Below are 57671 nucleotides of genomic sequence, written 5' to 3'. Positions count from 1 at the left end.
CGCAGCAGCTTTTGCAACATGGGATCGACAGAATTAGCTGGTTGTGTGCCTTTTTGTACAGCTCTCATGATGCAGTCCCAAAGATTTGCTCCGACTACTCTTTCTTCTTGTCCAATAATTTCTGCTTGCTTCAGTACCTTGGTGAGGTCTTTCCACAAGTTGTAGCCGACATACCGCCCCAGGTAGCCCACTGTGTACCCGCGGGCGATCGGATCGTTTTGCTGAATTTCTTGGTACGTCAAACCCCCTACAACACCTCGAATTATCGACTGTTGCAACCGACTCAGGTGTTTTTCCGTTTGTTCGTATACCAGATTGTCCAAAAAAATTATTGCTTCTTCTACCGTCATAGTTTCATGGCTTAAGTTAGTTGTGCAGCAGCAACACATTTGGTTTTTATATTTCTGTTATAGACGGTCGGGTTAAAATTTACTAGGTTTTTTGATTGGTGAAATATATCTTGATAAATATGACTTTTATGAATCAAGATTGTGAATTATATGAAATTCATTTACTTGACAAATGGTTGATGTGTTAAGTTGAATAAACTGATTTTTCTCAGAGAGGAGCTTAGAGATATAACAATCCTCGCATCATTTGTGAATTTCTTACGGACTCCCAGCGGGTTCGGGGAGGGTTGGGGTGGAGTAAAAAATTTACGACTCCTGCAAGGATTGCTATATAAGGGTTATTTAAGCCGACATGATAATCTGTGGTGCATTGAGATGGGAATTATCGGGCGGGCGCTCCTGGCCACCCGACAATAGTTTAAAGAAACAAGATAGTAAAAATTAGATTCGCGCCTGCTTATTAACAGTTAACTGTTAATTCTTAATCTTGTTCACATAGCCCCACAAACTGTAATCGCGACTCAGCCAACCCCGGAAAAAAGCCATCTGAGTCGGATCTTCTTGCACCCTTTTGTAGCGGTAAATAATTCGTTCATTAATCATTTGCAGCGCGGTATTTCTGTTATTTGCCCCTTTCAGCGCTTCCTTGGTGCGCGGGTCAAAAACTCCCGTTTGTGGCAATCCTAATGCTTGCTGAAGAAAGGTAATTGAGTTATTAATACCGAAATTAACGGCGGTGTCAAACATGACGATCGCCAAAGCCGGCTGCATCGTGCCCGAGAGGCTCGAATCCCAGTAATATTTATAAATTTCTAGGAGCTCTGCTTCCGACATCTGCGTCACGTCAAGGGGCGGAAGCCCACGACTGTAGCGGTAGGCGTTGTATTCCGTTTGCAAGACGCCCCGATAAGTTCTGCCGCCCTTATCGGCAGGGTGATTGCTGAATCCACCCTCAAAATATAGGGTGAAATAAAGAGCAGTTTGAAATAATTTCTGCCGAAAGCTGGCTGTCTGCTGCTGCTGTGCGAAAGTCTTTTGGGCAAAGGGTAAGGGGATTGCTAAGGTTAACAAGAGTATCCCCAGCAGGAGGTTTGGTTTCCACTTGATCTTATGTTGGCGCTGTGTCGCTTGCTTGTCGCTCATAAATTCTCTGTGACGATCGCCCGTAATTCCGCTAAAACTGCTACTCTGCAAAATAATATAGATTCAACCTTTAACTTGATAGCACAGATAGGCCGCAAAATGAATTCCGATTTTCGCAACCAATCCGAAACACCTCAGTTTGAAGATGCTGCATCGCTGACAGTCGCTGCAGAAACCTATTACTCTCAAGGCAATTTAGCAGCAGCCGTCGCTGCTTGTCGCCGAGCTCTGGAATTGCAACCGGATTGGGCGGCGGCTTACGTGACAATGGGCAATGTGCAGCAAGCAAGCGGCCAAATTGAGGAAGCGATGCGGTTTTATTCCGAGGCGATCGCTCTGAATCCGGATTTTGCTGAGGCTTATGCTAATTTGGGCAGTATGCTTTACAAACAAGGGCATTTGGTGGAGGCGGTTGTCAATTACGAAAAGGCGATCGAACTTAAACCGAATTTGGCTGCTGCTTACTGGAATTTGGCAGGGGCACTGAAGCAGCAGGGGCAGCAGGATGCAGCGGTAGCATACGAGCAAAAAGCTCTCGAACTCAATCCCCACCTTGCTCAGGTAGATTTTCACTTAAATTTAGGAGATACATTAGCACGGCAAGGGAAGTTAGATGAGGCGGTGGCTGCATGGCAGCAGGCGATCGCATTCAAACCCGATTTAGCCGAAGCATACTGTCAAATTGGCCGAGTTTTGCGCCACCAGGGTCAATTTAAAGACGCAATACCCAACCTTCAAAAAGCTCTAGAAATTAAACCCGATTTTATTTCTGCCCACCAACATTTGTGCGACATCCTCAGAGATAGTAGCGATTTAGCTGCCGCGCGGCAAGCCGTGCACCACTACAGCCAAATGTGTGCAGAAACCGATCCAATTATGACCGCGATTTACTTCATCAGCACCTATCAAGTGTCGGGATTAAATCAAATTGCGGGCGATCGATTTTTAGAGCTAGAGTCGTACTTAGAGCAAAACTTAGAAACCGCTAGCCCGGTGGAAATTAAATCGCTTTATGCAAACTTGTTATTCAGCACGCCCTATTTGCGAGATGACTTGGCGGCCAACTCAAAACTTTACAGATTAATTGCCCAAAAGTATATCGACCAATGTATTAAACCTAATTTTTCTCAACCCGCAAATTACAGCTTCAAACCAACGGTTCCATCCAGCAAGTTAAAAATCGGCTTTTTGTCCAATCACTTTAGCCGCCATTCTGTAGGCTGGTGCAGCGCGGACATCATTCGCGAATTGTCCGACATCACACCCAATGTGTACTTGTACGCTTCGGAAAAAATTATTCCTGACGCTCTCACTAAGCAATTTGAAACTTGGGGAAAACTCACTTTTCCGACCACCTACCCGAACGGACTTGCCAATTCCGCAGAAATTATCGACCAAATTCAGCAAGATGAATTGGACGTTTTAGTTGATTTAGATTCTCTCAGCGTACCAGTTCACGCTGATATTCTCTACCAAAAACCCGCACCAGTTTGTGTTTCTTGGCTGGGATTTGACGCCCCTTACATATCGCCGGAAAATTACTTTCTTACAGACTGGCACTCGCACCCTGCAGACAGGGAAAAATATTATGACGAGCAGCTAATTAGGATGCCTGATTCCTTTGTCGCGGTGTCGGGTTTTCAGAGATATGGAGTCGATCCCGTTGCATTGAGAAGATCGCATCGAATCGGTTTGGATCAGATAGTTTACCTGTGCGTCGCTCCCGGCAGAAAATTCAATAGCGAGTTGGTAAAAGCACAAATTGCGATTCTCAAAGAAGTGCCGAACAGTATCTTAATTCACAAAGCTTTAGGCGATGCTGCCGTGTTTGAGGCTGCATATCACCAAGCTTGCGAAGCTGAGAAAGTGAGCAAGCACCGAATTAAGTTTTTGCCGAGGTTTGCTACTGAGGAAGAACACAGAATTATCTATTTGCTGGCAGATGTTTTGTTAGATTCTTATCCTTACAACGGAGGAACTCAAACTTTAGAGGCTTTGTGGTCTAATTTGCCAGTGGTGACTCGCACAGGAGAGCAATTTTTGTCGAGAATGGGTTATTCGTTTTTGCAGACTTTGGGAATTGAAACAGGCGTGGCTTTGTCTTGGTCGGAATATGTGGAAGTGGGTGTAAAATTGGGCAAAGATCGTGAATTGAGAAATGCAATTAAAGCACAGTTGGTGAAATCTAAAGATCCAGCCAATTTGTCGCCACTGTGGAATCCGAAAAAGTTTGCTGGTGATATGTATGCGGTCTTGGAAAAATTATGTAAGATCGGATAAATGCTGGCTAGTGACTGCTGACTAATGACTACTGACTACTGACTAATGACTAATGACTAATGACTAATGACTAATGACTAATGACTTCAACACTGCCAACTATTAAGTTTTTGAAACAGCCGACTTCGGAAGCTTGGGTGCAACAGGCGATCGCCCATTTGGATACAATCTTATTAGACCATTCTCACTGCGAGCGGAAAGCGGCAGGAGTAGCGTTAAATTTAATGTTTCGCTACCCAGCAAGGGAAAAATTGGTGAGGATGCTAACGGCGATAGCCCGCGAAGAATTAGAGCATTTCGAGCAAGTCAACCAGCGGTTAGAAAAGCGCAGCATCGCTTTGGGCCCTTTGGCCGCACCTCCCTACGGTGCAGGTTTGTCCGCCCAAATTCGCAAGCAGGAACCGGAGAGACTTTTGGATTCTTTGTTAGTTTCTGGTTTGATAGAAGCGCGCAGTCATGAACGGTTGGGGCTGCTGGGCGATCGCTGTCCCGACGCAGAATTAGCTAAGTTTTACCGCAGTTTGATGGCTTCGGAAGCGCGCCATTACGGGGTATATTGGATTTTGGCAACAACTTATTTCGATCGGGATATTGTGATGCAGAGGTTGGAGGAATTATCATTAGTAGAGAGCGAGTTGCTGGCAAGTCTTCATCCTGAACCGAGAATTCACAGTTAAAAGCTAGGTGCATTTAAAAACTGTAAAAAAAATTAGTAAGTTTACAGTTGCTAAAGTCAACAAATAAATATTAAGTTGCAACCACCCATGAAAACCCAACATCTGGATTTTTTAATTCGTTCCTGGGAAACGCGCGATCGCGCTGAGGCGTTCTATTTAATTAGGGATGTTTTAGCAGAGTACGGTTTAAAATGCGAACCTCACGGGGCAGATCGAGATGTCTATGATGTAGAACTACATTATCATAATCAAGGCGGCGAATTTTGGGTAGTTGAACGGCAGGATAAAATAGTGGGTACGGCGGCTTACTATCCGATTGAGCGCGGAAATCATGCTGTGGAAATTCGCAAAATGTATATTTTGCCAGCAGCAAGGGGACAGGGTTTGGGGAAATTTTTACTGAAAGAATTGGAAAGTAAAATTATCGCTCGTGGCTTTGAGGAAATCTGGATAGAAACTGCTAGCATTCTCAAAGAAGCTGTGAAAATGTACGAAAATAGCGGATATCTACCGACAACTGGTGTGGAGACGCCAAGGTGCGATCGGGTTTACGTAAAATATCTAGGTATACAAAATATATAATAAGGTTGGGTTTCTGTAAACAATGATTAATTTACTCAGTTTCAATGCACAACAGCAAAGAGTTGTTTGGCGAGGCATTTCTGCCTTAATCTTCTGCCTTACTTTCGTACTGATTAGTTATTTTGTGATAGCGCTGCCCCTACCGCCCTTCCATAGCGCAGAGTCGCGCCTAATCTTCGCCCTTCGCTGCCCAATTTTTCCGGTACTGATGTTATTTGCCGGCATAGTTGCAGTTGGTAATGGTAGATTTAGCAGCCCAGCCATCAACCCTTTAGCAAATGCCGAATCAGAAGCAATGCGGATTAATTTACGTTGTCTGAGCAACACTCTAGAGCAATTTGTGCTGTTTTTTGTAGGCAGTTTAATCCTTTCTACCTTTTTAGATACTTACAGCATCAAGCTGATGCCAATTTTGGCAATTGTGTTTGTTTTGGGAAGAATGGCGTTTTGGATAGGCTATCTCAAAGAGCCGATAGAACGAGCTTTTGGCCTGGGAGTTACTCTGTATCCTACTATTGCCGTACTATTTTTCAATAGCTGAGGGATTTGAGATTTTTTTGAAATAAGACTTATGCTTTGATTCGTCCTGTGAAACCATAAAATTAGGAGAAAAACAAATGACTATCCTCACCAACAACTCTCCATCTCAAAATCATGAGACCAACAAAGTTTTAGACGGCCCTAAAGATAATAGATTTGTTCAGACAGTGCGGGGGATTTTAAATCCTCTGTATTATTTAGAACGAAACTATAAAAGCTACGGTGACATTTTTACCAGCAAATTCAGCAATTTTCCGCCCCAGGTAATTATTAGCAATCCTCAAGCTATTCAAGAAATTTTTACAGCGGATTCCAAACTTTTTGAATCCGGTACGGGAAACCAGATAGCGCTACCTTTAGTAGGCCCCAATTCGTTATTGTTGTTAGATGGCGATCGACATTTGCAGCAGCGCAAACTTTTAATGCCACCTTTTCACGGTGAACGCATGAAAGCTTACGGACAAATCATCCGCAATACCACCGAAAAAGTAATTAATAATTGGACTCCAGGTAACTCGGTTATCGCGCAATCAACTATGCAGGAGATTTCCTTGGAAGTGATTTTGCACGCGGTGTTTGGGCTGAGCGAAGGAGAACGCTACCAGCAAATCCAGCAACTTTTTGTTAAGATGTTAAATTTTTTTAGCAATCCTTTGAGCGCGACATTTTTGTTTGTGAAGTCGTTACAACAAGATTTAGGTGCTTGGAGTCCTTGGGGAGGATTTCTGCGACAAAGACAGCGTTTAGATGAACTGATTTATCAAGAAATACGCGATCGCAAAACTCTATCTCAACCACTGGGAGAAGACATCCTGAGCTTGTTAATTTCAGCTCGTGACGAAGCAGGACAGCCGATGAGCGACGTTGAATTGCGGGATGAATTAATGACGATGTTATTCGCAGGACACGAAACTACAGCCACAGCTTTAGCCTGGGCTTTGTATTGGATTCACTACCTCCCAGAAGTCCGCGAGAAACTGCTGCAAGAACTCAATTCTATTGATTTGAAAAATTCCGATCCGGCGGAAATAACTAAACTCCCGTATTTGAATGCTGTCTGTTGCGAAACGCTGCGGATTTATCCGATCGTATTTTTTGCATTTCCGCGCATTCTGCAAGCTCCGATGCAGTTAATGGGTTATAATCTTCCCAAAGGAATGATAGTTTCTTCCTGTATTTATTTGGTTCACCACCGTCATGATATTTACCCGGAACCAAATTGTTTTAAACCAGAACGTTTTCTCGAACGTCAATTTTCGCCTTACGAATATTTGCCGTTTGGGGGAGGAAACCGCCGCTGTATTGGGGCGGCATTTGCCATGTTTGAAATGAAGTTAGTATTGGCAAAAGTGCTGTCACGATACTCTTTAGAACTTACAGAAAATAGTCCCGTGGTGCCAGTACGTCGCGGTTTGACAATGGCACCCGCTGGTGGTGTGCATCTGACGGTAAAGAATCGGATTTGAATCATATCAAATCCCATCGCTCGATGGGATATGATATGATATGATATGATATGATATGATACCGATACAACGGGTTTTAATTTAATTTTTGCTGCAGAGGAATCTCGATCGCAAATTCGGAACCTTCTCCCACTACAGAATTGCAAGAAAGCTTGCCGCCGTGTTTTTCTACTATAATAGAGTGCGAAATGGCCAACCCTAAGCCAGTTCCTTTGCCAATGGGTTTAGTAGTAAAAAACGGGTCAAACAAGCGCTTCTGGACATCTTCGCTCATCCCAGGCCCGCTGTCAGCTATCCATATGGCAACGCTGTTATTGTCGGTTACTTGGGTGCGAATCGTAATTGCGAGATTTTTGGCGGTGCGATTGGATTCCTTCATCTCCATTTCCAATGCGTCTAACGCATTGCTCAACAAATTCATAAATACTTGATTTAACTGACCGGGATAACATTCAACTAAAGGCAAATTACCGTATTCTTTAATCACATTAATTGTCGGGTGATCAGCTTTATGTTTCAGGCGGTTTTGCAAAATTAGCAGCGTGCTTTCAATACCTTCGTGAATGTCAACTTGTTTTTTTTCGGCTTCGTCAAGTCTTGAAAAAGTTCGTAGGCTCAAAACTATGTCGCGGATGCGATCGGCTCCGACTTTCATAGATGCTAAAATTTTTGGTAAATCTTCAATGAGATAATCAATTTCAAAGTCATCCCTTGCATCTACAATTCTTGCGCTAGGCTGTGGGTATTCTTTCTGGTAAAGTCGCAGCATTTTTAGCAAGTTTTGAGTGTACTCGCTGGTGTAGCTGAGATTGCCGTAGATAAAATTAACTGGGTTGTTAATTTCGTGGGCGACACCTGCTACTAACTGTCCCAAACTTGACATTTTTTCACTTTGAATTAATTGAGTTTGGGTACGTTTTAGTTCGCGCAAAGTTTCTTCTAGCTGTTGAGTTTGAGCTTGAGCTAGTCGGGCCGCTTTGCGGGTTTGGGTGTACAGTTCAGCGTGGTCGATCGCGATCGCAATTTGAGCGACCACCGCTTGCATCAGTTCGACTTCCGAGTCGCTCCAATTTCGCATGGACACAGCCTCATAGCAGGTAATTGCCCCAATATCGCCTGAAGCAGTTTGAACTGGCAGCGACAGCACTGAGTTAATTTTTAAGGTCTGGAAATTTTCGCGCACTTCTAAATCTTCAAAAGTGCTGACATCATCAATTCGCAGGATGTGTTGCTGCAAAATCTGTGGCAGGGCAACACTAGATTGCTCCTCTACAGAATAAGTACCGAGCAAACTCGGCAAAGCTGCATTCTTCGCTTCGCAAACTATTTCCCAAACCGGAGGATTGCGGTTTGGGCGATACCAAGTGAACAGGCACCAATCTATGTGCATCAAATTGCGAATTTTTTGAACTGCGGTTTCTAAAATTGTGTCTAAATCTAAAGATGTGCGAATCTGGTTGGCAATTTGATTGAGCAGTTGTTGTCGTCTTGCTTGCTGTCTAAGGGCTTGTTCCGATCGCACTAATGTTTCTTCTGCAAGTTTGCGATCGGTTAAATCTTGGACGACTGCTTGGATCATTCTTTCATTTCCAACCTCGATGATTGTCAGCACGACTTCTGCGGGAAAATCACTACCGTCTAAGCGCTGGTGAACCCAATCAAAACGGTGGTTTCCCCGCTCAAAAGCGATCGCTATCATTTCGTTAACCAAGCTCAAAGAATCTCTGCCGTTGGGTTGGAAAACAGGCGAGAGTTTGCCGGGATTTTGGCCGTACAACTGTTGCGGGGTAGTACAGCCGAATAGTTTTAGGGTGGCTGTGTTGGCATCGGTGATGGCATTGTCACATAGCATAAAAACAGGCAAACTGGTTAATTCGTAGAGCGATCGAAATTTGGCTTCCGACTGCTGCAATGCGGCTTCTGTTTGCTTGCGCTCGGTAATATCAGCAACCATTGCCAAAGCGCCCACATAGCGTCCCTGTTTGTCGGCCAAGGAATTAGTAGAAACCATCGCCCACAAGTCCCTGCCGTCTCGGCGACGGAACTTAAAATCGAGCTGTTCGCGAATTCCTTGACGGCGGCGTTCGAGACTGATTTGTGCGATCCCCATGCCTTCTGCATCCATGAAAGCAAATAGCGACTGCCCGATCATTTCCTCTGGGGTACAGCAGAGCAGAGTGGCCATTTTTTTGTTGACAAAAGTAGTTTTACCCTCCGCATCTATGATCCAAATTCCTTCGTCCGCTGTCTCGACAATGCACCTATATTTTTCCTCGCTTTCTCTGAGTGCTTCTTCTGCTAATTGGCGAGCGGTAATGTTTTGAGTCATTAGCAATCCGCCGATAATTTCTTGCCGTTCGTTTCTGACTGGCAAAGCATAACCGAGGTAAACGCGATCGCTGTAAAAAAATTCTGTAACAACTGTTTCTCCTGCCAGTGCCGCCCGATAAGTTGGCTCGATATCAGTACAAACATCTGGCTCGAATACTTCCCAGATTGTCTTGCCTTCCATCAATTCTTTGACAAGCCCCACTGCTGCTAATTCTGTACCTTCTACTAGCGTGTAGCGCAGTTCTGGATCGAACAACATCACCGCACCGTTAGGAAAGTTGCTTGCCATAGTGCGGTAAAGCTGTTCGCTTTTTTGCAGCGCAGCTTCTGCTTGTTTGCGATCGCTAATGTCAACTACAACTGCACCGATGCCGATCGCCTCGCCATCTTTGTCTAGCAAGGGAAAATAAGAGCCTGTCAGGTGTCGGACAAACCCCGGCTTTCTTGGATTATCACCACTGATCTCGATATTAATTAGGGGTTGTTTCGTCCTCAAAATTTCTGCGTACAAATGCTCTATTATTGGAGCCATATTCGGCAATATTTCGCGTACAGTCTTGCCAATGTGTTCTGCTGGACTCAGGCAATTTATTTCTGCGAGAAATTGATTAATTTGCACATACTGCAGTTGGGAGTCCAAAATGCAAAGTCCCGCCGGCGCCTCCTTCAAAAAGGCATCAAATAGTGCTTGTCTCTGTGCTAATTCTTGTTCTAAAGCTTTGCAAACGCTCAGATCTGTCAAAGATCCCATCATCCCCACAACTGCTCCCGTTTTGTCTTTCAATAGCGACAGCATCAGGTTCGAGGAAAATTTTTCTCCTGATTTACGGTGTGTTATAACTTCAATTTCATGCTCGCCTTTTTCTTGTAGCGGCTTGATGACTTGCTCTAACAAAAATTCTTGCTGTTCTGGCGGGTAAATTAGAGAAATGTGCTGTCCGATAGCCTCAGTTGCTTGATAGCCGTATAACTTTTGGCAGGCTTGATTCCAAATGGTGATCGAGCCGTCCATATCTGTAGAAATTACCGCCTCATGAATTTGGTCAATAATTTGACTTTGGAGACGTAATTTTTCTTGAGTTTGCTCCAGTTCGGAGATTTTTTCTGCGAGTAGCTTCTGAGTTTTTTCTAGTTCGGCAGTCTGCTTTGTCAGCAATTTTTCTAGATGTGAATTGCTGTGTGGCGACGCTGATTCCAGCGGAGCGCTATTTTGATCCCGATTATTAAAGATTTCTTCAACACTTAGCCAAATCGCGGACAGTCCCTCTGCTTCAATGGCCCGCTCGGAAACTCGCACGGGTACGAGATGCTGGTTTTTATGTTTGTATGCTGCTTCGCACAGGTGCGTGTGGCTATTTTTTGCTTGACATTCTAGATATTTTTCTGGGCCCGCGCACTGTGTTTGCTGAATTTCCCAGTAGTTGAGGTGGAGAGTTTCTGCAACTGTGCGGCCGATAATACTTGCAAAAGCTGGATTTACGTCGAGAAAAGTCCCGTCCGTCCGGCACAATGCCAGCCCTATCGGGCACAGTTCTAACAATTGGCAACAGGAGCGATTGCGCTTGGCTTTTCCTAACTGGCTTTGCATCTGACCTAGCTGGACTTGGTTTATTTAATTATATCTTTATTATCTTGTTTATTGCTGTGAGTTTTATCCTTGATTAAGGAAGAGAGAAGAAGGAAGAAGGAAGACTTCCTTCTTCCTTCTATTAATCGCGGGCAATACCTTCGGATCGGGCAGCCAACTGCACTGCACCGGCGACTGCAATGGCAACTCTTTCGTCAAAAACAGACGGTATAATGTGTTCTTTGTCAAGCTGAGAAGGACTGACTAAAGAGGCGATCGCATAAGCTGCTTCCAAATACATACTGGGCGTAATCGTGGTTGCTTTGCAGTCCAAAGCACCTCGAAATATCCCTGGAAATGCCAAAACATTGTTAATTTGATTCGGGTAATCGCTGCGTCCGGTTGCTATAATCGCTGCATCTTCCATAATTAATTCTGGCTGAATTTCGGGAATGGGATTAGCCATTGCAAAAACAATGGGATTTTCGGCCATCGAACGCACCATCGATCGGGTGAGTACGCCGGGGGCGCTGACGCCTAAAAATACATCGGCACCGGCGATCGCATCTTCCAAAGTACCGCTCGAAGGCACAGCAAATTCTAGTTTTTCTGGGTTCATATCCGTGCGGTCTTGGGAGAGGACGCCTTTGGAGTCACACATGATGATGTTTTGGGCACCTGCTTTACGCAGCAAGCGGGCGATCGCGACTCCGGCCGCACCGGCTCCGTTAATCACGATACACACTTCTGCGATGGTTTTTTTGACGATTTTCAAGGCATTAATTAATGCTGCCAAACTAACAATCGCAGTGCCGTGCTGGTCGTCGTGAAAAATCGGAATATCTAAGGTTTCCCGCAATCTTGCTTCGATTTCAAAGCAGCGGGGAGAAGAAATATCTTCGAGGTTAACGCCGCCAAAAACCGGGGCGATATTCTGCACTGTGCGAATAATTTCCTCGGTATCTTGGGTATTCAAACAGATAGGAAAGGCGTCAATACCTGCAAATTCTTTAAATAGCATGGCTTTGCCTTCCATGACTGGCAGTGCGGCGGCTGGGCCGAGGTTTCCCAGTCCCAAAACTGCGCTACCGTCGGTAACAATGGCAACAGTATTTTGTTTGATTGTGAGGTTATAAACTTGTTGCGGGTCATTGGCGATCGCAGTGCAGATGCGGCCGACTCCAGGGGTGTATGCCATTGCCAAATCTGACTGGCGTTTGAGGGAAATTTTGCTAACTACGCTGATTTTTCCGCCGCGGTGCAAGTTGAAAGTGCGATCGTACACGTCGATCACTCTGATATCTGGCAGTCCTTTCACTGCTTGCACTATTTCTTCGTTGTGCTCGAGGCTGGAGGCATCGACGTTGATATCGCGAACGGTAGTGGCGCGGGTTTGCTCGATCAAGTCGATTTGGCCGAAGTTGCCGCCGACAGATGCGATCGCGCTGGTGACTCTTGCCAGCATTCCCGGCTGGTTCGGCAGAGCAACCCGAATTGTTAAACTAAAGCTGGGGTTCGGTGTCAGTTTTACCATGATGTCTTGATTTCAGATTTGAGAATTTCAATCTTAGATTTTATCCCCAATGTTAGGCATAAAATTTAATAATTCAAATTTTCAACTGAAATTTTTAACAAATTCTATGAGCTTGTGGTACGATCGCTCTGCACTGCCAGGGGTGGCGCTGGAAAACAGCTCTTTTTTTCAGTAAAGCTTTGCTTTTTTTCTAGCTGGTTACCAGGAATTTCTTGATGGTACCCGCCACGTGATTTATCCGTGGAATCAATCCAAAATCAAAAATCAAAAATCCTCAAGCCCCCGCATTTATCCGTGGGGTCAATCTAAAATCTAAAATCTAAAATCTAAAATTGATTGACTCTCCTACAAACAGTCTATTTTCTGTCAATTTCCCAGCGAACCGCGAATATGAAGCGCGGGGGTAGAAACCTGGTTTCTGAGGTAAACCTGCGGAACTATTATCTATTTTTGAGAATATTTCTGCTTATTCTGAACCTCAGCAGATATTTCGCAAAAATCTATTTTCCAGCGATACCGCCAAATTCCTGCTGCTGTCTTTTGAAGCGAGACACCGAGGAGAGTTGATGCGGCTTTTTGGTGGCCTTTATTGGGAATGTAAAAAGTAGATGCACGGCTGTTTGAGCCGGCCGGTAAAAATCTGAGCTACTGACAAGCGGTCATTTGATATATATATTTTGCCTGGTTTAACACTTGGCAAGGATTGCGAGTGCAACCTTGCTGCGCGCTCTAAATTACCTGCACGCTTTGCCCGATAATTCCAAAGACTGTAACTAACAGACAATCTACCCCGCGCCGACACAGGCACAGCTTGGGCCGAACCGTGTTGAGTTGCTGGTTGCTAACTGTCAATTTTACCGATCGGCCGCAGCATCGGCCCATATAATTGTAAAGAATTTGCAAGCCAGACAATCCGGGGGAACTTTTTCTAAGTCTTCCAGATCTATCGGTTGCTGTGGTTCGCTGCCGGGGGGAACTATGCACAGGGCAAGTTGTCCGACTCCAGCCATGAGTTCGGCAACTCGCTCCAAAATACTGTCCATTTTGTCAATTAGTTGCTCTGCTGCATCGAGACTTGGCGCGATGATGAAAAAGGTTTTGACTCCATCGGGACAAGGGGCGAAGCCAAGCGTACACTCTCGTAATAGTGCTTGGGTGGAGAGACTGAAACCGTCGTAGAAGCGAGCGATTACTGCTTGATAAAAGACGTGGGTCAGAGAGCGATCACCAAAAATAGGTTGAGATAACATAACTACTTCCTTTCGTAGGATTTTTGGGTGCATTGAAAAAATTTTAACATACCTTAATGTAAGCGATTTAACAAAATGATCTAGCGATCGAGATCATGGACTTGATGTGACATTTTTTAATTTGTGTAGCGATCGCAACTGTGATAAAATGTACTCTGTGCTATCACGGCCAATGATTTTGATCGCATCAGCAGCTCAAAGGTAAGTACAAAATTTCCTACTAGGTGAGGAGAGGGGGATAGGCCCAGAGGGAGAGAACCAGAGGGAAATTACCTAAGTAGTGAGAGTATTATTGCCACAAAGTGCTGAATCTAGAGTTTAAAATAAACATCCAATCAAAATATTAAACATGAACTCGATCGCCCAACAGTTAAAAGCAAAATTTGAAAAAGCATTCACCGCTGCATTCGGCGAAAGTTATGCAGGTGCAGATCCGATGCTAGCCGCCGCCACCAATCCCAACTTTGGGGACTTTCAGTGCAACGCGGCGATGAGTTTGGGGAAAAAGTTAGGAAAGCCCCCACGGGCGATCGCCTCGACAATCATCGAAAACCTAGATATTACCGACATCTGCGAAACCCCAGAAATCGCCGGGCCAGGTTTTATCAATTTGAAGCTGAAACCGGCTTATTTGGAAGCGCAAATTAGTGCGATCGCCGGCGACTCGCGTTTGGGGATTGAACCGGCGAAAACGCCTCAGACAATCGCGATCGACTTTTCCAGTCCGAATATAGCCAAAGAAATGCACGTCGGACACTTGCGATCGACAATCATCGGAGATGCGATCGCCCGCATCCTCGAATTTCAAGGCCACGACGTACTCAGAATCAACCACATCGGCGACTGGGGCACGCAATTCGGTATGCTGATCGCATACTTGCGCGAAGTTCACCCCGAAGCCCTCACAACCGCTGACGCCCTAGATTTAGGCGATTTAGTCGCATTTTACCGCCAAGCAAAACAGCGCTTTGACACAGACGAAACCTTCAAAGAAACCGCCCGCCAAGAAGTAGTAAAACTGCAAGCAGGCGCCGAAGACACCCGCCGCGCTTGGAAATTGCTGTGCGATCAATCGCGCCGCGAATTTCAAGTAATATACGACTTGCTCGATATCAAATTAACCGAACGCGGCGAATCGTTTTACAATCCATTATTGCCCGCCGTAGTCGAAGATTTAACCAACTTAGGTTTGCTAGTAGAAAGTGACGGCGCAAAATGCGTTTTTGTAGACGGTTTCACCAACAAAGAAGGCGAACCCCTGCCGCTAATCGTCCAAAAAACCGACGGCGGCTACAATTACGCCACAACAGATTTAGCAGCAGTGCGCTACCGCATCCAAAAAGACAATGCAAAGCGCATAATTTATGTCACGGATTCGGGACAAGCAAACCATTTTGCCCAAGTATTTGCAGTAGCCAGAAAAGCCGGTTGGATTCCCGAAGATGTCGAAATTGTGCACATTCCCTTCGGTTTGGTATTGGGAGAAGACGGTAAAAAACTCAAAACTCGTTCTGGGGAAACGGTGCGGTTGCAGGATTTGTTAGATGAGGCGATCGTCCGCGCCACCAAAGATTTGGAAGACAGATTAGTCACAGAAGAAAGACAGGAAACGAAAGAGTTTATAGCTAACGTAGGTCGCGTAGTTGGTTTGAGTGCAGTTAAGTATGCAGATTTGAGTCAAAATCGCGCCAGCAACTATGTATTTAGTTACGACAAGATGCTCGCATTGCAAGGAAATACCGCTCCTTATATGCTGTATGCTTACGCGCGCGTGCAGGGAATTCGCCGCAAAGGTGAGATTAATTTTGATAATTTAGATGCTGGTGCAAAAGTGATTTTGCAGTCTGATGCCGAGTTGGTATTGGCAAAGCATTTATTGCAGTTGAATGAAGTTGTGAGTGCTGTTGGCGGCGATTTGTTGCCTAATCGAATTTGTCAGTATTTGTTTGAATTGAGTCAAAAGTTCAATCAATTTTTTGAGCAGTGTCAGGTGTTGAAATCTGAGGAACCGTTGCGGACTTCGCGGTTAATTTTGTGCGATTTGACGGCGACGACTTTGAAATTGGGTTTGGAGTTATTGGGGATTAAGGTATTGGAAAGAATGTGATATAAAGTTTGTAGCTGTAGCGTGCGTGAGAGCAATAAATAGTTGAATCTAGATGATGAGACTATTTGCACTCACGCACGGCCCCAAACAGTATTTTATAAATTTTACAGTTCCCAGAATTTATTTCGCTTTTTCGGAGATTTTCCTTTCTTACTTTTATGTTCAAAATATGGCAAGTCTCTCTTTGCATAGTTGAGATTTTGGCGAAGCATTGCAAGGCTTTCCTGACAATAAATAGTTTCAGGATGTTTCGAGCCTAACTTTCGCTGAAGAATTTTAAAAAGTCGTAGCATTAGGGGTTCTGCTTCACTATAGCGCTCCTGTTTTAAATAAAAAACAACCAGATTATTTAGGCTGTTTTTGACCTGGATATGGTCTTTCCCCAAACAGCTTTCTCTGATTTTAAATGCTTTTATAAACAAAGGCTCCGCTTGGCTGTAGTGACCTTGACAGTCATATAAATAGGCTAAATCGTTCAGGCTAGTTGCCACATCAGGATGCTCTTCTCCTAGTGACCGAATTCTTATTTCTAAAGCTTTTAAATGCAGAGGCTCTGCTTCACCGTAGCGACCTTGAATATCATATAAATCTGCTAAATGATGTTGAACTGTTGCCACATCAAGATGTTCTTCTCCACAGAAACTTTTTGTCAGTTCCAAAGCTTGAATAAATAAGGATTCTGCTTCACTGTGACGACTTCTGTCCAGGTAGAACAGCGCTAGATTATTCAGGTGTTTTGCTATATCGGGGTGATTTTCTCCCACCAACTGCTTTGTTATTTCCAAGGCTAGCTTATAAAACTTTTCCGCTTCAGCGTCGCGTTGCTGATGCTTGTAAATACGTGCTAGATAGTTCAGTAAATTAGGCAAGTGGTTAACATCGCTACAGTCTTTGCTCTCCTCTATAGCTCGCATTAATACAAATTTAGCTTTTTCGTATTCATATCGTTCAAAATATAGTGCTACCAGATGGTTCAAGCAGGTTATTAGAAGAGTTTTGTCTTCTTCACGCCAGTATTTGCTGAGTTCTAAGGCTTGCAAAAACATAGTTTCAGCCTCATCATAACGACCTTGAAGGTTGTACAGGCTAGCGAGATTGATTAAACTGATTGATACGCAAACATTTTGTTCTCCGAGTAAGCGTTTGTCTAATTCCAAAGCTTCTACTAATAGGGGTTCAACTTCGCTATAGCGACCAAGAGCTTTGTAGGCGCAAGCCAAATTGCTGAGGCTTGTTGCCACTTGGGAATGCTCTGACCCAAAATGCGATCGAGTTACGGATAGACATTGCTCAAACCAAGGTAATGCTTGAGCATATAATCCTTGACCTTCATAAAATCGACCCAAGCCTACAAAAGGCACTGTTAAATACTTGTCATTTAGTAAATCCCTTAAGTCTTTGTCTTTGGCTATCTCTGCCACATGGGGAATAGCAGGGGCAGCTATTTGAATCCGCTGATAGGTGGGTGACTCAGGGATTTGATCCGCTACTGCCCATGTGGCGTTTACAAAGGCTTCTTTAAGTTCATTCACTTCTATTGACTCTTCTCGCTTCCCCCTCAAAAATTCTCGAATTAGGGGATGCAAACGACAGGCTGTATCACTCGTAGACTTTAGCAGATGGCAATTCAATAAATCAGCTCTAGCTTCTTCCAAAAGTTCTAAATCAATCTTCTCATCTTCTGATGTGAGCAGATAATGGTATGCTCCTTTCACTAGCCACCAAGGAATGTCAGCCAAGGCAAATAAACTCAGCATACAGCCCAATTTTTGGGCGTTTTCATCTAATCGCTCCCAACTCAACTCAAAGGCAGCAGCTACCCCCAATTGAGCAGTCATTGTCGGATCGGGTTTTTGGACAGCTATGTGTTTGAGTCGCTTTTCCTCCAGTAAAGACAGCATTGCCTCCAAGGACAAATCCCGGCGATTATAAAGATAACACCCCACTAATTCCAACCCCAGGGGTAAATAGCCAAGCCACTCACAGATTTGTTCGGCAACATCTAATTCCAGTTGAAAGCGATTCAGATCCTCAATCAGCACTTCCAACAGTCTCAGTGCCGCCTCTGTTTTCAATTCATTTAATGGCAAATACGCCAAACCTCGCCCCAACTGTTCCCGCGATGTAATCAGCACCTTAAACCCAGATGATTTTGGTGGCAAATAAGGCTTTACCTCCTGCTTGTAGTCTGTGACATCATCGAACGCAATCAGCACATCTCCCAATGGCCAATTTTGCCAGCAGTACCTCAACTGATTTGGTAAATCCAAATCCTCTGGCGGCTTCAGGTTTAAGAGACTCCGCGCAAAACTAACAATTTGAAGCCCTACATCTCCATTTCTGACATCAATCCAACAAACACCGCCGGCACCGTCACCTAACCCCTCTAAATGTCGCTGCCCATAGCGATCGGCAAGTGCCGTTTTGCCAACCCCGCCCATGCCAATAATCGTGACAGCAGGAAGATTATTCTGTTGCTGGAACAACTCATCCAGCTTTTCAATATCCTGTTCTCGCCCTACAAACTCCACCACACTGCTACGAGTAAGATTATCGTATTTCTCACGCCTCGGTTTGGCAAAGACTCGCTCCTTTTCCCTCAGAATGACATCGCACTCTGCTGGAGTTGCCGGAAATATTTCCTCATTTCGCCTGATAAAAACAGTGCCAGCAGGATAGGTTGTACGCGGTGTTAAATCTCTGATCGTCCGGTGTAAATGGGGACTCGGCGGGATAGAAATAACGAAAATATTTTTGCCATCTATCTCAACAATTTCACAGTGAACATCTGGAATAGGAGGCTCACAGGCAGGGTTAACCCTTTGTAGAATTTGTTTGGGAGTTAGCAGGTTGCTAACATCAAATAAGTCTCTCGTACCATCAGACCTTAACTCATCTCCAACCCCTATAATCAGATAGCCTGTTTGGTCAGCGGTATTAAAATTACCATTGGTCAGTGATAAAATATCTCTGATGAACTCATCGCATTGCTGCTTGGCATAATCTTTCTTGGAGTCTTTTAGTTTGTGCAGTTCCCGTTTGAAATCTAATTTCAAACCTTCTGGCTGGCTGATGAGTTGTCTAAGCTGCTGACTGTCCATAGTTTATGTCCGTTGAAAATCGAGGCATTTACGGCATTTTGTTAACAATCAAGCTCTCCAGAATTCCTTTAAACATTGTTACGACAATTTGGCGATCGTTATCTCTAACAAATATATCGTAATTAGGACTTGAGTTAATTTCAATCAACCAATATGCTCCGTTTTTATCTAGCGCTATGTCAAGCCCAGCATAATTAATCGCAATTTCTGCAAAAACAGGTTTAACAAAATCTTCAATCTCAGACATGAGATTGGGGTTAATTATATGTTTGGCTTTTGCACCTTCCCAGTGCAACGGGCTTAAATTGCCCGCAAATTTAGCCTGAGATTTGTCTTTCTCGTACAGCAAAACTAACTTTTCTTTGCAGAATACAGCCCGATATTCGTGGGCAATTTCGATATATTCTTGAGCTAGGGCCACATAGTCATAATCTTTGCTGTTTACGTTAAATATAATTTCTAGGGCTTCTTTAATTTGCTCTCTACTTTCACACAAAAAAACATTGTTGCCACCAGCACCGCGATTTCTTTTGAGAATTACCGGGAAAGCGAATTTTTTGTTTACTTCTAAAACAATTGATTCAATATCTGGGAAACTCAAATACTTTTTATACTTCTCCTCGCAGTGAGGCGAGACAAAACCGAGAGTTCTGGCAGTATTTATTTTGCCGTTTAATAGTTGATAGGTATATTCTTTGTCTTTAAAAATCTCTGCTACTGACGCGCTGTTAAATGGCGTCATGTAATTGACAAAATAATATTCTTCGCCGCCCTGTTTGAGTCTAATCAAGTTTTGGGAAGGATGCAGGATTTCGTAAGGGATATTTAATTCCTCACAAGCTGCCAGCAGGATTTGAATATTGGTTAGCATAAAATGTAACTTAATTAAAAATTAATTTTAAAGATTTGAGATTAGAGAATCGCTTCCAAATCTCAAACCTCAAATTAGATCGCACTTTTATCCAAACAACCGCTCCTGTCCGTTGGCGGCATCTTTCCCGGCATAAATCTCGCGCGTTCCCTTGGGAATGTAAATCCAATCGAATTCTTGCAAGCGGTTTGTTAAATTGGAAATGCTTACTCCCAATTCATCTCTCATTTTGTATAAATGCGACCACTTAGTTAAATCGCGTCCCTGTCTTTTTTCCTCCAAAATACACCGAGGCATCAACAAACAGCTTGCAAAATATTGCGCTTGCCATTCGATCGACAAAACCTTATTATCAGCACTCGCACCCCGACAAACAAACGGTTCCTCGGCATCCTGGGCGGTTTTTCCTTGATTGCCCAAGTTTAGTTCCAACTGTTCGACAGTGCCGTCTGCTTCGTCTTGATTGACGTGTAGCACCCAGTGGCCGATTTCGTGGGCGATCGTCGATTCGATGAAGCCTGGGGGTTTTTCGAGAATCTGTTCGTTGATTTCGATTAACCGCTGCTGCGGCAAAATCCTCGCCGCGATCGCACCTTCTTCATCCGGCTCAATGCACTCCCAAACTACGCCCAAATCCAGAAAATCAGCAACCGTTGTCGCATCAAAAGGCCATCTCGGAGCAAAATTTTGCGTTTTCTGCATCTGCATCAAGATGTCATTTGCCAAACGCTCGATCGTTTCTTTGGGATAGAAGCAATACGGTTTAAAAATACTCACTATGAGGGGCCTCTCTTACGCTTCAAAAGATTGTTTGAGCCAATCTGGATTTTCTTGCATCCGGCGGAAAAGAGCCTGCATTTCCTTTGGATTCTGCTTCAGCAGCGCTTCGTACTGCTGCGGCAGCCTCCCCGCCAAGAAAATCAATTCCTCTTCGTTTATGTCTAGATTCCGCGCTAATGCTCGGATTACGTCCTCTTTTGGCGCATAATCCGCTCGATCGTTCTCCAACTTCGACAAATAAGTAAAGTCCACACTTAGCATAGCTGCTAGCTCACGTTGTGAGTAAGCTTTGTCCTTGCGAGCTTGACGGATCAGTCTTCCAAATGTTTGTTCCACGGTTTTTCGCCTCCTGACAAGCATTCTAGCCTGTTTTGATGAAAAGTTCAACAAAATACTTGACGGGAAAATCAACCCGCGCTACCATGAGGTTAGTTGACGGTTTAATCAACCAATTAACCCGGACTGGTAGAGTTAAGGGTGCCAATTAGCCTAGCTCACACGCTACATATAGCGTCGTCAACTTCAGAGGAGTGAGAAGCGCTGGGCGTCAAAACGCTTGTACGCAGCAAATAAGGAGGAGCAGATCGCAAATGCTGAGAACCTGGACAGACACGCATTACAAGCTCGAAGACGATGACTGGCTATACATCGCCACCCACGAAGAACAAAGCTCAGCCTCACTGGTTTGTCCCGGCTACGCGCGGGATGGCGAAGGCTTCAGCATCCACTTCACCCCAGCGCACCTAGAAACATTAGAGCATTTGCTCGCCGCGCTGCGGATTATTAAAGCTCAACAAGAGGCGATGCTTGAGTATACCTATCCAGAACCAAAAGCAACAACACATCTTATTAGGTAATCGAAGTTCGGCCACGAGCAATGTACAAGATTTAACGGATTACCAGTTCCCCGTAAAGCAGCAATAAATAACTAAGGAAAAACGAACAATGACTACTAAAACACAAGAAAGACCTACATTTTCAGTATTTGGTGCCAAACCGAGCAATGCTTTGCTAGTACCAGAAATTCCGATCGCAGTACGTAACAATTGCCAAAGTGGCCAGTGGGCGATCGGCGATACAGACTACGGTTCCAAGTGTTCCATGACAATCCTCAAATTCTCCAAATTCTTCGGTTCCCTCGGTCAAACTTCGCACACATTGTGGGGTCAACTGTGGTTTGTCGCAGAAAGTGGCGAATTACCGCAAGGAGTAGTCATGGTGACATACATCAAAAACCGCAGCTTGAACGATTTTAACCGCTTGGTAGCATCAGTTCAATCTCGCGGCGTAGAACCTGCAACCGGAATTTTTGTTCCCGAATTTGTTAAGCATTCCGGTCAGAAACCAGACGACAGCGGAGTAGTAAAACCGATAAACTACTACAGCTTGAAATGGTCTTGGAACGAGCGGAAAGATTGGGCTGTGATCGACCAAGCTGCAGCAGTTTTGTCAGATTCTAGCAATCAATCGCGGATGATTGACTTAGAAGGAACAAGGGCAATGGTGTGTTTAGATAACCTGCCGGCGCAGCAAGTAGCCTGCTTGATGGCTGCTCACGCTGGCGGTGAAAGCGATGCTATGGCTTTGAATTCCAACGGCAGTATGTCGTTGTCGCCAGCCGAAGACCAATTAACTGCTGACTTGTTCTAATTTTGTTGTAAAGGCGCGATTAAATCGCGCCTTTGCCATAACTGTTACAACAGAGTGAAATGAAGAAATTAACCAAGCTGAAAACCAAACCAAACCTGCAAGAAAGCCGTTTGAAAGAGAATCTTGAGCTGCTCGACCAAATTCGGACAGATGCAGTTAACGACATCGAAAGTCTCACCGAAGACTTCCAGCACATGACTTTAGTAGCCGAATCAGTCCAGCGAAATTACCGAGCTTTGTTAGCCGAAAATCAATTGCTAAAAGGCGCTCTTTTGAGTATAATTGATGAGTGCGCCTGCTGGGAAGGTAATCGGTGCGATCGCTGCTGGAAACTTCTCAAAATGCTAGCCAGCGATAATTCAGAAGAAAAACCCGACGCAGCCAGCAAGTACCGTTCCATTCTCAGCCAACTCCGCAACTTAGAATAACTGAAAACGTTTCAGTCACAAGTGTCGAAAAGTTATAATCAGGAGAAGCCAACATTATGACAATAGCAACTGCCAAAGATAGCAAAGCCCAAATTTTGCAAAACTTTCAGCAGATTTTAGCCGACAAAAAAAAGATCGAATCCAAAGTCGAAACCAAAGAACAGTCAGCCGAAAAAGCCAAAAACAAACAACTCCTAGAAGTCGCTTCTACCTACACAATTGACAGCATCGTCAAAGGCTTGGCTGACTTGCAATTAGATTTTGGCAGTACCATCAGCGGACTTTCGGAAAAACTAAAGGCAGAATCTTCAAAATTAGACGAATTAAAACGCGCGATCGAAATTGAAGCCACACAATTGCAAGAGTTACAGCAAATCAGAGTTGTAGCAGACGCCCTCCACATTTTAACTCAAGAGCACCGAGAAAAACTGACCCTGCTCGAACAAAACAGCGCCAACCAGCGCGAAATAATCGAAAAAGACACGACCCAAAAACGCAAGGTTTGGGAAAAAGAACAGCAAGAATTTGATGCAGCAGTTCAAGAAGAAACTGCACTCCTCACTAAAAAGCGCCAAGAAGAAACAGCAGATTATCAATACGAATTACAGCGCACTCACAAAATAGAAATCGACGAATACGAAGAAACGAAGCGCAAACTAGAACGGGACTTGCAAGAATCTACCCGCGAAAAAGAGAAAAATTGGGTGGAACGGGAAAAAGTCCTCAGCGACAATCAAGCGGAGTTTGAAGAGAATCAAAGAAAAGCCGCCGGATTTGAAGAAGAGCTCAAACAGGCTTATGTCAAAGCCAAAGAAGAAGCAATTCAAGAAGTTTCCCGCGAAGCTAAAGTCAAGGCAGATTTAGTGGATAAAGAATGGGAAAGCACTAAGCAAGGATATGAATTGAAAGTGCAATCTCTACAGCAGACAATTGAGCGACAAACCCAACAAATTGCCGAAATATCCGCGCAACTGCAAGCCACGATGAACCAAGCGCAAGATTTGGCAATGAAAGCTTTTGCCAGCAAAGCTTAAAACCTAGTAGGGTGTGCAATACACACCTTACGAAAAAATGACATAAATTTTCCACCTTATTAAGAAATGAAAAGTCATGAACAAAAAAGTTAGCGACAAAAGCACCAAGGCGGAAATCTTAGAAGCGTACAAGGAAGCAGCGCAAGAAAAAGCGCAGTTAGAATTGCAAATCCAACAGCTAAACGCTTCCCAAAAGCAAACATCAGTCCCCGAAAAACCTATTGGGGAGGCACAAAAATCAATGGCTTTAACTCAAAATTCACAAAAAATGCAGTCTACAATCGACAATTTGATTTTGCTGCAATTTGGCTTTGGTGGTGCTGTCAGCGAGTTGTCGGAAAAATTAACTTCGGAAGCTGCTAAAGTCGAAGAATTGCGGCGCACAGTGGGTGAGGAAATTCAACAACTGCAAGAGTTGCACAGTTTAGAAGATGTTGCAGAGGATACGCTGGACAATTTAATTCAACAGTACGAAGAAAGCGCGAAAACTTTTGCTGGCGAACTCAGCGAACAACGCGAAACTGTTGAACAGGAATTGGTGGAACGCCGGCAAGCTTGGGAAAAAGAGCAAGAACTCCACAAGTTGGCCGTTAAAGAACGCAATGAGCATCACCAAAAAGCTCGCCAGCGGGATGAAGAGTTGTATGATTATGAGTTGAATCTTCAGCGAAATCTGGACATCGAAGAATACCAACAGCGCCAGAAAAGGCTGTATCAAGAAATCGAAGAGTTTCAGCAAGAACAGGAGAAACAGTGGGCGGAACGCGAAAAATCTATTTCGGAACGAGAAAAACTTTATGCTGAGGTTAAAGCGAAGGTAGAAGCTTTCCCGAAAGAACTGGAAGCTAATATCAAGAACGGGAAAGATAACGGCCGCAATATTGGCAATTATCAAGCTAAAGTTAAGGCGGATTTGTCTGCTAAAGATATCGAAGGGCAAAAGCAAAATTATGAACTGCAAATTCAAGGGATGTTGCAGACAATTCAAAATCAAGATGCGCGCCTTGCTAGCTTGTCGAAACAACTGGATTCTGCTTTAAAACAGGTTCAAGATTTGGCGGTGAAGGCGATTGAGGGTTCATCGAATTTGAGTTCTTTCCAAGCAGTGAGGGAAATTGCGATCGAACAAGCGAAGACTCAGCAGAAAAATAAGTAATCCGTAGCGCTTTTAGGAGCTAATTAGGTTGCTTTAGATACCCGATTTCTTGAAGAAGTCGGGTATCTGGGTATGGAAGGGAGAGATTTTTGCGATCGCCCGCGAACTGTGCAAACATATAAGTATTTAGGATTAGGACAACTGCTATGCTTGATACTAACAACTTCGATCCGCGCGAGATTCCTATATATTCTATCCCTCAAGCAGCGCAATATCTCAGGCTGCGGAAGGATAGGTTGCGAGATTGGGTTGGTGGCTGGTTCTCGAAAACAAAAGCAGACAAGCGCTTCTTTGAGCCACTGATTAAGTTACCTCACCCCAACAATTTTGAACTGCTTCCCCAGTCCAAAACTACACTACTTTCTTTCACAAATTTGGTAGAGGCTCATGTCTTGATTGCCATTTTTAAGGCTACTGGCTTCTCCCGAAAACAACTTAGCACTGAACTCGACTACATCAACGATCATCTTTCGACTCCTCAATTATACGGTGGAATTGAGTTTCAAAGCGAGGGAATAGCTCTTTTGTTTGAGAGATTCGGACAGAAGCTTGCAGCATCCGACAGGGAACAGGAAGCAAGACAGATTCTAAAAACTTATTTCGATCGCATTGTACGAGATGAAGCTGGATTACCCCTCAAACTCTACCCTTTCACGAAGCTACCAGGTGCCGACGAACCTAAAACAGTGATGATTGACCCCAGAATCTCCTTTGGCCGCCCAGTTTTAGCTGGAACTGGCATTCCCACAGCTATGCTTGCGGAACGTTACAAAGCTGGGGATTCCATCGATGAACTTGCCGAAGACTACAATTGCGATCGGCTCCAAATTGAGGAAGGTATTCGCTGCGAACTTCCGCTAGTAGCAGCATGAATGAGATATTTTTCATAGACAGATGTTTAGGAACGAAACTGGCAGATTCACTCCGAAATGTGGGGGCTACAGTAGAAATTCACGACGATCATTTTCATCCAAAAATGAATGATGAGGATTGGCTGAGGATAGTTGGAAAGGACAATTGGGTGGTACTAACAAAGGACAAGAAAATCGCTACCCGTTCTTTGGAGTTATTAGCCGTGGCTCAAGGCAATGTCAGGCTTTTTGCATTTGTCGGAGGCGATGTTTCTGGAGTTGTAGTGGCACAAGCTTTTGTAAATGCCTTAGAAAATATGCAACGATTTATTCGGGGGAATCAAGCACCTTTCATCGCTAAGGTGTACCAGTCTGGTTTGGTAAAGCCCTGCAAGAACCAAAAAGAACTTTTGAGAATGCTCCCTAAAACCAGTGAGTAAATCATCCCAAATCAATCTCCCTTAGTCCAGTTTTTCAACTGTCTACTCCCACCCAGTCCTTCGAGAGCATCAAACCCTATCTACAGCGTTATAGTTTTTAGTAAAAAGCCCGATCGCACTGTTCACTTATCGAAACTGTCCCTTCCTCTCCTGACCGCTTCACTCACGCTATCTATTCTTTAAGTTAATCAACCAAAAGATATATTTGACTTCGAGGCACTATGCAGAAACAAATCATACGCCAAAAAGATACTAATGCTTGGATACTTCAGTGCTGGGTTTCTTTTATTCTTGCCCTTTCCGCAACTACTGTAGGTATCATTTATTTACAGGTAGACCCCTGGCAAAAAGCTTTTATGGGTATGGGTTTAACTTTTTCAGTCGGCTCGTCTTTTACTTTAGCAAAAACCATTCGCGATAACAACGAGGCAACAACATTAACTGCCAGAATCGACGAAGCTAGAGTTGAGAAAATTCTCGCTGAGCACCATCCTCTCAAATAAATTTGACTATACAATGTATACAAAAAACAGCCCGCGCGGGCTGTTTTTGTTGTTTGAGCCACAGGTTTCAAGCTGCGGATGTGAATTGGGGATTTCAATGGCTACCTTTGAACTTACGATCGCGCAACTTATTCTTTTGTCGCTGGCGAATACCTGCCTTAACCATCGCAAAATCCACCGGAAAACCAACGACAGGAATCACCTGATCCTTGCGTTCTTCTTCCAGATTCTTGAGTTCGGTGTAATCAACCCAGTGAATGCAATTCACCGGACAAGTGTCGATCGCCTCAGCAATCAACTCTTCAGAATCCCCGTCTTGTCGAACTACGCGCGATCGACCGTAATCCGGTTCAATATAAAAAGTATTGCGAGCAACGTGAGCGCAGTGCTTGCAGCCAATGCAGGTAATTTCATCAACATAGACACCTTTTTGGCGCAACACCCCGCCCAACTCCGGTTCCAAACCAGAGCGATCGGGCGCATCCCGCAAAAATCCCCCCAACTCCGGCTCTAAACCAGAGCGATCGATTGCTGTATCTATTCCGAGTCCAGAAAGCTCAGACATTTAGACCCCCACAATAGTAAATAAGTCCGCGCAGGCGGACTTTGATGAAACAAGATTGCAAAAATCTCGAAAAATTATTAAGCGCACCAGCGTTGCACCACCAAGCGGAGCGAACCGTCTTGATTTTGCTTTTGCTCAGAAATTTGGAAACCCTGCTTAGCGCTTTCATTCACCACAGTATGGTAAGCGTAGCGCTGAGTCACCTTATTCAGAAAACGGTCTACAGACCAAGCTTGCTGCCAAAATTGCAAGTCAGCCACCAATTCATACTCAGTCCCGTTCCAGCTAAAACCTACGTCGTAGCCGTTTTTTTGCTCAATCACGACCTCAGCGGTGCTGGTTAAGCCGCGATAGCCACGCACCTCAGTTGGGCCAGACTTCCAGTCAATACCCAAGTCAGTTAAAGCAGCTTCCAAAGAATTCAAATTGCGGATCTGGGTCTTAATTTGGCTAAAATGTGACATGGTGGTTCCAAAAAAATTTAAGTGAACTCAACAAAAAAATTACCAATCGCTAAAAGCCACTTGGGCGGTCGCTTCGGCTGACTGATGCAGCGCTTGCGTGAAATATTCAGATGTTGACTCTTGATGAAGCACCACGCCGAGCTGAGCTTCAATTGCAGCCGTTACCTCAGCACAGGAAGCACCGACAATGCCGGTGACGGTTTCCTGTACGCGGCCATCTGGATAGATCACAAACTCTAGTGTTTCCATAATGCGGGCTGACTGAATAGGAATATTGAGAACAGACACCGACACCAGCAAGCCAGGGACGATGCCTCCTGAAGTAGCTTCTTGAGAGTTGGCTGACTGACAAAGCGCTATATCAATTTTGACTAATTGATAGGTTTTGAGTCACAACTTAACAGAACTTATTAATAGGTAGAAGCAATACATCAGTTGTATGTAAAGTTTCGCGTAGATCGTGACAGCAGTCAAGTCGGTCGATTTTAGATTTTAGATTTTAGATTTTAGATTTTAGAGGGAGGAGGAAGGAAGAGGGGATGAACCGCAGAGGGCGCAGAGGGCGCAGAGGGAAGAAGGCAGAAGGTAAAAGGCAGAAGGCAAAACGAAAAAGTATAAATTCCCCCACTCCCTCTCTAATTCCCTCTGGGATCTAAAACGTCTCGCAGGCCATCGCCCAAAAGGTTGAAACCAAGAACAGTCAAGGTAATCAGCAAACCTGGAAACACGATCGTCCAAGGAGAAGAAAGAGCGTATCCGCCCTTAAAAGCATCCGAAAGCATCGTCCCCAACTCAGGAACCGGCGGCTGTGCGCCCAAACCCAAAAAACCCAAACCAGCAGCTTCTAGTGTCGCCGTACCAGTAGAAAGAGTTGCTTGTACAACTAGAGGCGCCAGACTTCCCGGCAAAATGTGGCGAAAAATAATCCGCAAGTCGCTGGCGCCCAAGGCCTTGACAGCCAAAACAAATTCTTGTTCCCGCAGAGACAGCACCATACTGCGAGTTAAACGGATGTAAATCGGAATTTGCACGAGGCTGACGGCGATAATTACGCTTTGCAGGCTCGGCCCGGTGACCGTAACAACGCCGATCGCCAGTAAAATCGAAGGAAAAGCTAGCAAAATATCCGCCAAAGTGCCGATCGCAATTTCCAGCAACCCCCGAAAATACCCGGCCACCAGCCCCAAAAGCGCTCCCAAAATTAAACCCACACCCACAGAAACCAGGCTGACGAGTAAAGATATTCCCAATCCGTGCCACACCCGCACTAACAAATCTCGCCCCAAACCGTCGGTGCCCAACCAATGCTTAGCGCTAGGAGCCACTAAGCGCGACAAATAATCTCGATCGACCGCCGGATCGTAAGGAGCAAGTACGGGGGCTAACAGTGCCGATATCATCAGCGCTAGAGTCAAAATTAAGCCGATTTTCCCCGAAGTTGATCGCCAAAATCGTTGAAAAGCTGCTTGTGGAAATACTAAGTTGTTATTCAATCTTCGATTTTCCATCGAATGCTGTCACCAAAAAAACTGAGGACTTGGGCAACTATTAGGATAAATTAACGATCGCGCTCGCAGAAATACGTTAACAGGACTTGCTCTAGGGATACGAAAAACTCGGTGCGTGCATTACCCTCCATACCCAAAGTCGCATTTTTTGCCCCAATGCCCAATGCCTGAGCTCTTCCTTAAAGACCCTTTAAGATATAGAGAACAAGATCAATTTAAAAGCCAAATGACATCAACCCTGCTCAAAACCTCAGCCCGATCGCCCCTCAACGCCCCAACAATCCGCCATTTCCCCAACGGCCTCACCGTTATAGCCGAACACTTGCCAGTCGATGCTGTTAACCTCAGCGTGTGGCTCAATTTAGGCTCAGCCGTCGAACCAGACGACATTAACGGCATGGCTCACTTTTTAGAACACATGATTTTTAAGGGAACTCCGAGCATTCCCAGTGGAGAATTTGAGCGCGCGATCGAGCAACGCGGCGCTGTCACCAATGCAGCCACCAGCCAAGATTACACTAACTATTACATCACCACAGCTCCTAAAGATTTTGCCGAACTAGCTCCTCTGCAAGTCGATGTGTTGCTGAATGCGAGCATTCCCGACGACGCCTTCGATCGAGAACGGCTGGTAGTCTTAGAAGAAATTAGACGATCGGAAGACAATCCCCGCCGCCGCACCTATCAGCGATCGATGGAATTAGCATTTGAAGTCCTGCCCTACAAGCGACCGGTACTCGGCCCGACTGCGGTAATCGAACAGTTGACAGCCCAACAAATGCGGGATTTCCACACCAGCAGATATCACCCAGGGGCGATGACAGCCGTAGCTGTCGGCAATTTGCCAGTCGATCAACTAATAGAAATTGTCGCAGACAGTTTTGCAGCAAAAAGTACAGCACAAAACAACAAAATAAATGTGCCTGCTGTCAGCAACTTCCACCCAGAATCCCAAATCCTGAACTACGGCCAAGAGTCGCCGTTTACAGAAACAGTCCGCCGCGAATTTGTAGACTCTGCCCTTCAGCAAGCCCGACTGATCGTGATGTGGCGAGTGCCAGGTTTCATGGAAATGTCCGAAACTTATGCCCTCGACGTTTTGGCAACAATATTGGGACACGGCCGCACAACTCGCTTGGTTCAGGATTTGCGCGAAGAAAAAGGGCTAGTTTCGTCAATTTCGGTCAGCAACATGACTCAGCGACTTGGCGGTGTATTCTCAATTTCCGCTCAACTACCGACAGAAAACTTGGCAGCAGTGGAAGCTGCGATCGTCGGACACATCCGCACTCTCCAAACCGAACTGGTGACAGATGCCGAAATTTCCCGCATCCGCACTCAAGTAGCAAATCGGTTTATCTTTGGTAACGAAACTCCGAGCGATCGAGCAAGTTTGTACGGTTACTATCAGTCGATGGTAGGAGATATCGCTCCCGCCCTCAACTATGCCGCTTGCATCCAAGCTCAGACTGCCGAGGATCTCCGAGAAGCCGCCGTCAAATATCTCTCTCCCGACGCAATGGGTGTTGTGGTAATTCGCCCCGACGAAGCATAAATCTGACTTCGCCTCAACAGGGAAATTCTGCCATCCCTCTGCTTTTGAGGCATCCAACAGCATTCGGGATTCGGCAGAAACAATGTCAACTCGCACGAGGGATTTTTAGTCAATAGTGCGTGAAATTCGATCGGCCCGCGCCTTGAAGGTTTTGTATCAAATAATTAATATGAAGCCTTTAAGGTACGTGCGATCGGCAAAATTACCGTAATTTTAGGAGACGATAAACTGGGAATTTTTGACGAGCAAGCAATTTAGTCGAGGGAAACCGGGTTTATCGGCGATCTAAAATCTAAAATCTAAAATCTAAAATCTAAAATCTAAAATCTAAAATCGAGTGAGCGGCAAAATTACCGTAATTTTATGAGACGATAAACGGGGAATTATTGACGACTCAGCAATGTAGTCTCGGAAAACCGGATTGATCGGCATCGTAATTCTAAAATCTAAAATCTAAAATCTAAAATCGATTGACAGGGGCACGCAAGCATGAAATTACAAAACTTTCTCAACTCAAACATTAGGTACGATGCCAAAGCAATTGCTGCAGACGACGAACTCAGTGCCCAAATTCAAAGCCGCCTCATTGACCTGGGTTTACTGAAGCCTCCCGTAGACGGAATTTTTGGCCCTCTCTCTACCGCCACCCTCCACCGATTTCAAACTCTGATGAAGTGCGGCGAAGCGGGTTTTTTGGGAGCAGTCACAGCCAAAAAGCTGATTGAAACCAAACCAGAGGAGATTCCCACACATCCCCTGATCCTGAAAACGCTCAGAGACACTATTTTTAAATCAAAACCGCTGGCGTCTTCTCAACTTCAGGACTCGGAAAAACAAGTAATACCAGCCGGAAAAGAGTTTGAAATCTTGGCTTTTGCCCCGGCTCGCGGTCACATCAGAGTTGCTCTCCGCAACGAGTCTTTCAAAGATTCAGGAATTTGGTATGTTTTCGGAGCACACGCTCAAGTTACTCAAGACAGCGTTCTGTTTTATCCCAAACCGAATCCTCCAACGGTCAGGCTTGGCATTCCTTATCTATCGCAACTGGATAACTTGAATAATCCTACAGGTTCTTGCAATGTAACTTCATTAGCGATGTGTATGGACTTTTTGAGGGTGCCACGGCGCAAACAAACCGGGCAATATGAAGACGAACTTTACGAATATGCGATCGCCAAAGGTTACAGTCGCTGGGACCCCTACGATTTAGCAAAGATTGTTAGAGATTACGGCGCTCAAGATTTCTTTACCGAGAATGCAACTATTGATGACGTTCAAGATTGGCTCGCCACCGGAAATCCCGCTGTCATCCACGGATACTTTACGTCTTTCGGTCACATTATAGTTGCATCAGGCTACGACAGCGAGGGATTCTTCGTCCACGATCCCTATGGTGAGTGGTTAGGAAGTGGCTACGATACAAGTGTCAGCGGTGCCTACTTGCACTATCCCTATCGCTTAATCCGCAGCGTGTGTATGCCTGACGGGAATTTTTGGGTTCATTTTATCTCTAAGTAATCGTTAAGAGTCATTAGTCCTTAGTCATTAGTCATTAGCTAAGAGATAAGTTGCCTCTTGAATTTTTCGGCGATTCAAATCGCTTAAGAGTCCACGAAATCCGAGCAGAAGGGGGCTAAAGAGTAAAATGGGTATTAAATCCTGATTTGGTATTAGCCATATTTTCTCTCACTAATGACTGCTGACTAATGACTAATGACTATTAATTTTCATGCTCAAATCCAGCCAAGTCGATCGCGTAATCGGAGCACTGGTAGAAATATAGTCAACTCCGGTTTCGGCTACACTTCTAATTGTTTCTAAAGTAACATTGCCGGAAGCTTCAATTTTTACCCGATCGCTCTTTTGGCGAATTATTGCCACAGCCTGCCGCATCAAATCACAGGACATATTATCTAACATGATAATATCCGCCTTGTGCTGCAAAGCTGTCTCTACCTCAGCGAGAGTTTCGGTTTCGACTTCGATCGTCAGCGGATAGGGGATAGAATTGCGAATTAGGGCGATCGCATCTGCAATTCCCCCAGCCGCCGCAATGTGATTGTCTTTAATCATCACCGCGTCATCTAATCCCATCCGGTGATTGCAAGCACCGCCGACTTGAGTTGCGTATTTTTCCAACAATCTCAATCCCGGCGTTGTCTTGCGCGTATCCACTAATTGCACGGGCAAATCGGCAATTTTGTCAACATATTTTTGAGTCAAAGTAGCGATGCCGCTCAAACGCATTGCCAAGTTTAATGCTACTCTTTCTCCGGTTAGCAGCGCATCGAAATTGCCGGAAATCTCGGCGATTACTTCTCCTTTTTCGCACAGTTTCCCTTCTGGTACTTGGGGGATGAAACTGAGGCTGCTGTCTAAAAGTTTAAATGTGCGATCGGCAATTGGCAATCCGGCAATGACTCCATCTTCTTTGACAATCCATTTAGCTGTACCCTGGATGCTGTTTGCGGGAAATAAGGCCGATGTTGTGCGATCGCCCCTACCGATATCTTCTAGTAGCCAGTTGTGCAATAGGGAGTCTAAAACTATCCAAGGCGGTAATATTGCTGTCATGTTTTGGTCGGTTGTTATATCAAGATGATATCTACTAGGAACAATAGTCGATCGGGTAATTTTAGGCAAGTTGCACAATTATGATGGTGTTAGTGCGATCGCAATTTGGTAGGCGGGGGCGATCGGGGGGAGGCGGGGGCGATCGCACTACATTAGGACTTACGCATGGGGGTTCAGAAACCGGGTTTTTTAGCGAATCTGTGGGCGGGAACGATCTTTTCGTAAAAAAACCCGGTTTTTTTGGTCGGAGTGCGTCCAGGAATCTAAATAATGGGGTATTCTGTTGCTGACTTTGGGTGTTAGTGCTTTAATGGAGTAGATGGGTATCGATCGCGAGAAGAAATCATGATACAGCCAGTCATTTTAGAAAAATTAGCAGAACTCCCTGAGTCTCTTCAGACAGAAGTGCTTCATTACATTGAGTTTTTGATTGAAAAGCAGGCTAAAAACTCAACCCAAGAAAAGCCGACAAAGCGAGGCGGACTTGGTATTTGGAAAGGTAAAATCTGGATGTCTGATGATTTTGATGAACCTCTAGAAGATTTAAAGGATTATATGTAAACATGAATATTCTACTGGATACCCATACTTTGCTCTGGTACTTGGAAGACAGTAAACAATTAAGTTCTCAAGCAGGAGAAATTATTGAAGATCCAAGTAACGCTCTCAGGTTGAGTATCGCCAGCTTATGGGAAATTTCCATTAAGCTTGGTTTAGGAAAACTTAGCTTGCAAAACTCATTCTCTGAGTTAGAGGAAGTGTTGCAACAACTAAAAATAGAGGTTTTGCCTATCACATTCTCTGATACAGAGTGCTATCTTAACTTGCCGCTGCATCATCGAGATCCTTTCGATCGCATTTTGGTAGCACAGGCGATTAATCGTTCCCTTGTTTTGGTTAGTCGCGATGTGGCTTTTGATGCCTATGACCTTCAGCGGTTATGGTCATAGCTGCGGCAGGTATTCTGTTGCTGACATTGGGTATTTGTGCTTTAATGGACTATAGCAAAACCATTTGATTTGTAAACAATCGATTCAATCATCACAAGCGTTTCAGGTTGTTTTACATTCACGACTCAAATAGACTTGCTATAGATGAGTATGGATTAATAGTTAGACCTTTGAGCTGGGGGCTTAGTTAAGAAGGCTATCTGTGGGCAGCAAGGCTCAAGTAGGCGGAAGCTTTTGGTTTATGGAGTTAAATTATTCAAGTGTGAAGCATTCCTAAAGGAGAATCATTAAATGGTGGAGCTTTCTGACAAAATAATTGAATTAGTTATTGACAAAGTTTTAATTGGCGGTATCGTTTTAGCAGCAGGTTATTGGCTCAATAAAAGATTCGAGATATTTAAGAACGAGACTAACGAAAAATATCACCAGAGACAATTAATTGCTGAACTTGAAAATCAACAAAAGCAACAAATCTCTATATTAGAAGATCAGATTGCTATAGCCCAATACAATGCAGAACTGGAACTTATAGAAAGACAGATTTCCGAGTTTTACTGGCCTATATATTTAAGATTAGAAAAAGATAATGTAATGTGGAAACGAATAAAGTCTTTGAGCGCTGAAAAAAATGTTTTACCCGAATCTGCAAGTGAAGCTATAGAAAAAGAGTTCATCCTTAAGAATCACCAAGAAATAGTTGAGATTATAGAATCTAAAATACATTTAGCAGAAAATTCCAATGACAGCAAAGAGTTGATAAATGAGTTGCTGAAGTATATCAAGCACGTTGCAATTTATAAAACAATCCGTTCTATAAAGGAACTTCAAAGATTTAACCCAATTGACCTGAATGAGCCATTTCCTGAAAGAATTCATCCCTTGATTGAAAATAAATTTCGAGAATTGCAGAATAGATATGAACACCTTAAAAAGGTTAAGTTTGGAGAGCTTAGGAAATAAAATTACTTGCACAGGTAGCGATCACCTTAGTTATCACTTAAATCGATCACGAACGCTTAAAACAAATGATTAATCAGCAGGAGAGCGAATATCAGCAACTCCTACTCAACAAGTAGCAGCTCGCCCTTAAAGAAACAAACTAATATCAACTTGGAAAAAATCGGCTAATTTTCTGGCTTCATCTATTTCGATCGCCCTTCCGCTAACAAAAACTTTATCAACCTCTGTTTCCGTTCCTAAAACAGGAATCAAATCAGATTTGTCCAAATTTCTCGCATCCATTAAATGTTGCAACATTGAAGCAGCATTTCCTGCAGGAATTGGATAATTTTCAGATTCAAATTTTTCAATCAGCGTTATCAAAAGCTCCAGAAATAGCTCTTCCTCCAGCGATCGCATAGGGCGGTGTTCCAGTTCGCAAGCGAGAGCGATCGCGGCCTCGTTTTCTGCTTCATTTGCGATCGGTTTTGGTTGATACCGAACAAGTAAATATGTATAAGATTTTGCATCAAAAGTACGGATCATTTTTCCACTCATCCTTACTTATATTTACACAGGTAGCGATTGATTTCCCTATTTAAGCTACAGTAAAAGCTATATTTTCTAGCACTACATTAGGTACATTTCCACTACCTAAAACCTGTGTAGCATCTAAAACTTCTATCCCTACCAATAACTCATTTTCCCCAATATTTAAAGCGATTTCGTCAGTTAACTGTAAAGTACGACACTGATGCTTACCTTCTACAAGTCTAATGTAGAGAGCATCAATTTCGGAATCATAACTAATCTTCATAAACTTTTACCTCAAAAATAAAATGTATACACTGTGATAACAACTAACTCAGTATCAGTCTCGGCAACAATAGGTACTACTTTCTTGAGAGAATAGAACTTATCCTGCCAATCATTATTATACTGAAAAGTAGCTTGATATTTGTACCTACCATTTTTAGCAAGTTGTCGATTACCTGTCATAATGGTATCAATAATTTCGGCTTCATTAGTACCTCTTTCAATCGCTTGTTCCTGGGCATGATTAGTTAATCTAATAGGTTTCACTATTTCTTGTCCAATAAATTAAAATTTTAAACTCCTAATTCACATGGATATTTACAGTTTCCATGCTCTTAAAAAACTAAGTCCATAAACTAACTTTAGTCCAAGGCGGATGGTTGTGCAAGAGCTAGTTCATGAGCGATGCTTGCAGGAGATGATACCAAATCCTGATTTAATAACCTCTTTATTCTTTAGTCCGCGGAGGCGGACTTCGTTTGTTTAGCAGCGGTTTCAACCGCTAAGCCATAAAGAGAATGACTAATAACTCACCAAAAAACTAAAGCCCTTTTCCGTTGTTGCGGGAAAAGAGCTTTAATTTATTATTAACCTGGCACTGAGCTATTTTACCGGGCAGTGACCCGCCGAGTATCTTCGCCATAGCAACGTTTAACAACCGAGTTCGGGATGGATCGGAGTGGTTCCATTACATCATAAGCACCAGGAAAGCTTTGAAAACTTTTAATCCTGTGTCTGCGTTCCGCTTAATTCTAAGCTTGATGCGCTGCATCTCTTTCGCTCGACTTAATTACTGTATCAAGTTTTCCCCTGTCTGTCAACCCCTTGGTCAAAACTTTTTTTCGATCGCCCGAAACAGCCCCCAATAGCCGAGTTTGAGGTATTATTTGCCAGTGGAGTCGATCGACCTTTAACTCACAAATCCAAAAACGCCGCATCAGTTCCCTGTCCTCTGCGAATCTTCCCGTCCTTCACAAACCACGCCACGACCTGCTTAACTGTTAATTGTTCGATCGCGCTTTCAGATTCTGTCGCAATTTGCCTCAACGGCCGCAAAGACGCAATTACCAAATTCGTAAAAAAGTTTTCAAAACTCGCATCAAGTTCGATCGACCACAAATCTGCTGCTGACCCAGAATATTGAGATTTCTACAAAGGGCCCAAGACCAGCTTTTGTGTAGATGAGTAATAATTCACCAAAAAATTAAAGCCCTTTTCCGTTGTTGCGGGAAAAGAGCTTTAATTTATTATTAACCTGGCACTGAGCTATTTTACCGGGCAGTGACCCGCCGAGTATCTTCGCCATAGCAACGTTTAACAACCGAGTTCGGGATGGATCGGAGTGGTTCCATTACATCATAAGCACCAGGAAAGCTTTGAAAACTTTTAATCCTGTGTCTGCGTTTAGCTTAATTTTAAGCTTGATGCGCTGCATCTCTTTCGCTCGACTTAATTACCTTATCAAGTTTTCCCCGGTCTGTCAACCCCTTTGTCAAAAGTTTTTTTGCTCGCCCGAAACAGCCTCCAATAGCGGAGCTTCTGTCGCAATTTGCCTCTCATGCCGCAAAGACGCAATTACCAAATTCGTAAAAAAGTTTTCAAAACTCGAATCAAGTTCGATCGACCCAAAATCTGTTCCTGGTAGAGAATATTGAGATTTCTACAAAGGGCGCAAGACTTGCTGTGGTATAGATGCTTAATAACTCACCAAAAAACTAAAGCCCTTTTCCGTTGTTGCGGGAAAAGAGCTTTAATTTATTATTAACCTGGCACTGAGCTATTTTACCGGGCAGTGACCCGCCGAGTATCTTCGCCATAGCAACGTTTAACAACCGAGTTCGGGATGGATCGGAGTGGTTCCATTACATCATAAGCACCAGGAAAGCTTTGAAAACTTTTAATCCTGTGTCTGCGTTTAGTTTGATGCGCTGCATCTCTTTCGCTCGACTTAATTACCTTATCAAGTTTTCCCCAGGCTGTCAACCCCTTTGTCAAAAGTTTTTTTTGATCGCCCGAAACCGCTGGAATTATAGGGGTTTGAGGCCGGGTTTGGGGGTGGGCCGCTCGACCTTTAACTCACAAATCCAAAAACGCCGCCTCGGTTCCCTGCTCTCTGCGAATCTTCCCGTCCTTCACAAACCACGCCACGACCTGCTTAACTGTTAATTGTTCTATCGGGAGCTCGGCTTCTGTCGCAATTTGCCTCAAAGGCCGCAAAGACGCCACCACCAAATTCGTAAAAAAGTTTTCAAAACTAGCATCAAGTTCGATCGACCCTTTAATACTCTCATCATTCTTAATCCAATCCATCACCTGCCCATTAGTCACCTCAGCCACCGGCTTCCCAGTCTCCCCAGCAATTTGCTTGAGCACCCTCAAAGCATAAATTGCCAGCCGCGCCGAAAACTTTTCCTTCGACGACAGCAGCGCCATATCAACTTCGGCGCACTCTTCCGGCTTTAAAAAATCTGCTAGCGGTTCCATATATTAAAAATTAGTAATTGCTAATCGGTAATCGGTAATCCGTGACATCCGTGACATCCGTGACATCCGTTACACTCATCCGTTGTCGAACTTCCATGCGTGACATCCGTTACATCCGTTACAAAATCCGTTGCCGAACTTCTTCCTTCCTTCTGGCAATCAAATAACCGCAGCGGTGTTCCCCATCAATAATCCAGTGAGTTCGCTCCACAATACAATCCGGCAAAACCGCTGCAAACATTTCCAACTCATTACCGCAGACACTCGGAAAAGTTTCAGCAACATTAGAAATCGCGCAATTGTGTTCCATCAACACAAATCGATCGCCCAAACCAGTGCGATCGCAGATCCCAACCTCTACCGATTCTACAGGATAACACTCAGCCATATAACCTTCAGCCCTGCGGAGTTCCATTAACTTAGTCACCCTCTCTTGCAGCGAACCCGCACCCACCAGCCGCCGATACTCCGTCGCCTTGCGCTGCCACTGTTTTTGCAAGATAGTAATCACTTGCTCGCGGCCGACGGTTTCCGCCAACGTATCCAGAAAAGAGACAGCAAAATCACCATAACGATTCGGGAATCGATCGCGCCCCTGACTGGTAAGCTCATAAATGTGCTGCGGCCGCCCCATCCCAGCCTGAACCGACTGATACTGAATCAGCCCCTCCGCTTCCAAATCCTTCAAGTGACGGCGAATCGCCTGCGGACTGATATCCAAAGACTCCGCCAACTCAAGAGCCGTCCCCTGCCCCCCCTTGAGCAAATATTGCAGGATGTCTTGTTTCGTGGAAGTCTGCTGAGTAGTCTCCATCATCTTCACAAAAAATTATTAATTTGACTTTGACAATATCACTATTGTTAATGTAGCTTAAAATATAGTAAAGCAACAAAATTGTTGTTTAACTTCCCAGAGCAGTCCAGCAGAACTCGCTCAAGCCCAGACAGGCATTGCCCCGTCTGCCATCCAGAGAGCATTATCTAGAACACTGAACACGCAAAATAATGAGTTCTACCACAGTCAAAACCTTAGTCAACCAGCCGTATAAATACGGTTTCGTCACCGACATCGAGTCAGACACCATCCCCCGCGGCTTGAGCGAAGATGTAGTCCGCCTGATTTCCGCTAAGAAAAACGAACCGGAATTCATGCTGCAATTCCGCCTCAAAGCATACCGGAAGTGGCTGACAATGACCGAGCCCACTTGGCCCCACGTCAACTATCCCGCGATCGACTACCAACAAATTATCTACTATTCCGCGCCCAAACAAAAGCCCAAAAAGCTCAACAGTTTGGACGAAGTAGACCCGACACTGCTAGAAACCTTCGAGAAACTAGGCATTCCCCTCTCCGAACAAAAACGGCTCGGAAATGTTGCCGTCGATGCCGTTTTCGACAGCGTTTCAATTGCCACAACATTTAGAGAAAAGTTAGCCAAAGATGGTGTTATTTTCTGTTCCATTTCAGAAGCCGTCAAAGATTATCCCGAATTAATAGAAAAATATCTCGGCAGCGTCGTACCAGTCGGCGATAACTTTTTCGCAGCCCTCAACTCCGCCGTATTCAGCGACGGTTCCTTTGTTTACATTCCCAAAGGCGTCAAATGCCCAATGGAATTGTCAACCTATTTCCGCATCAACAACGGAGATTCCGGCCAGTTCGAGCGCACCCTAATTGTTGCAGAAGAAAACAGTTCTGTGTCTTACCTAGAAGGCTGCACCGCCCCGATGTTTGACACTAATCAACTGCACGCGGCTGTCGTGGAATTGGTAACAATGGACAATGCGGATATCAAATACTCCACAGTGCAAAACTGGTACGCTGGCGACGCCAACGGCAAAGGCGGCATTTACAACTTCGTGACGAAACGGGGTTTGTGTCAAGGAGTCAATTCTAAGATTTCTTGGACACAAGTAGAAACCGGTTCCGCGATTACTTGGAAATATCCCAGTTGCGTGTTAGTCGGCGACAACTCGGTGGGCGAATTTTACTCCGTAGCGCTGACAAATAACAAGCAGCAAGCTGACACCGGTACCAAAATGATCCACGTTGGCAAAAACACTCGCAGCACGATTATTTCTAAGGGAATTTCGGCGGGAAATTCATCCAACAGCTATCGCGGCTTGGTGAAAATGGGGCCCAATGCTAAAGGCTCTCGAAATTACTCTCAGTGCGATTCGATGCTGATTGGGGATAACGCTCAGGCGAATACTTTCCCTTATATTCAAGTGCAGAACCACACTGCTAAAGTGGAACACGAAGCTTCTACTTCTAAAATTGGGGAAGAGCAATTGTTCTTCTTCGCACAGCGGGGAATTTCCGCCGAAAATGCTATTTCGATGATGATTAGCGGTTTCTGTAAAGATGTTTTCAATCAGTTACCGATGGAATTTGCGGCGGAAGCTGATAAGCTGTTGAGTCTGAAGCTAGAAGGAAGTGTCGGATAATTTTCGCGCGCAAGAAACCCTTCCAGGCCGAGTCCAGCGGTGACAACTTAAGACTGCAAGCCATAATAAATGTCGCTTTTATTCGAGTCTAGATCCCCCTTAAAAAGGGGTACTTTGAGAAGACTTCTTGTGTCCCCCCTTCCTTATTAAGGGGTACTTTAAGAACACTCTTGTCCCCCCCTTATTAAGGGGGGTTAGGGGGGATCGAGACTTCGATACAAACAAGAGAGACGGTAGGTTTAACGTTAAGTGGTCAGTAATAGCCAGAGCCTAGGAACGAGAAGAACGAGAAGAAAAAACTGTAAAGTGCATTGAGGAAAAGGAAAAAAATAGATGATTGTTGAAAATAGTCAAGTGGTGCTATCCGTCCGCGATTTAACTGCGAATGTGGAAGATACCCAAATCCTTAAGGGTTTAAATCTGGAAATTAAATCGGGTGAAATTCACGCGATTATGGGTCCGAACGGTTCGGGAAAAAGCACTTTATCCAAGATATTAGCGGGTCATCCTGCTTATACAGTAACGGGCGGAGAAGTTACTTTTCTGGGCCAAAATTTGCTGGAATTAGCGCCGGAAGAACGCTCTTTGGCGGGCGTATTCCTAGCTTTCCAATATCCTTTAGAAATTCCCGGCGTTAGCAATCTGGATTTCTTGCGCGTGGCTTACAATTCTCACCGCAAACATCGCGGCTTGGAAGAATTGGATGCTTTTGATTTCCAAGATTTAATCGAGGAAAAGCTGGATATTGTCAAGATGAATGATTCTTTTTTAGGCCGCAGCGTTAATGAGGGTTTTTCCGGCGGCGAGAAAAAGCGGAATGAAATTTTGCAAATGGCGCTGTTGGAACCGAGGTTAGCTATTTTAGACGAAACTGATTCGGGTTTGGATATCGACGCTCTCAAGATTGTCGCCGGCGGTGTGAATCAGTTGTCAACTGCTGAAAATTCGATGTTGGTAATTACTCACTATCAGCGGTTGCTGAATTACATTATTCCTGATTTTATTCACGTCATGGAAGCCGGTAGAATTATCTTGACTGGCCCGAAAGAGTTGGCGCTGGAATTGGAAGAGCGCGGTTATGACTGGGTTGTGGAAGAGGAAGCTGCAGGAGTGGGCGCGCGATGATGAATACGCAAGTTGCTAGTAGGGAAATGTTTTTGACTGATTTGGTTAATCAGTGCGGCAAGTTGGGCGCAGCTAATAACGAAAGTTCTGCTTACGGGTTGCAGGATTTGCGGGATGCGGCGACGGAATACGTGCTTTCTTCGAGTTTTCCGACGGTGAGGGATGAAGAATGGCGCTTTACTGATTTGTCGTCGGTGTTGCAAATTCCTTTTCATATACCGCAGATCAATCAGTCAAAAATTAAGCTGGCTGATATCATTATGCCAGTGAAAAATCGGGATGATTTACCATTAAGATTGGTATTTGTCAACGGTTTTTATGCGCCGGATTTGTCAACGGTGGAGTCGTCGGTTTTTCCCAATTTGCCGATCGACTTTTATGCAGGTAATCTATCCCATGTACCCGAAAAACATCAGGCGCGCATCAGGGATGTTTTGAGCAAGCACAGACAGCAAACCGAGGTGTTTACCGCGCTGAATACTGCGGGTTTGGCGGATTCTGCGGTGGTGTTCGTGCCGGCCAATATGTCGATCGACCTTCCGATTCACTTGCTGTTCCTGACAGCACCAGGTACATCTCCTACGATGTCCCAGCCGCACTGCTTAGTCATAGCTGAGCCTGGAAGCAATGTGACGCTGGTTGAGGATTATGCAACTATCGGGAATGTCGCTGCATTTACGAATGCTGTAACCGATGTTGTTGTCGGCGAAAACGCCACTGTGAATCACGTTCGGCTTCAGCGGGAAGGTGGGGAGGTTGTTCATATCGGCAAAAGTGCGATCGAGCAATCTCGTAATAGCCGTTATACTTGTCATGCTATCAGCTTGGGAGGCAAAATATCGCGCCACAATTTAGAAGTATTTCAGCGCGGCGAAGCCACTGAAACAACGTTAAACGGCTTAAGCGTAGCCTTTGGGGAACAGTTGTCGGACACTCACAGTTTAATCGATTTTAATCACCCTCACGGTACAAGTCGCCAATTACATAAGTGCATTGTCGGGAACAAAGCTCGCGCTGTATTTAACGGCAAAGTTTTCGTTCGCAAAGCCGCCCAATTGACAGATGCCGGACAATTGAGCCGAAATTTGTTGCTGTCGCCGAGAGCTCGCGTAGATACCAAACCGCAGTTGGAAATTGTCGCCGATAACGTTAAATGTTCCCACGGTGCAACTGTCAGTCAATTAGAAGATGATGAACTTTTCTACTTGCAAAGTCGCGGTTTGGATTTAGAAAGAAGTCGCTATTTGCTAATCGATGCTTTTGCGGCGGAAATGCTCAATCAATTACCGATTATGGGCGTGGCCAAAATGCTTTCTACCTGCGTGGCTATTCAAGAATAAAAGAATCACCAACAGACTGGGGGTGTTTTCTTACCTTTGCAATCAAACCCGGAGATCCCCCCTAGCCCCCCTTAATAAGGGGGGAACAAGAGTATTCTTAAAGTCCCCCTTATTAAGGGGATTTAGGGGGATCTCCGGGTTCAACAATACGCCCTAGAAGCGAGTTTCACAACAATACTAACTTCTGAAAAATATGACACTTATTCAAGAAAAAACACTTGCCTCAAAAGTTCGTGGCGACTTCCCAATTTTGAATGAAAAAGTAAATGGTAAACCGCTAGTTTATTTAGACAATGCAGCTACCTCTCAAAAACCCCTAGCTGTACTCAACGCTTGGCGTGATTACTACGGACAATATAATGCAAACGTGCACCGCGGCGCTCACACTCTCAGCGCCAAAGCCACTGATGCTTACGAAGGTGCGAGAGACAAAGTTGCCGCGTTTGTGAATGCGGCGTCTCGGCAAGAAATTGTCTATACTCGCAACGCCACCGAAGCGATTAATTTGGTTGCTTATTCTTGGGGTTTGAGCAATCTGCAAGCTGGAGATGAAATTATCCTGTCGGTGATGGAACACCACAGCAATCTCGTTCCCTGGCAAATGATTGCTCAAAGAACCGGTGCTGTGCTGAAGTTTGTCGAGTTAACGGAAACTAACGAGTTTGATTTGGAACAGTTTAAAACGCTAATTTCCCATAAAACTAAATTGGTGTCAACCGTTCATGTTTCTAATACTTTGGGCTGCATCAGTCCAGTCAAAGAAATCTGCAAAATTGCCCACAGTTTCGGCGCAAGAGTTTTAATAGATGCTTGCCAAAGCGTCCCGCACATGATAGTAGACGTGCAAGCAATTGATTGCGATTGGCTGGTTGCTTCCGGGCACAAAATGTGCGCTCCGACTGGCATCGGTTTTCTGTACGGTAAACTGGACTTGCTGAGAGAAATGCCTCCGTTTTTCGGTGGTGGGGAGATGATTGCTGACGTGTTTCTCGATTATTCCACCTATGCCGATTTGCCACACAAATTTGAAGCCGGCACGCCTGCAATCGGCGAGGCGATCGCCCTTGGTGCAGCAATCGATTATCTTAGTAAGATTGGCATGGATAAGATTCACGCTTGCGAAGCAGAATTGACTGCTTATATGTTCCAACAATTGTGGCAAATTCCAGAAATTAAAATCTACGGGCCACAACCAGACAGCAACGGCGAAGGTAGGGCAGCTTTGGCGGCATTTACAGCAGGAGAAATTCACCCTCAAGACTTGTCTACCATGTTAGACCAGGAGGGAGTCGCGATTCGTTCCGGGCATCACTGCACGCAAGCTTTGCACCGCTATTTGAACGTTTCATCTACTGCCAGAGCGAGTTTGTATTTTTACAATACTCGCGAGGAGATTGATGTGTTTGTGAAAGCGTTGAAAGAGACGATCGACTTTTTTGCTGGGATTATGGGATAATTTGGTGGGTGATGGTGCGCGGGTAGAAATTGAGAAGCGATCGCCCTTTTTTTAACCGCAGATGCAGGCGGATAGACGCTGATGAACGCGGATGAAGAAGAGAGCGATCGCAATCCCAAATCCCAAAACCAGAACACAATCTGGTAAAATTGGGCTGTCAACCCAAAGGAAAGGCAAAAATACAAAGTGTGTTTGATGAACTAGGTGCATATAGACAAAGCCTAGGTTTACCATCGGCTGGCAGCGAAACCGATAAATCAACCATAGCTAAACTAGAAATAGCGGGTCAAAGTTTTTTTGGCATCAACTCTGGCAGCAACCCCAATCGTCGGCAAATAACCTTTAATGTCAATCCTATCACCAAAACCCACGCTGAAGCCGATGCTTTTCAACAAGCAGCCGATGCGGGAATTAGAGGAGGTAAAGCACGTTTGATTTGCGATCGCGAACTTTGTGCAGCCTGCGGCTTAAGAGGTGGAGTAAACTCTATGGCTTGGCAGTTAAATATAGAAGAATTAGAAATTATTACTTCCAATGGAAGTAAAACAATAACCGTTAAACTCCCAAATACAAGGAGGCGATAATGTTTGTGTTAAACCTATCAGCAGAAAATTGGGTTGGCAACCAGGATGAAGGTGACTTAATAGAAAGTCCTACTTGGAGTCAAATAGAACAAGCCATCCGCGAGTTAAATGGGACAACTAAAACTTTAGTTACCTTGGGTGCAGATGACGAGTGTTATATGAGCATTGGTGGCGGCGAATCCGGCAAATATATTGTTAACGTAACTTTTGATAACGTTAGCTTCCATAATTTAGTAGATCCATCAAAACCCGATGCAATAGAAAAGCTAGTTATCGGCGGACAAGAAGGTAATTATTCCGCCCGGATGTGTGTAAATTTAGAGACGGCACTGTTGGCAGCTCACACATTTACAGTATCAGGACAACTTCAAATATCACTGTCTTGGGAAGAAGAGAAAGAATTAGCGGTGTCATCAAATAAGATTTAACACAACCTAAGTGAAGTGCGATCGCTCTTTCTTCATCCGCGTTCATCCGCGTCAATCCGCCTGCATCTGCGGTAAAAAAAAAAGACCGGGAAGCCGAGCTATCCCGTAAAAAATCGCCCATTTCATAGTATCGGGGCCTGTGGTAAAATAAAACTAGAGTTTTCTCAGCTCAAGGAGATTTTGAGATGATTGCTACTACTTCAAGTTTAGCCGAACAAAGAACACTGCTAGAAAACATTAGCTGGTCAACCTTTGAAACGTTGCTCAAAGAAATAGGCGATCGCCGAGGTTATCGCATAGCTTATGATAACGGGATGTTGGAAATTATGAGTCCTTTATACGAACATGAAAATCCCAAGATTCAGTCTGATCGCTTCATTTTCATTTTAGCAGAAGAACTCGGCAGTGAAATCAAAAGTGCTGGCTCAATGACTCTCAAGCAAGAACAGGCTAAAAAGGGTATAGAACCTGACAATTGTTATTATATTCAAAGTGAACCAGCAGTCAGAGGCAGGCAAGAACTAGACTTAGAAACTGCCCCACCGCCCGACTTGGCAATTGAAATAGATATTACCAGTAGTTCAATTAATAAGTCAGGAATTTACTCGGCACTTGGCGTACCCGAACTCTGGAGATATAACGGGCGAGTTTTAAAATTTTATCAGTTAGCTTCCGAGGACTATGTTGAATGCAATTTCAGTATTGCTTTTCCCTTTTTATCATCAACAGAAATGAGTAGGTTTTTTGAGCAGACTAAAACAATGGGAGAAATTGCATTACTGAAATCATTTAGAATTTGGGTTAGGGAAAAAATCTAAAGCGGTGAATATCGCCCTTTAGTCCATCCGCGTTCATTGTGGCACGGGCGTCCCGCCTGTGAAAAAGATGCGGTTTAACAAAAGAGCGATCGCCCAACTAAAACTCCCTAATCTCAGGATGAACAAACTGATAACCCGCCGCCTTAATCTTTTGATTCGACACCCTCGCATTATAAGGCCGCACGCTAGGACTTCCATCCCAAGAAACTTTAGGCAAATTATTAGCTTCAAAAATGCGATCGAGCAATTCGCCACTGGATAGCGACACATCCCCGACTAAATTGTAAATTCCCTGCAATCGATTTTCCAAAGCAAAGGTTAACCCCCCAACAATATCATCTCGATGCACCCAATTAGTAGCATCTTCCCCCCTACCGGGACGAGTGCTCCCAGCCCAGCCTCCAAAGATTTTAACTAATTCTCGCCCAGGCCCATAAATTCCTCCCAAACGGAGAATGCAGACGTGAAGATTTGGACTAGATGCTGCTAATAAAACCCGTTCTGTTTCTGCGAGAATTTCACCGTTTGGATTAGCAGGCGCGACAGGTGAATCTTCATTTACCAATTCACCTTGGCGATCGCCATAGATAGAATAAGTACCCGTATAAATAACCTGCTTGACTGTCGGTATCTGCTGTAAAACAGCTACTAAAGTTGTCGCAGTATCTAAATAACTCTCCCGATAAGTCTGAGAATTTGGAGCACCGACGCACAGCATAACAGCATCTTGTTCTTGCAATACAGCCGTCATTGCCTCTTTGTCATTTCCCTTGATCACGGCTACCCGCTGGGCGACACCCTCCAACTCAACTACTCGCGTCGCCGTCGTAGTTGTCGCCGTCACGGTATAATCAGATTTGCCGCGTAAATGTTTGGCTGTCGCAGTACCCACATAGCCACAGCCGACGATCGCAACTTTCATAAAAAATTCTCCATTGTGTCATGCTCTCTAAAATTATTGCCGGTTTCTGAAATCATGGCGCGCTGAGTTTTGTGGTAAAATGCAAAGCGTCGCGATCGAAGTACCATCATGTCCGAGAGAGATATTTTTGCCACCTCCTCAGAAAGTGAACTTTTAGCTTTTTATGGTTCTTTGTTTGCGATCGCAGCCGCCGATGGTTCCGTTGATATTGACGAACTAGATTTGTTGTTTAAAACCATAAATTTAGAGAAATTTTCTGACTCTGCAAAGACTCAAATCCACTCCTACACAGCCAGTCCCCCATCACTCAGCGACTGTTTGCAAACACTCAGCAAGTCAGAAGAACCGCTGCGTTTGGGAGTCATGTATTTTTTAATTAACATTGCTGGGGCAAATAAGACGCTGCATCCCGCAGAAAATGAGGCTATCCAATCTGCAAAAAAACTGCTGGCGGTTTCCGACTTGCAAATCCAAGCCATGCAGGAATTCATCGCAGACATGAAACACATACGGGAGGGCGCGCCTAATAAAAATCAGGCATCAGCATCCTTCAATTCTGCTGTTTCCCAGGTTAAAAATAAGGGCATTCCTCTCGATTTAATCTACCGGAAAGGAGCCACAACAAACCTCAGCATCCCCAAAATCAACTATTCAGATGAAAGTTTTTGGACTAAACTTAAAAACTTTGCTTTAACCGCAGGAAGAGAAGTAGTTGAAAAAGCTTTGATTCTCTACTATACGGCTCAGAACCCAAACGTGCCTGCTTGGGCAAAAGGAGTTGTAGTTGGAGCTTTGACCTATTTTATATCTCCTGTTGATGCCATTCCCGATATATTAGTCGGTGTTGGATTTACAGATGATTTGGGAGTGTTACTGGCGGCGTTCGCTACTGTTTCAGTATACATTAATGCTGATACTAAAGAACAAGCCAAACAAAAAATGAAAGATTGGTTTGGTCAATAATATTATGTCTAATTGAGCGTTTTGTGGTGTCGGCGTCGGACTAATATAATCTGAATAATATAGCTGTTTTTTATAGATAAAATAAAGGACACTGCGCTGCCGTGTCCCTACATAATATCTATAATTCACTCAACTAAAAACTTGATAATTATGGATTCTCAGTCTTTAATCGGCTTACCATCTCGATTGACAATACGGCTTTCACCATCCTTAGCCGTGACATTTTCATAAACCCCTTCATCCCGCTTCACGTACTTGCTGAACCCCTGATTTTTATAATCGGTGTCCGATGTCGGCTTCATCAACCTCGGAGCGCTCAGCAGTCGGCGTACTGGAGCATCTGCGGGAGTCTCCCCGGGTTCGCGCTTAGCCAACTCGCACAGTTGGCCCCAAGTCGAAACTTCCAGGTTCATGCTGTGCCAAACTTCTAACTGCTGGTTGTTTTCGGGACACAAATAATCGTATACAGGCATACTAAGAATCTCGTTTGCAACTACTAAAATTACTAATTGCACGGTTATTCAGAAAATTATAGCTCAACATTACTAAGAATTCAAGGCCAACAATCAAACTTTACTATTTTTAACGGTTGTTGAAACCATAAATCAGCTATATTATTAACCCTGTGTGCTTGCTCCCGGATGCGATCGAGACAAAGCCCAAAAGTACGCTACCCTGAAATCCTCTGACTCGATCCAACGATCGCACGATCGACGGTTAGCAAATGCCCGCAAGACTTACCTCAATGCCGTCACAGGATTGATCATCATTTTCAGACTGTACGCCAATCACAGATTCTAAGTTTCAATTTTATTTATTTACTCACCAGCGAGGATTTACCGATGAGCGATTTCAAAGTTACGCCAGAAGTAGAGCTGAACACAGCTCAAATGTTGGAGCGATATCAACTGCAAGATGAGACAACTCTGCGGCGTTGGGCAAAACTGCACGGCATCAATAGCACCCGTGGTTTCTTCTATCCCAGTGAAGTAGATTTGATGGATCACGCTCACCACCATCTCTACAATTTGGGAATGAGCATTGCGGATTACCAAAGTCTTTTAGATCGGCGCCGCAGCCATTCCCAGACACCGGGCGACCAAAATAAAACAGTAGCAAGTCAAGTTGCTGACGAAGCATACGATGCCATAGAAACGCTAACCGATCAGTATGCTGAAGCTATTGATTTAATGGGAGAACGTATAGCAGACCATTTCATCGATGAACTCGATTTATCTGTGATGAGGCACCTTTCTAAAAAAGTGCAAGACCGGCGCACTCTCAACGGTCAAACCAAAAAGCCTAACCGTTTTCTCCAAGTGATTAAAGCCGTGTTGCAACCGAGCAGCGAAAATACGCTTCTGGTTCCGAAAAAAGAGGATGACTCTAGTTTAGAATTAGAACAACATCACCGCCTCGGCTAGTAGCCGATTTTTTTGAAAGACTAAGAGACTTTTTGTTCAATTTACTGGTAAATTTTACTAAAAAGCAGACTCGCTCCCTTCCCTTGTCAAGGGGAGGAAGCAAGAGTCACATTCTTTATATTATGAAACCGAATAGAAAAAAATAAATTGAGGTTTCCCAGAAGTCTAAATTAGTTGTCAACTGATGTTAGGTTTCGCAACTCTGTCCAATCTAATATAACTAGGCACAGATTGCGCGATCGCCAAAATCCGAGATAATATCTGCTGAATTGAACCTGTCAACCTCGCCCAAGGTAAAAAAATGATTAAATCCTGGATGGTAATTGGAGGCGTCGCCTTGATAGTAGCACTAGCCACTAACATAATCCCGCCCAGCGACATCCAATGGTTCAACCGATTGCAGCGTCCGAGATGGCTAGTAATTGAAAAAGCAATTCCCTTAATTTGGACAGTAATTTTTATTTGTGCAGCTTGGTCAGCAGTGATTGTTTGGGAAAAAGAACCAGGAACTCAGGAGACTTGGCTGAGAATGGGTTTGTACCTGCTTTTAGAAATAGTAACCATGTCTTACACCTCGGTTATGTGCAAAATTAGGAGCCTAAAAGTCGGCACAATAATCGGCGGAACTGGCGCTATTTTAAGCGTAATGCTAGCTTTAAGTGTCTTGCAAGTTTCGGAGCCGGCCGCCCTGTTATTGCTACCTTACATACTTTGGAGTCCGATCGGCACTTACACCACTTGGGCAATGATGCACCTGAATCCGGCGGATGTTTAATTGATCTAAAATTACAGGTAATTGGTAATTGAGCATTGGGAAAAAGGTAATTGCTAAGATGTACCTCACCTAATAGAAAACTGCTATAGCAAGCCTCGTATCAATTGTGAACTCTTTGTCTTCCTCTTCTTCCTTCGCGCTCTTCGCGTCTTCGGGGTTCGTTAAATAGAGATTCTCTGAGTTTTATCGCGTGGTGGGGGTGGCTTTATTTAATTTGTTGGCAATGTGAGTATGATTTGTAAACCCACCCCTAGAAGTTGATTGAGAATGATGGTTGATTTGAGTTTTAACTCAAATCAACCATCATTCTCCGACTTTAAACCTCCGCCCAATGTCGGGCAAACCAGTTAACCTAACGATTGCCAGAGCTGGTCGGAGGCTCAATTTCCGGCGGTTCAGGAGGGGGAGATTCAGACTCAGGAGGATTCAGCGACTCCTCCCAAACTTTGATTTGCGATCGAGCTTGCTCAAAAGCCCGAGTCCCCGACGGAATTTTCTTCAAAGTCGCGATCGCCCCAGCCAGATCCGACGACGACTCTTCCACACCCAGCGCCAAAATCCGCTGGCTCCACTCATCAATCGCCTCACTCGCCTGCCACCGCAGCGAACTCGACTCCGGAACCTGACTTGCCAGCGCAATAGCCGTTTGCAAAGCGTCAGCAGTCCCGGCTCGGGCCGTCTGACGGGCGTTCTGCAAACCTTGCTCGCCCTGAAATTGAGCCTCCCAAGTCCGAATGTTCGATCGAGCTTCCTCATAAAGCACCCGTCCCGATCGAATCCGGCGCGCCATCTCAATTGCCCCCGCCAAATTGCCGCTCGCCGCTAGCTGCTGAGCTCTATCCAAAAACGGCTGGTCAACAAGCCGCTGTCTCCTCTCGATCCAAGCTTGAATTTTGGCTTGAGCTTCCACGTAAAGCGCCCTACCTCTACCGATCCGAGAAGCTTGAGCAACGGCGGCTTCCAGAGCATTCGGATCGCCCGTACTCGCTAAATCGTTCGCTTTTTGCAAATAGGGACTGTCTTCCATCAGCTCGATTTGACGGCTCAAGGTGCTAATTTGACGGCGAGCTTCCGAAGCGCGGGGATTTGATTCCGGGACTGTTTGCAATTGCGCGATGGCAGCCCTCAAATCATTTACCCCACCCGGCGCCGCCAGCCTGCTTGCCAAATCCAAAACTTTCACATCAGCCATTTCTTGCTGCCAGCGGCCGACTAAATCTTGAGCTTGTTTGTATAAAGGGCGACCGGACTTCAACTTTTGAGCAATCTCGATCGCCTTGGAGAAACCCTCAACAGAGCCAGTCAAAGCCTGAGAAGTAGCATTCGCCAACTCATTAAAATCCTGTACTTGTTCCCTTAAATTTGCCGACTCTGGAATCTTGTTAGCGATCGCCATCGCCTCCTGCCAATCCCCTGCTTGCAAGCGTTTTTGGGCGATATCCAGAATTTTCTTGCTAAATTCCGCGATCGCCTTATTGGCAGCTTGATACAAATAACTGTTTTGACCAATTCCCTCAGCCAGCTTAATCCCCGTCACCAGATTTTCGAGACCTCCCTCGGAGGCTGTATTCCGGGCTTTTAGCAACTTATTGCCCTCAGCCCGAGTCGTCTGAATTAGCTTAGTCAATTCCTCGTACTTAGCCGATTCCCAGAAAGTATTTCCCAAATCCAAAAGCAGAGTAGCTTGGCTGAAAGCCAGCGGCCACTCTTCCTGACGCAAGTGGTCTTCCGCCGTGCGGTAAATTTTCTCTGCATCGCTCCATATCGACTGCCACTTTTCAATCTGCTTTTCCATCTTCGGGTAAGCGGGAACGTTTTTAGGAACCTTACGAGCGAGCGCAATCGCCTCATCCAGCTTTCCTTCTTGGAAACTAGCATTTCCCAGCCTAATAATATCCTCCGACCACCGATCGATTTGAGTGTTAATTCTCGGCCGCAGCGGATGGTTTTGTGGCAAAGCATTCACTAATTCGATCGCCCTGAGCAAATCATCCGCCGTCCGCTTGCTTGCTGCTTCTTGAGCACAAAAAAAGCGATCGTTAGCAGAAGCCGTTGGCCAAAAAATCTTTGAGCAATTGGACTGCGAGGTCAGGTTGAGTAAAGACGCAATTGCCACAAACCCCATACCCACCGATACCATCAAACTCAGCGCCAGCCAAAACTGCCACTTGTTCGACCAGTTCCGCCAAAACGGATTGTGTTCCCCCGGCGGCTGCGAGTTTTCCCCAGACAAATTCGGCGGTAGTTCCAGATGCCCTCCCGGCAGTTTTCCCGAAGTAACCAACTCTCGGAGCTCTTTAAGTCGTTCAGCCCGGTTTTTCCTTGCTGGTAAGCGCACCAGCGACGAAGTATCCTTTGTTGACTCCAAGGATTCTGATGCAGACCAACGGCCTGGTATTTTGCGATCTTGACTCATATCCTCACCACAAACAGCAACCAGCTAGCGTAAGTTATTTAAAAACTGCGAGCGCTGCTATCAACTGCTCTATAAAATGTATTCATCACTTTTACATACTCCCGTCTGCCCTAGACTGCAAGAGCCGATCGCCAAACCGCCAAAATCAAAATTTTGTGATTAGGTAATTGATAATGCGTAATTGGCAATTGGTCAAGGCCGTCATCCCTAACTCGCACTCAATAGAGCCAATTACACATTATCGTCTCAAGAACCGGAGTTTGAGCGCAAATCGCCGATTAGTTCCGTAAGCTGATCGCTGTTAGCTTTGTAAACCTCGTTGCAGAAATGGCACGTAGCCTCAGCCCCGCCATCTTTTTCAATCATGTCTTGGAGTTCCGCTTCGCCCAACATTTTCAAAGCTCCCAAAACTCGATCGAACGAACACCCACAGTCAAAGCGCACCATCTGAGTTTCCGGGAAAATTTCCAGGCCCATATCTCCCAGTAACTCTTCGAGAATCTGGTGCAGCGTTTTGCCCGATCGCAGCAGCGGCGTAAAGCCGGACAATTGAGCAACTCTAGATTCTAAAGTTTGCACCAATTTTTCGTCGGTTGCCGCCTTGGGCAGAACCTGCAACAGCACACCCCCAGACGCTTCTACCCCGCCCGCCCCTACAAACACCCCCAAAACCAGAGCCGAAGGCGTTTGCTCCGAGGTTGCCAAATAGTGAGTTAGATCGTCGCCAATTTCGCCGGAAACCAATTCTACCGTACTGGAATAAGGGAAGCCGTATCCAACGTCCCGCACCACGTACAAATAACCGTCACCTATTGCCCCGCCGACATCGAGTTTGCCTTTAGCATTGGGTGGCAATTCGACTTCGGGATTATCCACATAACCTCGAACCGTTCCATCAAGTCCCGCATCCACCAGAAGCCCGCCCAGCGGCCCATCTCCTTTGATGCGAATGTTGACTCTCGATTCGGGCCGCTTCATGCTGGAGGCGAGTAACAGCCCCGCCGACATTGTGCGGCCGAGGGCGGCTGTAGCCACATAGGAGAGCTTGTGCCGCTGTCTTGCTTCTTCGGTGAGGCGGGTGGAAATGACGCCTACAGCGCGAATTCCGCCCTCTGCGGCTGTAGCGCGAATTAATTGATCGGCCATGAAAAACCTTGCTTTTGTCTTTTGATACTTTCTTGAACTATTTTATAAGTTCTTGAAGGTTGTGGCAGCAGAGAGCAGCAGTTGACTCGGCGGGCCTGGGAGTGCGATCGAACTTCCAAACTCGCCTTTGTTTTCTATAAAACCTTGATTAACTGAGGATTTATTAACAAATAGTCTGATGGATTATTCGATATCAATATTTATTTGAAAAGCCCAGAATAACGAGTGCATTTATTGTTACCACGCCAGCTTGTTCTCAGTCTATTTATAACAATTAACAAATAACCACTAATAACTATATTCCTGAACGCACTCGGAAGATATAAACCGGTTTTTTTAACCGATCTAGAGGCTTTTAATCCCGTGTATTTAATCTAAAAAACCCGATTTCTGGCTACCGATGCCTAAGTCCTAAACTAATGACTAATAACTAATAACTAATGACCAATGACCAATGAATAACAACTAATGACTAAAGCTTATCTTGCCGCTAACCAGACGATTACCAAACCTTTACCTTTGCCGGTTAGAGTCAGAGGCGTAGGTCTCAGACAAATGTTTTTTAGCTGGAAATAAGCGATATGCCACCAACATCCAAAGCACTTTTAGCGGAAATCCAGCATAACACAGGAGCGAGCCGAAACTTGCATTTTTATGCCAAGGGCGAAACCATTCCTATGATGTCGCATGGCCTTTGGCGAGTCTGTCAAGGTTTAGCACAACTGAGTACGCTTTATCCAAACGGGGAAGAAGGACTTTTGGGCTGGGTTGGGCCTTCGATGTGCTTCGGTTTGTGGTTGACAAACTTGCAGACTTACCGAGCTACGGCGACATCAGATATTTATTTGATGTGGTATTCTATGGTGGAAATCGAAGCTTCTCCTCAATTGGCTCACGAGTTGCTGCCTCAAATGGTACGGCGGCTGCGGCAAATGGAAGCAATTTTAGCGATCGCCGGACAGCGACGAGTAGATGACCGTTTGTATCAGCTACTGCTATTATTGCAACAGGAATTCGGTCAGCCTGTGGTTGAGGGAACTCGTTTGAATATCCGCTTGACACATCAAGATATTGCTAATGCGATTTGCACGACGCGGGTAACAGTAACTCGAATGCTGGGAAAATTGCAGCAGCAAGGGTTAATTAGTCGAGATGGCGATCGGCATTTAATACTTAACAAAGATGTTTTTGCGTCAACGTCTGATTTGTTTGGCTGCAACCCTCAAGCAGTGTAGCAAGCGCCGAAAAAAATCTTATTCTGCTTCGCCAATCAGGGTAAATGCTGCCCAATCTTGCGGAGTTGGGTGCATCTTCATTGTCATCAGCATCGCTTGCCGCAAAGCTTGAGCTTTATTCGGGTTTTTCTGTAACTGGCGATAGAATTCTGCCATTAATTCCGCTGTCGGCTCATCGGGCACTAACCACAGAGAAACGATAATAGTGGAAACACCAGCACTAATTAAAGCACGAGATAATCCAAGCACACCATCACCTGTGAGTTTTCCTCTGCCAGTATTGCAAGCACTTAATACCACTAATTCAGCATTTAATTTTAAATCCAAGATTTCGCTCGAAGTCAGCAATCCATCATCATTTCCTGATGGCGCAAGGGCGATCGCTCCCGGTAAATCTCGCCTCTTCACTTCATTGAGTAATCCGTGAGTTGCCAGATGAATAATCCGGGCTTTTAGCATCTGTTGAACAATCGATGCTTTAGTCGCTTGAGAGCCTGTAATCGGTTTAGTCTTCAGAAGTTGGGCAATTATAATTGCTTCCCGTTCGCTGCCCGGTAAGGGCTCTAATTGGTGCGGCGGAGTGCCAATTTTGGGCATAATTGGATTGCCTACAACTAAGTTATTCTGGAGAGAAAGTTGTCGGACTTTTTGCCGTGATTGGTGGGTAAACTGCAAAATTTGAATGGCGGGAGCGGTGAGGATGGTATGTTTTTCAATCAGATATTGACCTGTCGGATCTTGTAAGGCGACAAAGGGAACTAAAAACAGAGATTGATGGGGAATGAAGATGATAGGAGCATTCGGGTCAGTAGGTAAAAGATCGGCAATGGGTTGAATCAGTAGTTGATAACTTTGCTGTAATTTGGGGTAGATTATGCGAGAATTAGCAGGGGTAGAAGCAGGGGGATTAGCTGTTTGTTTATTGGCAATGTCCCCCGCCGATACACCCAGAGCATCGCGAGTGCCGCGAATCACCTCAGCTAAGGCGGTATGTTGCTCATTTAATCCTCTCGTCCCCAAAGCAGCAGATACTCTTGTCTGTTCGGTGGCTTCGCGTAGATTGACGTTAAGAGATTTGAGGTCAACGGAGCGAAAGGTAATTTCACCAGTCGGCTTGATGACCCAAATATAAAGGGCTTCATTCCAAATAGTTGAATACTCGACAAGGGTAGCGTTTTGCTCTTTAGCAATTTGTTGAATTTGCTGGATATTGGGGGGGTTGATAGTAGTTTGGGCAGATGCAGATGGGGCTTGGCGAGATGCCAATAACTCCACAAAAGCTCTGGCTCTACCCCGTTCGGCAATTTCTAAAGCCTCATTAGTTTTTTTCTGAGCAATGAAGACTTTTTGTAAAATGACGTAGGGGTTAGTTTGGGTTTCAAAGATTGACACTTTATTGGCATCGTCTAATCCAGCACGGAGAGATTCTGAAACTTTAATACTATCAAGTAGCGTTGTCTCGGCTGCTGGGAGATTGCCCGATTTGTAAAGAGCAAGTCCCAGATTTCCTAAAGCTATCCCCTCGCTTGGGCGGTCTTTAATTTCCCGGGCGATCGCCAACGACTGCTGTTCGTACTCAATCGCTTTGGCGTAGTCGCCGAGTTCAGAGTAAGCAATTCCCAGACTTCTCAAAGCTCTCCCCTCGCTTTGGCGGTCTTTAATTTCCCGGGCGATCGCCAACGACTGCTGAGTGTACTCTATCGCTTTGGCGTAGTCGCCGAGGGTATAGTAAGCATTTCCCAGATTTCCCAAAGCTTTCCCCTCGCTTTGGCGGCCTTTTATTTCTCGGGCGATCGCCAACCACTGCTGTTCGTACTCAATCGCTTTGGCGTAGTCGCCGAGGGAATAGTAAGCATTTCCCAGACTTCCCACAGCTTTCCCCTCGCTTGGGCGGTCTTTAATTTCTCGGGCGATCGCCAAATACTGCTGAGCGTACTCAATCGCTTTGGCGTAGTCGCCGAGGGAATAGTAAGCATTTCCCAGACTTCCCAAAGCGGCCCCCTCGCTTTGGCGGTCTTTAATTTCTCGGGCGATCGCCAAATACTGCTGAGCGTACTCAATCGCTTTGGCGTAGTCGCCGAGGGAATAGTAAGCA

Annotated in this window: 56 protein-coding genes and 3 rRNA genes (1 of these 59 only partly in view); 31 read left to right on the top strand and 28 right to left on the bottom strand. The window is 44.9% G+C overall.

Annotated elements, in window-relative coordinates:
- On the bottom strand, window positions 1-350 hold the 5' end (the start) of the coding sequence (locus Q5691_RS13130) for a serine/threonine-protein kinase (protein WP_333213153.1). 781 nt of this gene lie to the left of the window's left edge; 350 of the gene's 1131 nt are visible here — the first part of the coding sequence; the start codon lies at window positions 348-350; its stop codon lies beyond the left edge, outside the window.
- A 474-nt stretch (window positions 351-824) separates the two neighbouring features.
- Window positions 825-1493, bottom strand: a complete 669-nt coding sequence (locus tag Q5691_RS13125) for a glycosyl hydrolase 108 family protein (RefSeq protein ID WP_333213169.1) — start codon at window positions 1491-1493, stop codon at window positions 825-827.
- Window positions 1494-1592: 99 nt separating this feature from the next.
- Between Q5691_RS13125 and Q5691_RS13120 the strand changes: the two genes are divergently transcribed.
- The 5 genes from Q5691_RS13120 to Q5691_RS13100 all read left to right on the top strand — a co-directional run bounded on the left by Q5691_RS13120 (window position 1593) and on the right by Q5691_RS13100 (window position 7038).
- Complete coding sequence (locus Q5691_RS13120; RefSeq protein WP_333213154.1) at window positions 1593-3773, top strand: tetratricopeptide repeat protein; 2181 nt, start codon at window positions 1593-1595, stop codon at window positions 3771-3773.
- An 80-nt stretch (window positions 3774-3853) separates the two neighbouring features.
- Complete coding sequence (locus Q5691_RS13115) at window positions 3854-4450, top strand: tRNA isopentenyl-2-thiomethyl-A-37 hydroxylase MiaE (protein ID WP_333042132.1); 597 nt, start codon at window positions 3854-3856, stop codon at window positions 4448-4450.
- 87 nt (window positions 4451-4537) lie between these two features.
- Window positions 4538-5032, top strand: a complete 495-nt coding sequence (locus tag Q5691_RS13110) for a GNAT family N-acetyltransferase (protein ID WP_333213155.1) — start codon at window positions 4538-4540, stop codon at window positions 5030-5032.
- Between the two features lie 22 nt (window positions 5033-5054).
- Entirely contained in the window at window positions 5055-5573 is a 519-nt protein-coding gene (locus tag Q5691_RS13105) for an MAPEG family protein (RefSeq protein WP_333213156.1), read from the top strand.
- A 76-nt stretch (window positions 5574-5649) separates the two neighbouring features.
- Window positions 5650-7038, top strand: coding sequence for a cytochrome P450 (locus tag Q5691_RS13100; RefSeq protein ID WP_333213157.1), 1389 nt, complete (start codon window positions 5650-5652; stop codon window positions 7036-7038).
- Between the two features lie 76 nt (window positions 7039-7114).
- On the opposite strand, the gene Q5691_RS13095 is transcribed toward Q5691_RS13100, so the two are convergent.
- The 3 genes from Q5691_RS13095 to Q5691_RS13085 all read right to left on the bottom strand — a co-directional run bounded on the left by Q5691_RS13095 (window position 7115) and on the right by Q5691_RS13085 (window position 13720).
- Window positions 7115-10957, bottom strand: a complete 3843-nt coding sequence (locus tag Q5691_RS13095; RefSeq protein ID WP_333345139.1) for a PAS domain S-box protein — start codon at window positions 10955-10957, stop codon at window positions 7115-7117.
- 121 nt (window positions 10958-11078) lie between these two features.
- The gene (locus Q5691_RS13090) at window positions 11079-12470 is read right to left on the bottom strand and encodes a malic enzyme-like NAD(P)-binding protein (RefSeq protein ID WP_333213159.1); all 1392 of its coding nucleotides are present in this window, start codon (window positions 12468-12470) and stop codon (window positions 11079-11081) included.
- A gap of 854 nt (window positions 12471-13324) precedes the next feature.
- Window positions 13325-13720, bottom strand: coding sequence for a hypothetical protein (locus tag Q5691_RS13085; protein WP_333213160.1), 396 nt, complete (start codon window positions 13718-13720; stop codon window positions 13325-13327).
- 349 nt (window positions 13721-14069) lie between these two features.
- Between Q5691_RS13085 and argS the strand changes: the two genes are divergently transcribed.
- A complete protein-coding gene (gene argS / locus Q5691_RS13080) occupies window positions 14070-15827 on the top strand; it encodes an arginine--tRNA ligase (RefSeq protein WP_333345137.1) in 1758 nt (585 codons plus the stop codon).
- Between the two features lie 104 nt (window positions 15828-15931).
- On the opposite strand, the gene Q5691_RS13075 is transcribed toward argS, so the two are convergent.
- From Q5691_RS13075 to Q5691_RS13060, 4 genes are all read right to left on the bottom strand, one after another.
- Window positions 15932-18928: a tetratricopeptide repeat protein gene (locus Q5691_RS13075; RefSeq protein WP_333345135.1), complete on the bottom strand. Its 2997-nt coding sequence runs from the start codon at window positions 18926-18928 to the stop codon at window positions 15932-15934.
- Between the two features lie 28 nt (window positions 18929-18956).
- The gene (locus Q5691_RS13070) at window positions 18957-19799 is read right to left on the bottom strand and encodes a YheC/YheD family protein (RefSeq protein ID WP_333213163.1); all 843 of its coding nucleotides are present in this window, start codon (window positions 19797-19799) and stop codon (window positions 18957-18959) included.
- A gap of 87 nt (window positions 19800-19886) precedes the next feature.
- Complete coding sequence (locus tag Q5691_RS13065; protein ID WP_333213164.1) at window positions 19887-20576, bottom strand: ImmA/IrrE family metallo-endopeptidase; 690 nt, start codon at window positions 20574-20576, stop codon at window positions 19887-19889.
- A gap of 15 nt (window positions 20577-20591) precedes the next feature.
- Window positions 20592-20915: a helix-turn-helix domain-containing protein gene (locus Q5691_RS13060; protein ID WP_172189318.1), complete on the bottom strand. Its 324-nt coding sequence runs from the start codon at window positions 20913-20915 to the stop codon at window positions 20592-20594.
- 254 nt (window positions 20916-21169) lie between these two features.
- Between Q5691_RS13060 and Q5691_RS13055 the strand changes: the two genes are divergently transcribed.
- The 8 genes from Q5691_RS13055 (at window position 21170) to Q5691_RS13020 (ending at window position 26641) form a co-directional block, all read left to right on the top strand.
- On the top strand, window positions 21170-21436 hold the full coding sequence (locus Q5691_RS13055) for a hypothetical protein (RefSeq protein WP_006634886.1): 267 nt from the start codon (window positions 21170-21172) through the stop codon (window positions 21434-21436).
- Window positions 21437-21524: 88 nt separating this feature from the next.
- Entirely contained in the window at window positions 21525-22229 is a 705-nt protein-coding gene (locus Q5691_RS13050; RefSeq protein WP_333345132.1) for a hypothetical protein, read from the top strand.
- Window positions 22230-22288: 59 nt separating this feature from the next.
- Entirely contained in the window at window positions 22289-22657 is a 369-nt protein-coding gene (locus Q5691_RS13045; RefSeq protein WP_333345130.1) for a hypothetical protein, read from the top strand.
- A 56-nt stretch (window positions 22658-22713) separates the two neighbouring features.
- Window positions 22714-23691 (top strand): hypothetical protein, encoded by a 978-nt coding sequence (locus tag Q5691_RS13040; RefSeq protein WP_333213167.1) that lies wholly within the window; start codon window positions 22714-22716, stop codon window positions 23689-23691.
- A 76-nt stretch (window positions 23692-23767) separates the two neighbouring features.
- On the top strand, window positions 23768-24847 hold the full coding sequence (locus tag Q5691_RS13035; RefSeq protein ID WP_333345127.1) for a hypothetical protein: 1080 nt from the start codon (window positions 23768-23770) through the stop codon (window positions 24845-24847).
- A 146-nt stretch (window positions 24848-24993) separates the two neighbouring features.
- A complete protein-coding gene (locus Q5691_RS13030; protein WP_333345125.1) occupies window positions 24994-25719 on the top strand; it encodes a DUF433 domain-containing protein in 726 nt (241 codons plus the stop codon).
- Window positions 25716-26138, top strand: coding sequence for a PIN-like domain-containing protein (locus Q5691_RS13025; protein ID WP_333345123.1), 423 nt, complete (start codon window positions 25716-25718; stop codon window positions 26136-26138). Before Q5691_RS13030 ends, Q5691_RS13025 begins: the two co-directional genes overlap by 4 nt.
- Window positions 26139-26359: 221 nt before the next feature.
- The gene (locus tag Q5691_RS13020) at window positions 26360-26641 is read left to right on the top strand and encodes a YiaA/YiaB family inner membrane protein (protein WP_333036187.1); all 282 of its coding nucleotides are present in this window, start codon (window positions 26360-26362) and stop codon (window positions 26639-26641) included.
- 94 nt (window positions 26642-26735) lie between these two features.
- Here the strand turns inward: Q5691_RS13020 and Q5691_RS13015 are convergent, their stop codons facing one another.
- The 4 genes from Q5691_RS13015 to Q5691_RS13000 all read right to left on the bottom strand — a co-directional run bounded on the left by Q5691_RS13015 (window position 26736) and on the right by Q5691_RS13000 (window position 29163).
- Entirely contained in the window at window positions 26736-27206 is a 471-nt protein-coding gene (locus Q5691_RS13015; RefSeq protein ID WP_333044207.1) for a ferredoxin, read from the bottom strand.
- Between the two features lie 77 nt (window positions 27207-27283).
- A complete protein-coding gene (locus tag Q5691_RS13010) occupies window positions 27284-27670 on the bottom strand; it encodes a DUF1257 domain-containing protein (RefSeq protein ID WP_242716193.1) in 387 nt (128 codons plus the stop codon).
- A gap of 39 nt (window positions 27671-27709) precedes the next feature.
- Window positions 27710-27919: a DUF2997 domain-containing protein gene (locus tag Q5691_RS13005; protein WP_015176940.1), complete on the bottom strand. Its 210-nt coding sequence runs from the start codon at window positions 27917-27919 to the stop codon at window positions 27710-27712.
- A gap of 386 nt (window positions 27920-28305) precedes the next feature.
- Window positions 28306-29163, bottom strand: a complete 858-nt coding sequence (locus Q5691_RS13000) for an ABC transporter permease (protein ID WP_333160813.1) — start codon at window positions 29161-29163, stop codon at window positions 28306-28308.
- A 241-nt stretch (window positions 29164-29404) separates the two neighbouring features.
- On the opposite strand from Q5691_RS13000, the gene Q5691_RS12995 reads away from it, so the two are divergent.
- Both Q5691_RS12995 and Q5691_RS12990 read left to right on the top strand, forming a co-directional pair.
- Window positions 29405-30733, top strand: a complete 1329-nt coding sequence (locus Q5691_RS12995; protein ID WP_333345121.1) for a pitrilysin family protein — start codon at window positions 29405-29407, stop codon at window positions 30731-30733.
- A 489-nt stretch (window positions 30734-31222) separates the two neighbouring features.
- Complete coding sequence (locus Q5691_RS12990) at window positions 31223-32251, top strand: C39 family peptidase (protein ID WP_333308043.1); 1029 nt, start codon at window positions 31223-31225, stop codon at window positions 32249-32251.
- A 192-nt stretch (window positions 32252-32443) separates the two neighbouring features.
- Here the strand turns inward: Q5691_RS12990 and nadC are convergent, their stop codons facing one another.
- Complete coding sequence (gene nadC, locus Q5691_RS12985) at window positions 32444-33307, bottom strand: carboxylating nicotinate-nucleotide diphosphorylase (RefSeq protein ID WP_333345119.1); 864 nt, start codon at window positions 33305-33307, stop codon at window positions 32444-32446.
- 345 nt (window positions 33308-33652) lie between these two features.
- Here nadC and vapB point away from each other — a divergent pair, with 345 nt between their 5' ends.
- From vapB to Q5691_RS12970, 3 genes are all read left to right on the top strand, one after another.
- The gene (vapB, locus tag Q5691_RS12980; RefSeq protein ID WP_333215483.1) at window positions 33653-33868 is read left to right on the top strand and encodes a type II toxin-antitoxin system VapB family antitoxin; all 216 of its coding nucleotides are present in this window, start codon (window positions 33653-33655) and stop codon (window positions 33866-33868) included.
- 2 nt (window positions 33869-33870) lie between these two features.
- Window positions 33871-34257 carry a type II toxin-antitoxin system VapC family toxin gene (locus tag Q5691_RS12975; RefSeq protein WP_333345117.1) on the top strand — a complete coding sequence of 129 codons (387 nt, stop codon included), beginning with the start codon at window positions 33871-33873 and terminating at the stop codon, window positions 34255-34257.
- Window positions 34258-34548: 291 nt separating this feature from the next.
- Window positions 34549-35217, top strand: a complete 669-nt coding sequence (locus Q5691_RS12970; protein ID WP_333215479.1) for a hypothetical protein — start codon at window positions 34549-34551, stop codon at window positions 35215-35217.
- A gap of 126 nt (window positions 35218-35343) precedes the next feature.
- Here Q5691_RS12970 and Q5691_RS12965 read toward each other — a convergent pair whose 3' ends face one another.
- The 9 genes from Q5691_RS12965 to sufR all read right to left on the bottom strand — a co-directional run bounded on the left by Q5691_RS12965 (window position 35344) and on the right by sufR (window position 39313).
- A complete protein-coding gene (locus tag Q5691_RS12965; protein ID WP_333345115.1) occupies window positions 35344-35742 on the bottom strand; it encodes a transcriptional regulator in 399 nt (132 codons plus the stop codon).
- Between the two features lie 52 nt (window positions 35743-35794).
- Window positions 35795-36013, bottom strand: coding sequence for a DUF2283 domain-containing protein (locus Q5691_RS12960; protein ID WP_106332875.1), 219 nt, complete (start codon window positions 36011-36013; stop codon window positions 35795-35797).
- A gap of 11 nt (window positions 36014-36024) precedes the next feature.
- Window positions 36025-36279: a DUF4258 domain-containing protein gene (locus Q5691_RS12955; protein WP_333215475.1), complete on the bottom strand. Its 255-nt coding sequence runs from the start codon at window positions 36277-36279 to the stop codon at window positions 36025-36027.
- A 323-nt stretch (window positions 36280-36602) separates the two neighbouring features.
- Window positions 36603-36719, bottom strand: a 5S ribosomal RNA gene (gene rrf, locus Q5691_RS12950).
- Window positions 36720-36927: 208 nt separating this feature from the next.
- Window positions 36928-37131, bottom strand: coding sequence for a hypothetical protein (locus Q5691_RS12945; protein WP_333215471.1), 204 nt, complete (start codon window positions 37129-37131; stop codon window positions 36928-36930).
- Between the two features lie 134 nt (window positions 37132-37265).
- Window positions 37266-37382, bottom strand: a 5S ribosomal RNA gene (gene rrf, locus Q5691_RS12940).
- A gap of 394 nt (window positions 37383-37776) precedes the next feature.
- Window positions 37777-37893, bottom strand: a 5S ribosomal RNA gene (rrf, locus tag Q5691_RS12935).
- Window positions 37894-38088: 195 nt separating this feature from the next.
- Complete coding sequence (locus tag Q5691_RS12930; RefSeq protein ID WP_333308034.1) at window positions 38089-38496, bottom strand: hypothetical protein; 408 nt, start codon at window positions 38494-38496, stop codon at window positions 38089-38091.
- 118 nt (window positions 38497-38614) lie between these two features.
- Window positions 38615-39313 carry an iron-sulfur cluster biosynthesis transcriptional regulator SufR gene (gene sufR, locus Q5691_RS12925; protein WP_333051990.1) on the bottom strand — a complete coding sequence of 233 codons (699 nt, stop codon included), beginning with the start codon at window positions 39311-39313 and terminating at the stop codon, window positions 38615-38617.
- A gap of 188 nt (window positions 39314-39501) precedes the next feature.
- On the opposite strand from sufR, the gene sufB reads away from it, so the two are divergent.
- The 7 genes from sufB to Q5691_RS12890 all read left to right on the top strand — a co-directional run bounded on the left by sufB (window position 39502) and on the right by Q5691_RS12890 (window position 46695).
- On the top strand, window positions 39502-40944 hold the full coding sequence (gene sufB, locus Q5691_RS12920; RefSeq protein ID WP_333103299.1) for a Fe-S cluster assembly protein SufB: 1443 nt from the start codon (window positions 39502-39504) through the stop codon (window positions 40942-40944).
- A 333-nt stretch (window positions 40945-41277) separates the two neighbouring features.
- Window positions 41278-42069: a Fe-S cluster assembly ATPase SufC gene (sufC, locus tag Q5691_RS12915; RefSeq protein WP_333345113.1), complete on the top strand. Its 792-nt coding sequence runs from the start codon at window positions 41278-41280 to the stop codon at window positions 42067-42069.
- The gene (gene sufD, locus Q5691_RS12910; protein ID WP_333215465.1) at window positions 42066-43409 is read left to right on the top strand and encodes a Fe-S cluster assembly protein SufD; all 1344 of its coding nucleotides are present in this window, start codon (window positions 42066-42068) and stop codon (window positions 43407-43409) included. Before sufC ends, sufD begins: the two co-directional genes overlap by 4 nt.
- Window positions 43410-43602: 193 nt before the next feature.
- Window positions 43603-44865 (top strand): SufS family cysteine desulfurase, encoded by a 1263-nt coding sequence (locus Q5691_RS12905; RefSeq protein WP_333215462.1) that lies wholly within the window; start codon window positions 43603-43605, stop codon window positions 44863-44865.
- 188 nt (window positions 44866-45053) lie between these two features.
- On the top strand, window positions 45054-45449 hold the full coding sequence (locus Q5691_RS12900; protein ID WP_333345111.1) for a deaminase: 396 nt from the start codon (window positions 45054-45056) through the stop codon (window positions 45447-45449).
- A complete protein-coding gene (locus Q5691_RS12895; protein WP_333215458.1) occupies window positions 45449-45877 on the top strand; it encodes an Imm1 family immunity protein in 429 nt (142 codons plus the stop codon). The genes Q5691_RS12900 and Q5691_RS12895 overlap by 1 nt, the downstream gene beginning before the upstream one ends.
- 185 nt (window positions 45878-46062) lie before the next feature.
- Complete coding sequence (locus tag Q5691_RS12890; RefSeq protein ID WP_333215456.1) at window positions 46063-46695, top strand: Uma2 family endonuclease; 633 nt, start codon at window positions 46063-46065, stop codon at window positions 46693-46695.
- 97 nt (window positions 46696-46792) lie between these two features.
- On the opposite strand, the gene Q5691_RS12885 is transcribed toward Q5691_RS12890, so the two are convergent.
- On the bottom strand, window positions 46793-47617 hold the full coding sequence (locus Q5691_RS12885) for an NAD-dependent epimerase/dehydratase family protein (protein ID WP_333308028.1): 825 nt from the start codon (window positions 47615-47617) through the stop codon (window positions 46793-46795).
- A gap of 108 nt (window positions 47618-47725) precedes the next feature.
- Here Q5691_RS12885 and Q5691_RS12880 point away from each other — a divergent pair, with 108 nt between their 5' ends.
- Complete coding sequence (locus tag Q5691_RS12880; RefSeq protein WP_333345109.1) at window positions 47726-48580, top strand: DUF1232 domain-containing protein; 855 nt, start codon at window positions 47726-47728, stop codon at window positions 48578-48580.
- A gap of 158 nt (window positions 48581-48738) precedes the next feature.
- Here Q5691_RS12880 and Q5691_RS12875 read toward each other — a convergent pair whose 3' ends face one another.
- Complete coding sequence (locus tag Q5691_RS12875; protein ID WP_333052014.1) at window positions 48739-49053, bottom strand: zinc ribbon domain-containing protein; 315 nt, start codon at window positions 49051-49053, stop codon at window positions 48739-48741.
- Window positions 49054-49207: 154 nt separating this feature from the next.
- On the opposite strand from Q5691_RS12875, the gene Q5691_RS12870 reads away from it, so the two are divergent.
- From Q5691_RS12870 to Q5691_RS12860, 3 genes are all read left to right on the top strand, one after another.
- Entirely contained in the window at window positions 49208-49381 is a 174-nt protein-coding gene (locus Q5691_RS12870) for a hypothetical protein (protein ID WP_333345107.1), read from the top strand.
- A gap of 41 nt (window positions 49382-49422) precedes the next feature.
- Window positions 49423-50004: a hypothetical protein gene (locus tag Q5691_RS12865; RefSeq protein WP_333084571.1), complete on the top strand. Its 582-nt coding sequence runs from the start codon at window positions 49423-49425 to the stop codon at window positions 50002-50004.
- A 301-nt stretch (window positions 50005-50305) separates the two neighbouring features.
- Entirely contained in the window at window positions 50306-50779 is a 474-nt protein-coding gene (locus Q5691_RS12860) for a TspO/MBR family protein (protein WP_333215446.1), read from the top strand.
- A 352-nt stretch (window positions 50780-51131) separates the two neighbouring features.
- On the opposite strand, the gene Q5691_RS12855 is transcribed toward Q5691_RS12860, so the two are convergent.
- Window positions 51132-53195 carry a hypothetical protein gene (locus tag Q5691_RS12855; protein ID WP_333215621.1) on the bottom strand — a complete coding sequence of 688 codons (2064 nt, stop codon included), beginning with the start codon at window positions 53193-53195 and terminating at the stop codon, window positions 51132-51134.
- A 246-nt stretch (window positions 53196-53441) separates the two neighbouring features.
- Window positions 53442-54341, bottom strand: coding sequence for an Hsp33 family molecular chaperone HslO (hslO, locus tag Q5691_RS12850; protein ID WP_333345105.1), 900 nt, complete (start codon window positions 54339-54341; stop codon window positions 53442-53444).
- Between the two features lie 581 nt (window positions 54342-54922).
- On the opposite strand from hslO, the gene Q5691_RS12845 reads away from it, so the two are divergent.
- Window positions 54923-55576, top strand: coding sequence for a Crp/Fnr family transcriptional regulator (locus Q5691_RS12845; protein ID WP_333215617.1), 654 nt, complete (start codon window positions 54923-54925; stop codon window positions 55574-55576).
- 18 nt (window positions 55577-55594) lie between these two features.
- Here Q5691_RS12845 and Q5691_RS12840 read toward each other — a convergent pair.
- Window positions 55595-57671, bottom strand: a 2077-nt coding sequence (locus Q5691_RS12840) for a CHAT domain-containing protein (RefSeq protein ID WP_333345103.1), incomplete at its 5' end; no start/stop codon positions are given.

Origin of the sequence: Microcoleus sp. w1-18aA5 (assembly GCF_036701705.1) — a bacterium.
Lineage (GTDB): Bacteria > Cyanobacteriota > Cyanobacteriia > Cyanobacteriales > Microcoleaceae > Microcoleus.
This window is presented reverse-complemented; position numbering and strand designations above follow the sequence as displayed.

Bases quoted from the DNA above. Each gene is read 5' to 3' on its own strand.
- Q5691_RS12995 (WP_333345121.1), top strand. From the start codon at position 29,405: ATGACATCAACCCTGCTCAAAACCTCAGCCCGATCGCCCCTCAACGCC.
- Q5691_RS13085 (WP_333213160.1), bottom strand. From the start codon at position 13,720: ATGTTATCTCAACCTATTTTTGGTGATCGCTCTCTGACCCACGTCTTT.
- Q5691_RS12975 (WP_333345117.1), top strand. From the start codon at position 33,871: ATGAATATTCTACTGGATACCCATACTTTGCTCTGGTACTTGGAAGAC.
- Q5691_RS13105 (WP_333213156.1), top strand. From the start codon at position 5,055: ATGATTAATTTACTCAGTTTCAATGCACAACAGCAAAGAGTTGTTTGG.
- Q5691_RS13030 (WP_333345125.1), top strand. From the start codon at position 24,994: ATGCTTGATACTAACAACTTCGATCCGCGCGAGATTCCTATATATTCT.
- hslO (WP_333345105.1), bottom strand. From the start codon at position 54,341: ATGGCCGATCAATTAATTCGCGCTACAGCCGCAGAGGGCGGAATTCGC.
- Q5691_RS13090 (WP_333213159.1), bottom strand. From the start codon at position 12,470: ATGGTAAAACTGACACCGAACCCCAGCTTTAGTTTAACAATTCGGGTT.
- Q5691_RS12970 (WP_333215479.1), top strand. From the start codon at position 34,549: ATGGTGGAGCTTTCTGACAAAATAATTGAATTAGTTATTGACAAAGTT.
- Q5691_RS13025 (WP_333345123.1), top strand. From the start codon at position 25,716: ATGAATGAGATATTTTTCATAGACAGATGTTTAGGAACGAAACTGGCA.
- Q5691_RS12895 (WP_333215458.1), top strand. From the start codon at position 45,449: ATGTTTGTGTTAAACCTATCAGCAGAAAATTGGGTTGGCAACCAGGAT.
- Q5691_RS12905 (WP_333215462.1), top strand. From the start codon at position 43,603: ATGACACTTATTCAAGAAAAAACACTTGCCTCAAAAGTTCGTGGCGAC.
- sufD (WP_333215465.1), top strand. From the start codon at position 42,066: ATGATGAATACGCAAGTTGCTAGTAGGGAAATGTTTTTGACTGATTTG.
- Q5691_RS12855 (WP_333215621.1), bottom strand. From the start codon at position 53,195: ATGAGTCAAGATCGCAAAATACCAGGCCGTTGGTCTGCATCAGAATCC.
- Q5691_RS12880 (WP_333345109.1), top strand. From the start codon at position 47,726: ATGTCCGAGAGAGATATTTTTGCCACCTCCTCAGAAAGTGAACTTTTA.
- Q5691_RS13035 (WP_333345127.1), top strand. From the start codon at position 23,768: ATGAACAAAAAAGTTAGCGACAAAAGCACCAAGGCGGAAATCTTAGAA.
- Q5691_RS12960 (WP_106332875.1), bottom strand. From the start codon at position 36,013: ATGAAGATTAGTTATGATTCCGAAATTGATGCTCTCTACATTAGACTT.
- Q5691_RS12860 (WP_333215446.1), top strand. From the start codon at position 50,306: ATGATTAAATCCTGGATGGTAATTGGAGGCGTCGCCTTGATAGTAGCA.
- Q5691_RS13040 (WP_333213167.1), top strand. From the start codon at position 22,714: ATGACAATAGCAACTGCCAAAGATAGCAAAGCCCAAATTTTGCAAAAC.
- sufR (WP_333051990.1), bottom strand. From the start codon at position 39,313: ATGATGGAGACTACTCAGCAGACTTCCACGAAACAAGACATCCTGCAA.
- Q5691_RS13120 (WP_333213154.1), top strand. From the start codon at position 1,593: ATGAATTCCGATTTTCGCAACCAATCCGAAACACCTCAGTTTGAAGAT.
- Q5691_RS13110 (WP_333213155.1), top strand. From the start codon at position 4,538: ATGAAAACCCAACATCTGGATTTTTTAATTCGTTCCTGGGAAACGCGC.
- Q5691_RS13095 (WP_333345139.1), bottom strand. From the start codon at position 10,957: ATGCAAAGCCAGTTAGGAAAAGCCAAGCGCAATCGCTCCTGTTGCCAA.
- Q5691_RS13010 (WP_242716193.1), bottom strand. From the start codon at position 27,670: ATGTCACATTTTAGCCAAATTAAGACCCAGATCCGCAATTTGAATTCT.
- Q5691_RS13115 (WP_333042132.1), top strand. From the start codon at position 3,854: ATGACTTCAACACTGCCAACTATTAAGTTTTTGAAACAGCCGACTTCG.
- vapB (WP_333215483.1), top strand. From the start codon at position 33,653: ATGATACAGCCAGTCATTTTAGAAAAATTAGCAGAACTCCCTGAGTCT.
- sufC (WP_333345113.1), top strand. From the start codon at position 41,278: ATGATTGTTGAAAATAGTCAAGTGGTGCTATCCGTCCGCGATTTAACT.
- Q5691_RS13015 (WP_333044207.1), bottom strand. From the start codon at position 27,206: ATGTCTGAGCTTTCTGGACTCGGAATAGATACAGCAATCGATCGCTCT.
- Q5691_RS13045 (WP_333345130.1), top strand. From the start codon at position 22,289: ATGAAGAAATTAACCAAGCTGAAAACCAAACCAAACCTGCAAGAAAGC.
- Q5691_RS12875 (WP_333052014.1), bottom strand. From the start codon at position 49,053: ATGCCTGTATACGATTATTTGTGTCCCGAAAACAACCAGCAGTTAGAA.
- Q5691_RS13055 (WP_006634886.1), top strand. From the start codon at position 21,170: ATGCTGAGAACCTGGACAGACACGCATTACAAGCTCGAAGACGATGAC.
- Q5691_RS12930 (WP_333308034.1), bottom strand. From the start codon at position 38,496: ATGGAACCGCTAGCAGATTTTTTAAAGCCGGAAGAGTGCGCCGAAGTT.
- Q5691_RS12865 (WP_333084571.1), top strand. From the start codon at position 49,423: ATGAGCGATTTCAAAGTTACGCCAGAAGTAGAGCTGAACACAGCTCAA.
- Q5691_RS13050 (WP_333345132.1), top strand. From the start codon at position 21,525: ATGACTACTAAAACACAAGAAAGACCTACATTTTCAGTATTTGGTGCC.
- Q5691_RS13020 (WP_333036187.1), top strand. From the start codon at position 26,360: ATGCAGAAACAAATCATACGCCAAAAAGATACTAATGCTTGGATACTT.
- Q5691_RS13005 (WP_015176940.1), bottom strand. From the start codon at position 27,919: ATGGAAACACTAGAGTTTGTGATCTATCCAGATGGCCGCGTACAGGAA.
- Q5691_RS13075 (WP_333345135.1), bottom strand. From the start codon at position 18,928: ATGGACAGTCAGCAGCTTAGACAACTCATCAGCCAGCCAGAAGGTTTG.
- Q5691_RS12885 (WP_333308028.1), bottom strand. From the start codon at position 47,617: ATGAAAGTTGCGATCGTCGGCTGTGGCTATGTGGGTACTGCGACAGCC.
- nadC (WP_333345119.1), bottom strand. From the start codon at position 33,307: ATGACAGCAATATTACCGCCTTGGATAGTTTTAGACTCCCTATTGCAC.
- Q5691_RS12890 (WP_333215456.1), top strand. From the start codon at position 46,063: ATGATTGCTACTACTTCAAGTTTAGCCGAACAAAGAACACTGCTAGAA.
- Q5691_RS12845 (WP_333215617.1), top strand. From the start codon at position 54,923: ATGCCACCAACATCCAAAGCACTTTTAGCGGAAATCCAGCATAACACA.
- Q5691_RS12965 (WP_333345115.1), bottom strand. From the start codon at position 35,742: ATGATCCGTACTTTTGATGCAAAATCTTATACATATTTACTTGTTCGG.
- Q5691_RS12990 (WP_333308043.1), top strand. From the start codon at position 31,223: ATGAAATTACAAAACTTTCTCAACTCAAACATTAGGTACGATGCCAAA.
- sufB (WP_333103299.1), top strand. From the start codon at position 39,502: ATGAGTTCTACCACAGTCAAAACCTTAGTCAACCAGCCGTATAAATAC.
- argS (WP_333345137.1), top strand. From the start codon at position 14,070: ATGAACTCGATCGCCCAACAGTTAAAAGCAAAATTTGAAAAAGCATTC.
- Q5691_RS13125 (WP_333213169.1), bottom strand. From the start codon at position 1,493: ATGAGCGACAAGCAAGCGACACAGCGCCAACATAAGATCAAGTGGAAA.
- Q5691_RS13100 (WP_333213157.1), top strand. From the start codon at position 5,650: ATGACTATCCTCACCAACAACTCTCCATCTCAAAATCATGAGACCAAC.
- Q5691_RS13070 (WP_333213163.1), bottom strand. From the start codon at position 19,799: ATGCTAACCAATATTCAAATCCTGCTGGCAGCTTGTGAGGAATTAAAT.